Raw genomic sequence first — 55,780 nt, 5'->3', positions numbered from 1 at the left:
AAGGAAGGCTGCCCCGCGACTGTGGTCGGCCACGCGGGTCATGTCCCTTGGCGTGGTGACAGCTGGTCATTCGGCGGTGCCGGGTAGGCTGACCCGGCATTCGGCGAGGCGGTCTCCCACTCGGGCGGATGAGTGAACAGCACGGCGAAGAAGCTGCCTTCGGGGAGAAAAGGCCTCAGGGCCGGGGCGGGGACGACGCGGCCGGGGTCCGATGCCGCCGGGCGGCAGCGGCAGCGGTGACGGCTGCTGCCGCTCCTGCGACGAGGAGCGCGGGGGCGGCCAGGGGGTGAGTGGCGGTCAGGTGTCCGGCGAGAGCGGTTCCGGCGGCGTGGCCGGCTCCGAGGGAGAGGATCAGCCACCCGTACGCTTCCCCGAGGCGCGCGGCGGGAGCGAGGGTCCGGGTGGTGGTGAACGCACCGGCGAGGACCGGGGCGAGGAACAGGCCCGGCACTATCACCAGGACCGTTGCCGCCGCTGCGCTCGGCGCGGTCAGCAGGGGGAGCCATCCGGCGCAGAACCCGGCGGCGGTGGCGAGGAGCTGAGCGGGGGGTGAGCCGGGCCAGGTCCGGCGTCCGAAGATCAGCCCGCCGATCAGGGAACCGGTGGAGAAGGCGGCGGGCATCAGACCGGACGTCAGCGGGGTGTCGTGGTGGTCGGCCAGGGCGGAGGCCCAGATGTTCATCGTGCCCAGGGTGAAGCCGATGCCCGCCACCGCGGTGAAGACCGGCCCCAGTCCACGGCCCCTCAGAGGTCCGGGGCGGGCGGCGCCGCCGGCAATGGCGGGCCGCCAGGCGCGGGCCGGGAGTGTGGTGAGAGCGAGGGCGGATCCGCCCAGTCCCAGCACGGCCGCTGCGGCGAAGGCGGCATCGGGGTCCTGCACGGTGACGAGACCGGCCACCAGCAGCGGTCCCGCGATGTGGATCACGCCCTGAGTGCCGGTGTCCAGGGCGAGTGCGGCCTTGCGTCGGCCGGGGTCGGGGAAGACCCGGGGCCACAGGAGCCGCAGCCCCGACTCCAGCGGCGGCGTGCACAGGCCGGCGATCCCGACCGTACCGACCACGACCGCCGGCTCTCCGGTCGAGACCGTCCATGGAAGTAACAGCAGCCCCGCCGAGTGGAGAACCGCCGCCGGCCCGGAGACCCGCACAGGGCCGAAGCGGTCCATGAGCCGCCCCTTGGCCGGCTGGGCGAGCGCGGACGCCAGCCCGTACACGGCGCTGAGGAGCCCGCCGAGGGCGAGAGGTCCGCTCTCGGCGGTGACGACGAGCACGATCGCGACGGGGACCATCCCGGCCGGGAGACGCCCGACCAGGGTGCCGACCAGCAGACGGGTGGCATACGGGCTCCGCAGAATCGCCCGGTACGTCGTGGACGGCGTGGGGTGGTCGGTGAGGGGCAACGGGAAGAAGAGTGCTTTCTCTAACGGTGGGGGCCGCCGGTCCCGGGTCTGCTGGAGGACGGAGCCGCAGGCACAGCCGCGTATACCGGGGCGGGGTTGGCGGCGGGGGTGGTGCGGAGCTGGGGTGAGCGGGCGGCAGCGGCCCGGGCGAGACGGGTCTGCCGGGCCAGGACGAGCCGCTCCGGCAAACTGGGTTCGGGTTCGGTATCGAGGATGTAGTCGGCCTGGATGGTGAGCCCTTGGACGCGCAGGTCGTGGACGGCCTGGCGGGCGCGCCGCAGCCCGTCACGGTCCGGGTCGCTCAGCCGGTACAGCCCGGGCCGGTCGGGCACCGTTTCGAACTGGAGGCGTACGAGGTACCAGTCGGCGATGTGGGCGGGCAGACCGGCATGGGCGGATGCGGCGATTCCGTGTTCGGGGTGGGTGCCGATGTGGAACTGCTGCAGAGGGGAGTGCTCCTTCACTAGCGGGGGCGGGCCGGTGTGGAGGCCGCCGGAGGCAGTGCCGGGACTGCGGCGGGAGCCAGGACTGGGGCACGGCCCGGGGCGGCAGGGGCGGCGTGGCGCAGCAGGGTGTCGCCGTGGGCCAGCCAGGTGTCGATCACCGGATGGATGGCGCGGTTGCGGGTGGCCTTCGCTTCGGGGAAGTGCTCGGCCCGGTACGCCCGTGGTGCGTCCGGTGTGCCGGTGAGCAGACTGTGCCACCCGTTCACGATCGTGGTGCCCGTGCCGAGAGCGACTTCGAGACGGGTGATGGCCGTGGAGTTCTCCAGAGGGAGGGGGCTGCGCCGGCAGCGTTCGATGAGGGGCGGGGCGTGTTTCACGATGTCGAGAACCTCGTACCAGGCCACGTCGGCGAACCGCTCCGTGTGCGCCGGGTCGGGCCCGGTGGCGGTGAGGTGCTGGAGTTCGGTGCGCTCGTCGCGGATCCGGCTCAGGGCGTAGGCGACGGCCGCCGTGCGCCGGGCGTGCAGCGCCTGCTGGTAGCCGGGCAGGTACCGGTCCGCGATCTCGGCGGCAGCCCGGTACGGATCCTGGGGGAGGACCGCGCCGGCGGGCGAGTAGGGGCCCTCGTAGTTGTCGTCGAAGCCGTCGGGCGCGAACGCTCCGATCACGTACCCGCTGGAGTGGCCGGGGCGTTCGATGAGTAGCAGGTCGATGCCCGCGGCCTGGTTCGTGAGCTTGGCGGCATGTGTCACCTGTCCCGCCTGGACGGCCCGGGTGAGTTCGCCGGAGTCCCACAGCCACGGCACCAGGTCCTGCTGCCACACCGGGTTGCTGTAGACCTCGATCGTCGGGGTCCACGGTCCGGGGAGCTGGTGGGCGATGGCGCCGGCGATGTCGCCGAGGTGGGGGCGAGTGCTGGTGACGACGGCAGTCCGGTGTCGGCGGGCGAAGTGGACCAGGGTGGAGACGGCCCGTTCGGCGGCGGCCCGGTCACCGAAGAGCCGGGTGTGGACGCCGTTTGCGGTCCGTTCCCACCCGGCGGCGGCCAGAGCGGTGTGGGCCCAGCGGTACTGCTCGCCAGTGGCGATGGCGGTGATCTCCGCCGCTTCGCACATCGACAGGGTGATCCGGGCGGGCGGTGTGGAGGCGGTGTGGGAGCTCAAAGTCTGTGTCTCCGCTTCACCGTGTCTTCGCGTTGCCCGGGGCGGGACCCGGAGACTGAGGGGGGAGACCCGTGGCGGTCCGGGCCGGCCGGGTGGCAGGCAGGGGGCGGGCGGTGATCAAAGGGGCGAAGGCCGGATGCAGGGCGATGCCTGCGGGCCGGATGAGCGGCTCGGGCGACAGAGTCTGCTCCAGGGCGGAGGCGACGACGAACACGGGAACGCCCTGAGTGAAGGACACATCCCACAGGGATCCGGCGGGGTGGACCGCGGCCAGGTGCCAGGCGACGTCGGGGTCGTTCCGCAGCGGCGGCTCCGGAGAGTCCGGTGCCCGGCTGAGGACCGCCGCGAGTCCGTCGGTGGCCTGGAAACCGCCCAGACCCTGGTCGCTGACGAACTCCCAGTGCTCGTCGCTGGCCTCCAGCATGATCATCGGCTCGGGGGTGGCGGCGATGTCGTAGACCAGATGGTCGGGGTCGGTTTCCAGCGCGGTGGTGATCGTGCTGGTGAGCGCGGTGACGAGTTCGACCGGGGTGTTGCCGGCGATGTCGGCCCGCCACCGGGCCGGGGCGCCGGGACCGGTGCGGGCGGTGATGACCAGATGCGGCCCCCAGCCCTCGGCGGCCGTGTCGTGACGCAGGACGATCCGCTCGCACGGGCTCGTGACGGTCGCCGTCGATCCCTTGGCGGTGAGCGTCCAGCCGGTGCTCGCGGCGAGCGCGTCCAGGTGGTCGCGGTGATCGGAGAGAGGGCTGGCCGCCAGGTAGCGGGGGCTCACCTCATACAGGGCGTGAGGCACAGATGCTCCAGGAGCCGTGAGACGAAGAGGGTGCAGGGGTGATTCAGCGGCGGGCGGCTGCACGCTGTGGTCCGGAGTCGGCCGCTGCCGGGGCCGTGGTGGTGAGCCTCGGTGCCGGGCGTGGGGCGGCGATCGGCGCGGGCCAGCCGGGGACCCATCGGGCGGGGGCGTCGCTGATACGCGACAGAGGATCGGTGTCCCAGCCGACGAGCGGGCCGCGGGTGTACTCGCGCAGGGAGATGACTTCGATCCCCTCGGGGCGCAGGATGTATCCCCAGTCCAGTCCCTCGGTGGTTTCCGGTGTGACGGTCATGCGCTCCGGCGGGGAACCGTCGAGGGTGATGAGGTCGTCGAGGCCGGAGCTGGGGTACTCGCCGTGCAGGGTCAGCGCTGTGCGGATCTGTTCGGGGGCTCCGTCGAGGAGGTCCGTTCCCAGAGTGCTCCAGCCGACCGGTACGTCGTCGATCAGGTGTCGGGTCATGGCGTCGAGGTCACCGGCGAAGCGATGGTTGTACGCGGCGAGCAGGAGAGGGAGCTGGTGGTCGGGGAAACCGTCGTAGTGGCAGTAGAGGCCCTCGAACCCACTGTCGGTGGGACGGGCGATGAACGAACGAGTGGACAGAAGACGCTCCGGGAGATGGTGGACTGCCGGCCGGGCCGTGGCGCGGTGGGCGGCAGTCTCGGGCGTGAGGCCGGGGTGGTGCGGCGAGTTCTGCCGACCAGTGGTGGCTGCCCTCATACCCTCAGCCGCAGTGCGCGTGCGGGAGGCCGGAACCAGGCCGGGGAGGGCGGTCGGGATTCATGAACTCGGTGCCCTCTTCAGTGCATGCGGGCGTCGGTGTCGAAAAGCATGCGCTCGTGAGGATGCATAAGATGTTGAACGATGAATGATCTTCCGGCGACCTTCCACAGTCCTCTGCCGCGGTTGAGGTGGGCGATGGCCTCGGACTCGACGCTGGTGAGACCGAGGAGGGCTGCCGCGGCGGCAAGTTGGTCGTTTTCCTGGCGGTAGATGATGCGGGTGGAACAGTCGGCCAGGAGGCCCTCGGCCAGGGCGCGTCCGCGGGAGCCGGCGTCGCCGGCGGTCAGCAGATCGCTGAGGCGGTGGATGACCATCAGGTTGGCGATACCTAGGCCGCGGCTCAGTTTCCACTGGGACTGCATGCGCTGGAGGAGACCCGGGTGGCGCATGAGGCGCCAGGCTTCGTCGTAGACGATCCAGCGACGGCCGCCGTTCGGGTCGGTGAGCGCGCTCTCCATCCAGGCGCTGGCGCAGGTCATGGCGAGCACGAGGGCTGTGTCGTCGCCGGAGCCGCCGAGGCGGGACAGGTCGATGGTGAGCATGGGGCTGTTGGGGTCGAACGCGACGGTGGAGGGGGCATCGAACATGCCTGCGAGGTCGCCGTGGACGAGGCGGCGCATGGCGTGGGCGAGGTCGCGGGCGGCGTCGCCGAGCCGCCCGGACATGGTCCCGCCCATCAGGTCCAGGGTGGCGGGGTTGTTGAGGGTGGTGGCGATGTCGCCGAGGAGAGGGATCCGCCCGATGGCGGCGGCTTGGCTGACGACTGCGTCGAGAGCGACATCGAGCGCGGTGTGTTCCATGGGCGCGAGGTCGCGTCCGAGGACGGTCCGAGCGAGCGAGCCGAGCAGCAGTAGGCGGCGCTTGCGGATCTCACCCGTCCACTCCACCTCCCGAACGGACTCCGGGCGTGGGGCTGCATCCAGAGGGTTGAGCCTCCCAGGGAGGCCGGGGCCGAGGGCGATGGAGGTTCCGCCGAGCGCGGACGCGACGCTGGTCCATTCGCCCTTCGGGTCGCAGGGGACATAGACCCGGTAGCCGAACGCGATCGAGCGGAGGGCAAAGCTTTTGGCCAGCGCTGACTTGCCCTGCCCGATCACCCCGGCCAGTAGAACGTTTGGGTTGGTGAAGCCCTCGACACGGCCGTAGAGGCTGAACGGGTCGAAGCTGAAGGCTGCCTCGGCGTGGACGTCGCGTCCGATGTAGACACCGTCGGCACCGAGTCCGCCCTCGGCGAGGAAGGGATAGGCGCCGCTGGCGATGGCGGTAGTCATCCGGTGCGCCGGGAGCGTGAGCCGCGATCCGCGGGCCGAGGCGGGGCCGGGGCGCCCGGCGAGCCCGTACAGGGGGGCGGGCAGGGGCTCCTCGACGGGAACGGTTCCGTCGGGGTGGGCGGTGGCGCGGGCGTGGGCCTTCGCGGTGGCTTCGGCGAGCTGTTTGCGGGCCTTGCGACGGCCGGCGCGGTCGGTCCCGTGCGGGGTGAAGAGAGGACTGGCGGAAGCGCGGCGGGCTCGGCGGGCGGGCCGGTGATTCATCGTCGGGGTTCCGTTTCGGCGGTGCTGTCCGCTCATGAGGCGGGGGCGTTGTGGTCGGCGGGGGTGGTCTTGCGGCGGACGGCGTGACCCGTGGCGAGGTGCCTGTGGCAGATCGTCAGGAACGGCGGGCCTTGTGGCAGCGCCTTCGGTTCGCAGTCCGAGCCGTTGCCGCCGGCCGTGGCGGGCAGTGTGTGGAAAGCGTTGTGCACCTCTGCGGCGGCCTGCCATACCAGGGTGTGCGCGGCGGCGAGGTGCCTGCCCGCGGTGGGGTGTGGGGGCCGGGTCAGTTCGGTGAGCCGGTCAAGGAGCTGGTGGAGTGCGGTGAGGTGGGCGTGGACGGTGTCGAGGTGGGCGCGGTCCGCTGTCCGATGCACGGGCGGGGTTCCGTTGGTGAGCGCACGGGTGTGGTGGCGCAGGCCGGCGGTCGCGGCCCTCAGATAGGGGGATGCGTCGGGGGGAGAGGTCAAGAGGATCCTTGGTGCCGGGACGGCTCATTGCACGGGTGGGTGGTCCGCTGCGGTTCCGTGATCACCGGCCGGGGTGCCGTGACGGACTGGAAGGGCGGTAAGCGGGGGGCCCGGGTGCGGGACGCGAGGGGGGACTGCTCGGCGGGCACCAGGACTGCTCGTGGTGCGGATCGGCGCAGGTGCCGCGTGCCGCAGTGCAGGTGGGGTTGGTGCCGCAGGCGGCGGACAGCGAAGGCCCGGCCCCATCCTGGTGATCGGGCCCGGTGAACGCGAGGGCGTAGGCCGGCTGGAGATTCGTGGCGATGAGGTGTTCGAGCTGGTCCACGGCGAGGCCGAGCGTCTCGGCGGCTTCGATGGCCATGTCCAGGTGGGGTCCGTCGCAGTACGGGTCCGGTTCCTCGATGTCCTCCCTGTCCGGGTTGAGGTACGGCTCGATCCGGGCTTGGTGGAGGCGGTGTTCCTCGCGCAGGTGACTGTGGAGCGCCAGGATCTCCGCGGCGAGATCCGGCTTGGGCGTGGTCACAGAGCGATGCGGGCGAGGGGGAGGGCACCGGTGGTCAGGGCGTCGGGCTGCTGGTAGTCCAGGCGCCGCAGATCGACCTGGGCGGACCCGGCCGCGGTCTCGATCTGCGCGCACGCCGCGTCCAGTGCGGCGTCGGTCTCGGCGGAGACGGTGAGGAGCCCGGTCAGGTCGACGTCGGCGTGGCCGGCGATGAGCTGGCGCTCGCGGGCCTTGGCGTCGGCGTACTCAACGCTGTCGGCCTCGGAGTCGACCATGCCCCGCCTCCTGCGCTCGTTCGCGTCGGCGATGATCGTCGCCTTGGTGCGCTGGACGTCCCGCAGAGCGGCCTCCAGCTTCTGCGGCACGTATATGAGGGAGAGGCTGCGCCGGACTCCGGCGGAGAACATGAGTCCGTGCAGGAACCCCGGGCTCGTTTCGGTACGGGGCCAGTTCTCGATCCAGTAGGTGGCGTGCCGTGCGCTGTCGGTGATCACGCGGTCGTGTTCCTCGACCTGGACGACCGGTCCGGCGGCGGACGGGTCGGCCTCGGCGCGCCCGGAGTCCGACCACTGCTGAAGACGAGAGAGCGCGGCAGGGTCGTAGGCGGTGCGGATCACGGCGGCGATCTCGTGTGCGGTGAGCCACCCGGTCACGGTCAGCCCGGCGGACCGGACAGCCTGAGAAACGGAGGCGGTGGTCTGCTCCAGCACCGTGAACGCCCCCGGGAGTCCGCCCCCGGCCTGGCTGATGAGGCGTTTGGCGGCGCGGAGGTCGAGGGAGATCGCGAGGTACGCCTCATGCGGCGCGGCGGCGGGGCCGGCGGCGGCGACGAGGTCCGCGTACACCTGTCCCGCGACGGGGGTCTCGGGTTGGCCGTGCTGGGTCCAGTGCCGGGTGAGGGTGTCGCCGGAGTCGGGGACGGTGCGCTCCAGGACCTGGATCGCCGCGATGTTCCCGTTGCGGGAGATACCGGCCAGCGCCCTGCCCCAGCCGCTCACGTTGGCGTTCTGGGTGGCCGGGTCGAGCAGGGCGAAGGCCCTGCTGGAAACGCGGGCGATGGCGGTGAGGGTGCGCCGGTGAGGGTCGTAGACGGCCGCCGCCTCCGACCCGTGCGGGGTGACGACGCGCAGGCTGGCGCTGGTTCCGGGGAGGTGGAGTACGCCGTCCTGGCGGGGGCGGGAGACCGGCTTGGCGAGCCACAGCGTCTGTCCGGTGCGGTGCCGGTGGGCGTAGCGCAGGACGATCGGGGCCCAGTCGATCAGCGATCTCCCGTTCCGCTTCACCAGGACGAGGGCGGCGACCGCTGCCCACAGCGGGGTGAGGACCGCGGCGCCGGTCAGTCCGGTGGAGACGACGGTGACCATGAGCAGGGCGAGGGCGGCGGAGGTGAGCAGGAGCTGGGGCAGGGACAGCCCGAGGAGGATCCCGCGCCTGGACCGGTGCGGAAACTTGACCGTGAGCGGGAGGGGGGCGGTGTCAGACAAGAGAAGGACCGTTCCGGAGGCGCGGGCGGGGGCGGGGCGGAGGGGCCGGGCAGAACACCGCGAGGGGTGTGGTGGTGTCCTGCCCGGCCAGGGGGCGGGGGTCAGTCGCCGGTGGGTGACGGCCCGGTGGGGCCGGCGGGCGCGGGATCGGCGCCGGGGGCCGGGCGGGTGGTGTCGTCCGGTGCGGGCGGCGCTCCCTGCGGGGGCGGCGGCGCGGCGGTGCCCGTCGGAGGTACGGACTGCCAGCTGACCCGCGGGTCCTGAACAGCAGTTCTTTCACCGCCGGACTGCGAGTCGGCAGCACCGGAACCTGGGGCGCCGTCCTGGCCGCCACCCTCGCCGGTGGCGGACCGCGCGGCCTTCTCCAGCCCCTGGACTGTGGCGTCGGCACTTGGGGAAACACCGCCGGTTCCACCGCTGCTGGCGCTGTCCTGTCCGCCCCGGTCGTCTCCACTGCCGGTGTCGCTGCTGGTGGACCTGGACGTCGAGGCGATGCCGCCCGGGAACCCGCCGCCGACGGTATCGGGACCCTGTGGCGCCGCGCTCCCCGCGCCGTCGGCCGCACCGGCCGCTCCTCCGGCTCCGCCGGTCCCGGCGGTGGCTGCCATCGCGGCGGCCTTCCGGCCGGCGCGTTCGGCGTGCTGCCGGGCCAGCTGCGCACCGGTGCCGCCGGCGCGGTGGATGTCCTCGCCGTTGGTGCCCTCGGCGGCCCAGTGCACGAACTTGAACGTCGCGTACGGCGACAGCAGCACCAGGGCCATGATGACGATGCCGGCCATTACGTCGGCGAGGGCGGCGATACCGTCCTCGGGGTTCGTGTTGCCCATGGCGGACGCGCCGAGGAGGAAGATCACCGTCATCAGGAGCTTGGAGACGATGAGGGTGGCGGTGGCCTCGATCCAGCCCCGGCGCCAGCGCCGGGTGGCCTCCCAGCCTCCGCCGGCCGCCGCGAACACGGCCAGGGTGACGAGGACGAGGATGCCGACCTTGCGGACCATCATGACGCACCAGTACAGGAACGCGCCGATCGCGGCCCCGAGTGCGGCGAACGTCGGCACCAGCCATCCGAGTCCGGCGAGCGCGCCGATCTGGGACACCTTGACCATGCGGCGGACGGAGTCCTCGACCGAGGTGCCCGCAGCCTTGAACAGCCCGTCGCTCAAGGCGTCGACGACTTCGATCGCGACTGTGGTCAGGGCGATCGCGACGAACGCGAACAGTACACCGGACGCGGTGCCGACGAAGGCTTGGCTGAGCGCCTGGCCGTCCCTTTTCATCGCGGCCCGCACCAGCTGTGCGCAGAAGGTGCCGACCAGCACGATCAGCCCGATGGGCAGCAGCGTCTCGTAGTTGTCCCGGAACCACCCGGCATTGAGATCGATGCTGGTGGTCGCGTTGACGGCGTCGGCGGCGAGCTCGGCCGCTGCTGCGGCCAGTTCGCCGGCGCTCTTGGCGATCCAGTTGCCGATGCCCTCGGTGATCGCTTTGCCGGGGTCGGCGACGAAGTCGATCGCGTCGGCGGCGTCGCAGATTTTGCCCGCGACGGGTATTTCGCAGAAGTCCACTGACGGGACCTCCTTTCTGCCAGGTCAGTGGGCTAGGGGGCGACGCGGGGAGCGATCGACACGAGGCCGCAGCTCGCGCTGGGCCGGCACTGGACGGCGAGGGTGACCGCGCGGTCCTCCGCGCCGCCCCCGCCGTCCTTCCAGCGGATCGTCTGCTTGCCGGTGACGGTGACGGCGTAGATGTACGCCTCGGTCAGCGCGGCCGGATCGTCCGCCAGGGCCTGCCTGAAAGCGGACGGGAACGTCGCGTCGCTGATCTTCGCGGTGGCGTGCTGGGCGTTGTCCCGCATCCGTGACCACAGCACCGGGTCCGGAACCTGCGACTGGACCGCGCTCCAGCCGCTGTACTTCGCCTCGTCCGTCATCCAGGCCCGCATCCCGGCGACCTGCTGGTCCCGGCTGGTGGAGCGGGCATCGTACGACCACAGCATCGCTGCGGCGGCCTTGCCATACGCGAGCGGATCGTCGAGCCGCGGCGGCTGCGCCACCGAACCCGTCCCCGGAGACGACGGGGCCACGCCCAGGCCCTCGGCTCCGGCCGGGGCACTGCTCGCCGGAGCCGAAGGGGCGCTGGTACGGCGCTGCTCCTGGTCGCCGGTGGCCCAGGCGACGAGGCCGGCGGTCGCGACCAGCAGGGTGATCATGATGGTGACGGCGGTGATGCGCCGGCTGGCCGGCCAGTGAGCGGTATGGCGGTGGAGCACGGAGGTACGGGAGCTTTTCATTAGTTGACCTGCGTCCCCAGCGCCGAGAAGAACTCGACGATTCCGTTGGCGGCGCCGAGGCCGAGTGCGGCACCGGCGCTCACGAGGGCGCCCTTCTTGCCGTTGGCCTCGGCCTGGTGACCACCCGAATGGTGGCCCCAGGCCCATACACCGAGGGAGACGGCCAGGGCACCGACGACAGCGATGATGCCGAACATGTTGATCGAGGAGACGACGTCGCGCAGGACGTCGAGACCGGGCAGGCCGCCGCCCGCGGGGGTGATTCCGGGGTCGAAGGCGAGGAGGTGGTTACGGTCCATCGGTGGGGCGGACTCCTTGCGTACACAGGCACGGGGACCTGCGGAAATACGGGAAAGGCAGAGCAGAGGGGGGTAGGCCGAGAGGCCGAAGAGAGGGGAGAGGGCGTCAGAGGACGCGGCGCACGGTGAGGATCTCGGTGTCCGCGACGGGCTCGATGCGCACCACGGTCCCGGTCCTGGGTGCGTTGATCAGCAGACCTGAGCCCATGTAGAGGCTCACGTGCTCGGGCACGGCGGCCGTGCCGCGGGAGAAGATCAGGTCACCGGGCTTCAGCGTCTTAGCGGAGACCGCTTTGCCCTCCTTGACCTGGGTGTACGTGGTGCGGGTCAGAGTGACCCCGGCGGCGGCGTACGCCTGCTGGGTGAGGCTGGAGCAGTCGCAGCGGCGCATCGGGTCCGGCCCGCGCGGGTCGGTGCAGGTTCCACCCCACTGGTAGGGGGTGCCGAGCTGGCCCATCGCCCAGCGGATCGCCGTCTGCGCGCGCGGGTCGGCGTCCTTCGGGATCTCGTACCCCTTCGGGACCGTGCCGGGCGGGATCGGCCCGAACTCCGCGCCGTCCTCGCCGGGCACACATCCGGAAGTGGGGTTGTCCCCGTCCGGAGCGGTGCCGCCTTCGGGCAGGACGGCGGCGATCGCCTTCTGCAGGGCGCGGGAGAGAGGCTCCCACTGCGCGTACGCGTCCGGGAACCCTGAGAGCTGGACAGCCTGGGCGGCCTGGGTGATCGTCATCGACTCCCACCCCGGCACCTTCAGCAGCCCCTCGTAGAACTTCGTGGACGCGTACACGGGGTCGCGGACCTGCTCCGGTGTGCCCCAGCCCATGCTCGGACGCTGCTGAAACAGTCCGAGCGAATCCCGGTCCCCGTAGTTGAGGTTCCGGAGCCGGGACTCCTGGAGCGCGGTGGCCAAGGCGACTACCTGCCCCCGCTCGGGCACCTTCAGGGAGATGCCGGTGGCGATGATGGTCTTGGCGTGGGGGATCTGCTCGTCGGGCAGCTCCAGGCCCTCGATTCGGATGTCGGCGTCCGCGCCCTCACCGTTGAGGATCGCGGTGACCTGTGCGGCGACCGCGGAGGTGTCGACATCCGAACCCGGCACGCAGGTGGCGGCGGTGAGGGCGGAGCCGCTGCCGGCCGCTGCGACGACGGCGACACCGGCGATCAGGAGAGGGGAGAGGCAGAACACGCCGATGGCGGCGGCTGCGCCCTTCACCCGCTGCTGCCTCCCGTGGAGCGGTCGTAGGCCGGTGGCCGGATGTCCGGCGGTTCAGGGCATGGGTGTGTCACGGATGGTCCTTCGGTGAGGTCCGGCCGGCTCGTGTCCGCGTATGCGGTGGGAAGGGGGCGAGGCGGTCCGGTGGTGGGCGATATCGGATCCTGCGCGGGAGAGTGCGAGTTGCCGCTCGCAGTTCCCCGCCGAGCAGGGGTCAGGTATGCGGAGACACGGAGTCTCCGTGGACAGGAATGAGGGGTGGGGTGGGCAGCGACGGTGTTCGTCGGCCCGGTTCCAAAACAGTAGACGCCGATCCCCGGTTGGCGAAATAGTTCACGGCCGAGCCTGTGAACGGTGGATCCGGATCGGGAGCGATAGCGGCCAACCGGGGATCGTGGCCTACAGTTTTTGGTACGCCCCTCGCACACCGCCTCCACTGGCTCTGTGGGAATCACCCTGCCCACACGCCGCCCGTGGACTCTTTTGGTGATTCCGAGGCGGATTCCCCCAGCCTTTCCCGACCGAATCCGGGGTCCCCTTTTGTCTTTTTCCCTCCATCAGGGCGATGCCCTGACCGTTCTGTCCGGGCTGCCGGACGACAGCGTCGACTCTGTCATCACCGACCCGCCGTACAACTCCGGCGGCAGGACCGCGAAGGAGCGCACCAGCCGCACCGCGCGCCAGAAGTACACGAGTGCCGATGCCGGGCACACGTTGCCGGACTTCACCGGTGAGAACATGGACCAAAGGTCGTACGGCTTCTGGCTCACCCAGATCATGACCGAGGCGCACCGCCTGACGAAGACCGGTGGCACTGCGCTCGTGTTCACCGACTGGCGCCAGCTCCCGGTCACGACGGATGCGATCCAGGCGGCCGGATGGCTGTGGCGCGGTGTCCTGGCCTGGCACAAACCGCAGTCCAGGCCCCAGAAGGGCCGCTTCACCCAGAACTGCGAGTTCATCGTCTGGGCCAGCAACGGGCCGATCGACGCTGCCCGGAACCCGGTCTATCTGCCGGGTCTGTACTCGGCCTCGCAGCCGTCGGGCAAGGACCGCAGGCACATCACGCAGAAGCCTGTCAGCGTGATGCGTGAGCTGGTGCAAATCTGCCCTGACGGCGGCACGGTCCTTGACTTCTGTGCCGGCTCCGGCTCTACCGGTGTCGCCGCCCTGCTGGAGGGCCGCAGCTTCATCGGCGTCGAGAAGACCGAGCACTACGCCCAGATCGCCTCCGACCGGCTCACGGAAACCCTGCAGACCCGCACTCAGGACGAATTCGTCCTCTCCGCCTGACAACGTCCACGTGCGGCACGGCCAGGGTGCCCTCCCGGGAGTCTGCCCGTGCCCCACGTGCCGGTGTTGTAGCAGTCGGTCCCCGGTTGGCGAAATCGGGGAATCCCAAGACCGTTGAAACCGCATCCCCGTCCCTGCGGTTCAAGGAGACCTGAATTCTTGTCTGACCCCATAGATCCCCTCGACGAAGGGGAAATGGAGCCGATCCGGCTTCCTGATTCCGGCCTGGTGAGCATCGAGGCGGATGTACGAAGGCTCCTGGACCGCACGGCCGAGCAGGCGAAGCAGCTCGACAGCCTCTCCGCCGGCCCCGGGGGCGACCCGGTCACTGGCCGCGGTCCCTCGCCGTTCGCCGGGTTCGGCCTCCCCGCGGGTTTCCCGGGAATGCCCGGCATGCCCCCGCCGCCTCCGGACCCGAAGCCGATCCTCGAACTCGACGGCGAGTCCCTCGAAGACGAGCTGGATGCCCTGACGGACTGGGTCGACGGTTTCCTTCTGCCCGCCTACGGGGCGGAGGTCACCACCGCCGCACCGTGGTGCGAGCAGTGGCAGGATCACCAGGACGTCACCGCCTGGCTGCACGCCCTGTGGATGGCCTACCAGCAGCACAAGGACCCCGAAGCGGGACTGTCCGGGATGCTGGTGTGGCACCGGGACTTCCTCACCCACGCCATGGCCGCCGTCCGGGCCGCCGGCGGACCGTTGTCGGCCTGTATGACGGATCCGGACCGGCCCTCGCACCGGCTGCTGCCCGGCCCGAAGCCCTCCGCCCGCACCCCGCGGCCCGCCCCCGGGCCATCGGGTGAGCCAGGGGACGATTCATGACCGGGGCGCCGTACGGGCTCAGCCTCGACCCCCACGTGGTCGCGGACCTGCTGTCCGTACCCGATGCCGTGCGCGACAGGGCGCTCGCCCGGCTCGGAGAGCTGACCACCGTGGTCCTGGCGGGCGGTACTTCCCTTCCCGGCGAGCTGGCCGGCTTCCGCGAACTGCCCCTCGGCGAGGATGCCGAGTGGGGTCTCGTCTACACCCGGCGCCCCGCACCGCCCGCCTCGGCACACCGGACCGAGATCCACGTGGTGGCCGTACGGTCCAGCCGTCCCTGTCTGCACGACACCGTCCGCGCACGGCTCGGCCTCACCCGCCCGCTCGGTGCCATGGCCCATGCCTCCCGCACCCGCTCGCCCCAGCTTCCCGCCCAGCACGACCTGACGCCCTCTCCGCGCCCCGTGTTTCCGGCGCGGCCCGGACTTGCCCACCCCGCACCTGCCCCGACCCTGAAGGGACTTTCGCTGTGACGATCGAGTTTCCCACCGAGTTCGACCTTTCCGCCGCCGTCCTGCTGGAGACTGAGTTTCCCTCTGAGCTGCCCCGCCACCGGGCGATCCTCGACACCTACCTCGATGTCCAGCAGCTCGACGAGCGGATCTTCGGCCCCGACAGGCCCGCCCTGGACAACAGCCCCACCACCGGCGAACAGATCAAGCAGCTCGCCGATCTCCTCGCCGAACGGCTCACCTCCGGACGCGAACTGGCCCGCCTGCATTCGGACTCCGGCGTCTGCGCCAGCTCGACCGAAACTGGGGACGGGGACCGTTGGGGCGAGCGGGTCCAGGGGCTGGAGTTCACGTTCGTCTCCGGCGGCCGGGTCCAGCCTCCCGGCGTACTGCACGCGGTGCTGGGGATTTTCGCTGACCTCGGAGACCCGGGCGCCCTCGCCTCCGCCGACCTGGTGGCCGCGCTGCGGACCCTGCCCGGTACGGCCGAGGGCCGCTGGCGCTACGCCGACCTGACCCCCGCCCGCCTCGCCCAGCTCCTGGCCCCCTACGAGGTCCAGTCCCGCGACATCACCCTCCCCGACGGGCGCCGCCGCAAGGCGTACCGGCGTGCCGCGTTCCTGGCCGCCGCCGGCCACTGAAAGACGGAGCCACGACACCATGACCACCCCTGCCCCTGCCCCGGTGAAGACGGTGCTCACCGATCTCGACCACCGGATCGAAGCCGCCACCGGGCGCAGTATCGGCCGCCTGTGGAAGCAGCGGGACTGCGGTCTGCTGGATGGGCCGCTCACCGCCCTGGTGGACGCCCACCGAACGCTCGACGAAGCGGAGACCGGCCTCGTCTTCCACCGCGTGCTGCTGCAGCGGCTCGCGAGCGGCGAGTTCCCGGTCGACGCGGCGCTGCTGTCCCGAGTCGACCGCACCGTCGACCAGCTGAAATACGCGGTGGCCCGGCGGGACGACCTTCAGGCCGCGGCACTGGCCGTGCTGGAGACCGTCGAAGCCGCCGCCCGCACGGCCCCGTCCGCCACGGCGGCCGAGCTGTCGCCGCACGACCAGGCCGCGCTGCTGGCCATCGCCCAGGGTGCCAAACTCCATGAACATCTGCTCACTCAGCAGGTCTCGGTGGCCACCGCCTCCGGTGCCCGGATCGGTTCCGAGACCCTGCGGCGGCTGGAGACGGACGGGCTGGTCGAGCGCGACACCGCTCACCCCCTCCACGCCGGACAGCCCGTCACCCTCACCGACGCCGGACGCGCCGCACTGTCCGCCCCTCGCTGTCCGGCACCACCGGCCACCGCGCCCGTCCAGCGGGCGGGTGCCTGGCCCGCCCCGGCGTCCCGCTCCCGCCACTGAAACCTGGCCCCGCGAGCAGCTTCCGCCCCTGACCTCTTGAGAGCCCAGCCCATGCCCCATGCCGTTGACTTTCGCCTTGACGACTTCGAGGCCGCCACCGAGCAGGTCGGTGAAGCCTTCTGGCAGCACATCGAAATCCACGAGACCGACTTCACCGGGCTCGCCGAGCACCACACCCCGGACGGGCAGCACAGCTACTACGTCCTCCACGACGGCTCCGCCACCTGGGGCATCCCCGGCGAGCCGCAGATCGTCGCCCTCCACATCCAGCGCGATACCAGTACCCGGGTCTTCCGCTTCCAGCACGCGATCCTGCCGCTGCCCGGTATGGCGCAGTCCTGGCTGATCGCGCGCGGCTGCTCCAAGGAAGGCACCCGCCTGCTCCCAGACGCCCGAACGGCGTCTGCGGACGACACCACCCGCGCCCTGGAGGAGCGCCTCATGGGCGACGGCGGCGGGGACCACTTCGCCCTCCTCACCAGCTACACCGACGACACCTCCGACACCCCGGAGATCACCGTGCTGCTGCACGCGGTCAACGAGCAGGAGCCTTTGCCGTTCCGGGTGTTGCTGGAGCGCATCGACACCACAAGCCGGACACACACCCTTCGCGAAGGCGCCTTCCGCACCTACGCGGAGGCCACCATCTGGTGGGAGGCCCACTGGAGCGGCGAAGCCCCCGAACTGCCCGCCCTTCCCGCCGGCACCCCCATCGCGGCACTGCCCGCCGTAGCGGTGCCGGCCTCACCGCCCCCGGGCCGGACCCGCTGACCACACCGGCCCGTTCGTCATGCACTGCCCGGTGCGCCAAGCGGGCGAAAGGTAGCAGCCCTTTCCCGGTTCGTGAAACCGGGGATTCTCCGGACTCTGGAAACACCCCGAACGGCATCCCGCCGGGAGCCGATTCCGTATGCACCCACTCCAGAGCAGAGGGCAATTTTCCCATGCGCACTCGACGTATCACCGTGACCGCCGCCGTACTGGGCGCGCTCGCCCTGCCGCCGCTCTCCGCCCCGGCGCAGGCCGTGACCCCCTCGGTGGATTCGCCGGGCCCCCGGTCCTGCAACAGGCCCGGACCCTGGGTGATCGGGACGAAGGCCGTCACCATCCGCTCCAAGACCACCACCACATCGACGGCTGTAGGAGTCCTCTACAAGGGCCAGCGATTCACCGTCCACAAGACCAGCGGCAATTGGCATCACATCACCAACAAGACCACCGGAATCAAGGGCTGGGTCAGCGGGACGTACGTCTACCGCGACGTCCGCATGTGCCTCAACTGACGCCCAGCCGCACCGTGATCTCCGCCCGCCAGCTTTCCACCCGAATTGGAGAGGAGTTTCGTGTCCGATGAATCCGACGACGTGATGCGCGTCATCACCGGTCAGATCGAGGCCCATTTCGCCATGAGCGTGCCCTCGCTGCGGCGCGCGGTCGCCGTCACGCCGCACGCAAACCCGGCGGCGGTAGAGGTCGTGCGCTGGCACGGCCTCCTGGCGACCGCGCAGAGCGCACTGGAACGGGCCGAGGACGCGCTCGTCGCCGTCCTCGACACCGTCCCCGGCGATCTGTCGGAAGATCACGACCGCATCATGCGCTTCGCCAACCGGGTCAACGAAGCCGTCGACCTCCGGGACGGCCGCGCGTCCGTCCTCGCTTTCCTCCTCGACCCCGGCACGCCGGGCAAGCACGGTCCCGCCGCCTGGCGCAGTGCCGTCCCCGCGCACCGCCAGGGGAAGCCCGCGCTGCCGACCACCGCCCCCGCCCTCCCCACAGTGCCGTCAGTACCGGTGCGGCGGGGGGCGGCCCGGTGAGCGTGACCGACCGGCCCAGCAGCCAGGACACCGCGCTCACCGAGGCGTTCGGCGCCCCGGTTCGCCGGCTCTACGCCACCGCTACCGCTCCCGGCGCGTCCGCCGCTCTGCGACGGGCCCTGGAACTGCGGTCATTTCTGGTCCTGGCCGAGGAACAGGTGGCCCGGGTCCGAGACCGCGTCCACGCCGCAATGGACCCCAGCCGCGACCAGGGCACTCTGTCCGCGGACGCACTCCGGATGGACGCCGAATGGCTCCAGGCCGCCCTGGAGGCCCGCGCCGGCTACCGCACCGCCCTGGACAGCTGCTGCGCACCATGCCCCGGCCCAGCCCGAAGGCCGGTGCCGAGAAGGTTCAGTTCAACCAGCCGCGGATCACCATGACCCTGCCGCCCGCAGCCCTGGCCCCGGGGCCCGTCCGGGGCGGAGCGAGGACGGGACGGCCATAGGGATGCGCGAACCCGATCCGACCGCCGCCACCATCGCCGCCCGCATCGAGATGCTGTACGGCCAGCCGCTCGGCGTGCTCGAAGCCCACTCCGGTGCCGGCCCTCACAACAGCATGCTGACCGCGCTCATCGGCAGTCTGACCGATCTCCGGCTCGCCGAGCGCACCATCACCTTCCACCGCGACCGACTGCTGCAGCTCGCGCATCCGGAGCGCTCGATCGGCTCCTTCGACGCAGGCCACCTGCTCGACAACGCCCGCCGCATCAGCGAAGCCGTCGCCGCCCGCGATGCCCATGCCAAGACCCTCAGCGCCGTCCTGCAGAGCCTGCACCGCGTCCCCGTCCCGGCGACGGAAGCACCACCCGCAGCACCGGCACCGCTGCCCGCGCCCGCCGCACCGGCGCGCTGACCCCGCCCCTCTCTGTTCCTGGAGCACCCCGCCTTGGCCCCCACCGGTCTCCCCGCCGTGCGCACCGACCTGGCACGCGTCACCGAATCCCTGTCCATGCTCACCCCCCGCTGGAACATCCATCTCCTCCTGGTCCTCTCGGACAAACCCCTGCGCTACACGGAGATCAAGCAGCGGATGCCGTGGCTGGCCGACGGCCAGCTCCACCCCAAGCTCCGCCAACTCACCGATACCGGCCTGCTCGACCGCACCGAACACGGCATCCGTCACGTCACCTACGGACTGACCACCCGCGGAACCGACCTGATACCGGTCCTGACCATCATCGCCACCTGGGCCGACGCCCACCTGGAGAACGAACCCGCACCCGCAGCCGAACCGGAGACCTTCCGCCGGGCCCGCGACGTCGAAGACACCCTTGTGCTGATCGCCACCCGGCACGCCACCCCGATCCTGTGGACCCTCAAGGCCCGGACCACCGCCACCGCCACCACCGTGGCCGGCGAGGCGATGCCCGGATACGGCCTCAGCTCCGCCTACCCCAAGCTGCGCCAGCTCATGGACGACGGCCTCGTCGACATCACCGGCGGAACCTCCTACCGGCTCTCCGCCTCGGGCCGGGCCCTGGCCCCCGTCTACGCAGCGATCTCCGCATGGGCGGCCGGACGCCCCCTCGCCGAGGCCACCGCCCATCCGCTCTGGGGACAGCCGGCCCCGTCCCAGCAGACCGGCACCACCTGGACCAGCACCCAGACCCGGCTCCCGGCCCCCGCCATCCCCACCACATGGCGCGCCGGCGAACTCTTCTCCCACCAGCCCCCTGCCCGCGCTCTCGCGGGCGTACCGGCAGGAGGCCCGCGCCGATGACCACCACCCACACCTCGATCCGCGACCAGCCCGCCCGTACCGCCGCCGCCCTGTCCCACCCGGGCCTGATCCGGCTGATCACCGAGATCGACGACCACGGCCCCGTCCCGAACACCCTCGCCCGGGTCTTCCCGGACCTGCCCCGCCACCAGATCCGCCACGCCCGCGACACCGCCCGCGACCTCGGACTCATCGACACCGACCACCACACCTACCGGCTGACCGACCGCGGCACCGCCCTCGCAGACCTGTACGACCAGGCAGCCCGCTGGGCCCGCGCCCACGACCACCCCGCCCGCGACTCCTCCTTCGTCACCCGCGTCCAGGCCACCTTCGACCACCTCACCCGGGCGGCCCGCAACGGCGAGACAGCCGCATCCGGGACCGGCCACCTCCTGGACGCCCTGCTCGGGTTGAGCGGGACGACCCCGGCTGTCGCCTACCGCCCCCTGTCCGAGGCCGCATGACCTCCCTTTCCGAAATCCCCAGCCGCCCCTCCCCGTCCCGGATCACGACCGCCTCGGACAACGAGGTGTACGTCAGCCCTCGCCACCTCGCCGGATCGACCGCGTACGGCGATCCAGGCCTCCAGCCCGCCCTCGACTCCGGCTGGAAGATCAGCTACGACGACCATGGCAACGTCCTCCTTCCGTCCCCCGACCAGCGGATCCGCATCGGCTACCTGCCCGAAGGCGACGACGACGCCCTGTGGAAGATCGCCGCCTACCAGAGCCCCTTTGAGGCACCCCGGTGGGCCGCGGCCTTCAGCTCCGACTGCCCCACGGAGTTCGTCACCGCTTTCACCAGCGCACTCGTTCCCCTGCATGAGCCGGAGGGGAACGCGTTCCTTACCGGTGGCATTGGCCCCAGACTCCACCCGGTTTTTCCCGTGCTGAAGCCTCTGCTGGACGCAGGGTGGAAACTGCCCCAGACCTGGCGGCATCCGGAGCTGCGTTCCCCGGACGGCCTCGCCGGAGCCTGGTTCGACCGCAGCTCCCTCGACCCCGCCGGAGAGTTGACCAGCAACCACACCCGCTGGGGGATGTGGGGCGGCTCAAGCTACGGGCGCTGGTACGCCGTCTTCTCCACCGGCACCCCCACCCGGCTCATCACCGCCACCGCGGCAGCCGTCGCCGACCCGACGCCCGTCCTGCGCTGGCCGGGCGAACTCTCCCGCATGACCCGGGCCCGCGCGACGATCACCCCCGTGCGCCCTCCGGCACCCACCCCGCTAGAGATGGCCCGCGCCCGCCGACCCGTTTCCGCCCTGCGGACCATCACTGTCCCCCGCTGGAGCACCAGCACCCCCTCCGCCCGCCTGCCCGGCCCCTCTCGGCCCGCAGCCCGCCGCTGACCTCCCAGTCACACCCGCCCGGAGCCCCCTCTCTTGTCCCTGCACGCCAAGCAGTTCTTCACCAGCGCCCTTCCCCACCAGCTCGACGGACTCGTCATCGGGGAAGTGTTCTATGCCCCGGCCCCGGAGCCGGACCTGGGGATCTGGCTCCGGATCGACTTCTACGAGACGATCCGCCAGCACACATACGGCGGCCTGCGACTGACGGCCATCCACCCCGACAAGGGCCAAATCGACGCCGTAGCACTCTCCTTCGCCGACCACTGCACCTTCCGGGCCCGCGACCTCCACAACGGCACCCGGCCCGGCACCAGCGGGTACGCCACGATCCGCGACTTCCCCCACGATGAGGAACACCGTCCCTGGGCCGGCGGCGACTTCACCGCCCTCGCCGACGCCGTCCACCGCTACGCCCGCATCTGGGGCATCCCCATACCCGAACATGGTGGCCGTACGGGCCCGCGCGCGGCACCGGTAGCCGCGCCTTCCCGGATCCGGGCGGCCACTGCCCGTGCTCGATAACAGCCTCCGCGAGCTCCGCGCCCACGGCATCCGGCCCCGCGTCACCGGCCACTACCCTGGCACATACTCCTGGATACAGGCTGATTTCACTGTCAAGGGAACTGTGGTCCGCCTGTTCGGCGACCACGAGCCGTCCCAAAGTTCGGTGGAGATGCACCATCTCCCCGTCCGGCACGTCCCCGCGCTCCTGAACGCTGTTGGTGCCACCCTCGACCTCGGACTGCGGCCTTTCCAGTGCCTTCCGGAGGACTACGAGGGCGAGGCCGCGCGTTGGCTTGCCGAGCAGTTGGGTGACGCCATAGGGATAGTCGGCAATTGGCCCGTTCTCGGGAGTGAGGACGACCCCAACCCCTCCTGGTACACCCAGCAGCTGTCCACCTGCTGGTCCGGCCCATTCCTTGAACTTCCCGGGCCTTCCCTGGACGCTCCCTGCATCCTGCGGATGTACCAGCTCACCGACACTGCGGCCCACGCCGTCATCACCGCCCTCACCCGCACCGCGTACCCCAAGACCCCGAAGCTGTCCACCGGCCCGGCCCGGGTACCGCCGATGTCTGCGGCCGAGGGCAGATCCACCCCCGGCCCCGGGTGACCTCGATCCCCGGACACGGGCCGATGTCCGTCCCCACGCGTCCGCCGTCGAACCGCACCACCACCCCCCTTTCCTGATGAGGAGCACCATCCCTTTGCACGCATCCCTCACCCGCGGCGTCCGCCGGCCCCTCGCGGTGGCTGTCGCCGCCGCCGTCGCTGGCACCCTCGCCACCGGTACGCCTGCGGTCGCGGCGGATCGTTTCGGACCCGGCTACAGCATCCCCGACGCCGACGGAAATCCCGGCGCGAGCCACATCGGGGCGTACGGCCCGCCCGGCCCTCAGGTCGCGGGTGACTCCCAGACCTACTGCGCCGACCCCGAGAAGAAGGGCCCCGACCGGGCCGACGGCTACAGCGCCCCCAAGACCATCACGTCCTGGACCTCGTCCGTCACCGGCAAGACCGTCCCGAAGTCCCATCTCGCGTACGCGTCCTACGTGATCGGCAAGTACGGACAGACCCAGTCGGATGCTCAGGCGGCGGCCGTGGACGCCGCCGTCTACGAATGGCTCGCCGGCGGCACCTACGCTCTCAACGGCCAGCGCGGCAAGCAGCGTCTCGCATACCCTGTCGTGTCGCCGACCTCCCGCACGCTCGCCCAGAAGTACGTCGCCGAGGCCCAGCGCCTCGCCGGACCGTACCGGCTCCAGGTCACCCCCTCGGCGACCACCACCCACACCGGCACCAAGGTCACCGTGGACGTCGAGGTCACCTCCACCCTCACCGGCCGGCCGATCCCCGGCGTCGCCGTCAAGGTCACCGGCACGGGTGCCGCGACTGCGACCGGGACCGTCACCACCGGCAAGTCCGGCAGCGCGGAGTGGGCGTTCACCCCGTCGAAGGAGGGCACCGCGACGGTCTCCGCCACCGCGACCGGCCTGCCGGGCTCGGAGCTGAAGGTCCTCACCCCGAACAACCCGGTCGCCCAGCGCATGCTGCTGGCGGGGGACACCACGACCGCCAAGGACACGACGGTCGTGAAGGTCGACCTGGCGCCGGGCGGCATCAGTATCCACAAGGAGAACCCCGAGGGGGATGTCCTCGTCGGCGCGGTCTTCCAGCTCCTCGACAAGAAGACCGGCAGGGTGATCGCCGAAGGCAAGACTGGCGCGAAGGGCGTACTTGTCTTCGACGGCATCACCCCAGGCACCTACACCCTCCGGGAGACCCACACCGGCGACACCATCCACGACCTCGTCCCCGACCAGGACATCACCATCGTCTCCGGCCGCACCGCAGAAGCGCATCCGATCACGGTCGTCGACCCGTTCAAGGACGCCAGCCTCCTCCTCCGCAAGACCGACAAGACCAGCGGCACAGACCTGGCTGGCGCCGTCATCAACATCGCCGAGAACCTGCCCAAGGACGGCGAGGAAACGCCCGGCAAGCAGATCCTCTCCCTCACGACCGGCAAGGACGGCACCGCGAAGGCGAAGCTCGACGTCATGCTGAAGACGGGCACCCGCTACTGGGCCACTGAGGTCACCGCCCCCGACGGCTACCAACTCGACACCAAGCCCATCCCCTTCACCGCCAAGCCCGGCGAGACCGTCACCGTCACCGTCCCGAACGCCCCCGAACCCACCACCCCGCCGCCCTCGACGACCCCGCCCACCACCCCGCCCACGACTCCTCCAACCATCCCGCCGGCCGTGCCGCCGAAGCCGGAACCGCCCACACCGGAAAACCCCAAGCCGGAGGCGCCCGAGGCGTCCGGGAGCCTCGCCCACACCGGCGCGGACGCCGCCCCCTGGCTTATCGGCGGCGCCGCCGTCCTCCTCACTGCCGGAGGCGGCGTCCTATGGGCCACCCGCCGCCGCGCCGCCCAGAACACCACCACCGGGGAGAACGAAGAGAACACGGCTTGACCCTGCCTCTGGGCAACAGGCACGAAAGGAGCCTCTTCGCGGGCACCTGGTCCGAAGGGCCGTGTCTGCCCCCGCCCCAGATCTGCGCCCGCTGACCTGAACACCCGACCCGAAGAGGGCCTGGAGAAACCGCTGGTTTCTCCAGGCCCTCTTCGGCGTACCGCCGACCGGACGGTCCCTGATCCGGGACGATCACCTACGACACTGCGGCCGACGGCGCCCCTCCGTCACGCGTCATCAGGATGCCCGGCCCCTTCCACGTCGTCGTCCTCCGCGTCGAGCGGTACCCACCCCTGCCCGTCCCACGCCCTGGGAGGGGGAAGCGGCATGGACAGTGCAGCGGCGGCGCGGCGAACAACACGGCAGAACAGATGGAACATTGTGAGACCCTCCGAGAACGGGGCGAGGAACCGCTGCGGCCTCTGCCCCGATGAGGGTTACGCCGCCAGCGCGTACTCCGGTCGAGCCCCGTCCGCCACGCAGGTGCCGTGAGCCGGGCAGAGCTCAGGGCGAAGTCCCGGTGCCCGGGGGACGATGGGCACACGCAGGCCGACCACCCCGCAGGGAGAGCACGCGGTGGGCGGAGCGGCCTCTACGAAGGGATAGGAACGGAGCCCTGTCGAGCAGCGCGCGGCGGACACGGCGGCCATACGGCGCGTCTCGTCTTCCAGGTCCCGCAGACCCTGGGTGGCATCCCGATCGGAGCGCCACTGGCCGAGGCGCTCCAGCAGCGACGTGGCGAGCGTCCGGTGCTGCGTGCAGAAGATTCCCTGGCATTCAAAAACGATCGTCGGATCGAACTCCCGGGGCCAGGAACCCCCGGCGCGGGGAGCCTCATGTGCCAACTCGTTGCGGAAGTGGTGCTTGGCCTGGAAGAGCGAAACATGGAACTCGTCGACCAGAACGAGGTCGAGCGCCTTCTCCGCCCACTCCGCAACGGCCATGGCTGCGAAGAAGTCACGGAGATATCGTCCTGAACCGACCGCCCGATCCTTCGCGCTGCCGTTGACCTGGTCCAGCTCGAAACCCGTTGCCAACATGCTCGTCACGAGGAGAAATTCGAGACTTTGGTTGCCGAGGGTGCGCTCCGCCTGGGGCTCGTACAACTCAAGAGGTACACGGAGTTGGCCGACTTGCTGGATTTCGACGCGGGGCTGTACGGAGCGTGGCAGCTCTCTGTACCGGTCGGTCCCCATGCGGCCCAGGTTAGCCGGTTTCTGAAGGCGACTGAACCGAACCGCCGAGGGTAAAAGACGACAAGGCGGTGCGGGCTCCCGCGTAGTCGGACCGGCCGTCGGCTTCTGCGGACCGGCCGGTGGAACGGTCGTCACCGGGGCCGGCGAATCACCCTTGCCGTGCCCTGGGGAGCAGGGGAGCAATTTCCGGGAGGACCGGCCACACAAACTGTTCTCCGGTGGAGCGCTCCTCCCGGGCGAGGACACCCAGTTCTTGGCGCTGCTCGAAAGGGAGGAAGTCGAGGGCGAGGCGACGGCCGACGTAGTCGGGGACGGAGGATGCCTGTCCGATCTGGGCGTCCTCGGTCATACCGGCGGGTTCGAACCGGGTTCCCAGCAGGTCGCGCAGCAGCTCCACGAGGGGCACACCGCACGCCAGCCCCCGGGTCAGTGTGGCGGACAGGACGTCGAGCAGCCCGTAGAGCGTGGAGCCCTGTTTGGACATCCGGATCTCCACCCGCACCAGCACCCCGTCCGCGGTGTGCGAGACGGTCAGCGTCCCGGCCGCCGGGCCGACCGTGAAGCTCCGCGTCAGCGCGTGCAGCCGCCGCCCTCCAGCACGGCCGACTCCGGCCGGCGTACGGCCGTTCCGCCCGGTCACGGCGTCTGCCTCGATGGCCATGCGGAAACCTCTTTCCTCCCGGGCGGCATGCTGCCGGCTCCAGGCCCTTCATGATGCTCACAGCGAGCCCCGTCACCGGGGGCACGCGCGAACCGTCGGACGGGATCGTACCGGCGGGCGGGGCGGGCGCTGACCACCCGGCTTCCGTGCCCGCACACTGCTGTAGGCTCTCCCGGCTCGCGGCATTGGGCGTCCCGTTGACCAGCAGCTCTTCCTCAGTCTCAAGTTGAGGCCACTGACGGCCTGTCTCACGACCGCGTCATTTCCTCGTTCGCTTCGTTGCGCTGGGCGCAGGTCGACCGGGCCCGCGCTGAGTCTGTGCGTGAGGCAGGTAATCCGTTGCTGACCATGGTTGCGTCGGAGGACTTCGCAGGGGCGCCGTCTCAGGCCCCCGGCAGGCTGGTGGCGGTACCGGTCTGCCGGGGGAGCGCTGGCGGTCCGGCGAGGCCGACGGTCGCGGACGGGTGGTTGACCGCCCGGCCGTTCTGTCGTCGCCGGTATGGAGCGCGTCCTTCAGCGACATCCGTCCAGGAGCCTTCCGTCACCGGAGGGTTGCGTCTCGACTTACCGTCGCTTCTTCGACGTGTTGCCCTCGATGGCTTCGACGACCTTCTTCGCTGTGGCCTTGGCCGAGCCCGGGTTCTGGCCGGTGACCAGGTTGCCGTCGGTCACGACGTAGGAGACGAACGGCAGTGTCGCCTTCTCATAGAGCGCGCCGCGCTGCTTGGCCTTCTCCTCGGCGTTGTAGGGGACCAGTTTGTCGACGCGGGCGAGGACCTCCTCGGTCCAGGCGAATCCCGTCATCTTGCGGCCGGCGATGAGGTAGGAGCTGTCGGAGAGCCGGGTGTTGAGCAGGCCGCAGTAGCCGTGGCAGACCGAGGAGACGATGCCGCCGCGCTCGTAGATCTCGCGGGTGATGCGCTGCAGGCCCTCGCTGTCGGGGAAGTCGTACATCACCGCGTGACCGCCGGTGAAGTAGATCGCATCGTACGCGGACGGGTCGATCTGGTCCGGGCTCGCCGTGTTCTCGAGCATGGCCATCTTTCCGGGGTCGGCGTGCCATGCCTTGGCGGTCTTGTCGTAGTTCGGGAATTTCAGTGCACGCGGTTCGAGCGGCACAGGGCCGCCGGCCGGGCTGACGAGCGTCTGCTCGTAGCCGTGCTCCTCGAAGATGTGCCAGGCGTGCGTGAGCTCGGAGAGCCACAGGCCGGTGGTGTGGGACGGGTCGTCGTAGTGGCCGACGTTGGTGACGACGTTGAGGACGCGCTTGGTCATGGCTGATCTTCCCTCGTGCGGACCGGGATGGAGTGGAGGCGGGCCGTCGTAGCCGGAGCCAGTGGTCGGTCAGCGGACGCCCAGGGCACGCAGCGTCTTGAACGCCCAGGTCAGGATCCGCGCCCACTGCTCGTGCTCGACTCTGCTGGGCGGGGTGAAACCCTGGAGGCGCTGGTGGGCGACCGTCTGGGCTTCGGTGTACTTGAGCAGCCCGTCGGCGCCGTGACGGCGGCCGAGGCCCGAGTCGCCCATGCCGCCCATGGGTGCGTCGATGCTTCCCCAGGCGGCGGCGAACGCCTCGTTGACATTGACGGTGCCGGCGTGCAGCCGTGCCGCGACCTTGCGGGCCTCGGTGCCGTTGCGACCCCAGACGCTTGCGTTGAGGCCATACGGCGTGGCGTTGGCCATCGCCACCGCCTCGTCGGCCGACCGGTAGCGGTAGACCGACACCACGGGGCCGAACGTCTCGTGGTCGAACAGCGTCATCTCAGGGGTCACATCGGTCAGGATCGTCGGCTCGTAGAACAGGGGCCCGAGGTCGGGCCGGGCTTTGCCTCCGGCCAGTACGGTCGCGCCCTTCGATACCGCGTCGTCGACGTGCGAGCTGACGGTCTCGAGCTGCGAGGGGGTGGTCAGCGAGCCCATGTCCACCGAGAAGTCGTAGGCCGCACCCAGGCGCATGGCCCGGGCACGGTCGGCGAACGCGGTGACGAACGCGTCGTGGATCTCATCGGCGACGTAGAGCCGTTCGATGGACACGCACAGCTGGCCGGCCGAGGGGAAGCAGGCGGCGACCGCGCCGGTGGCGGCCTTCTCGACGTCGGCGTCGGCGAGGACGACCATGGCGTTCTTGCCGCCGAGCTCCAGGGACGCGCCGATCAGCCGCTCACCCGCGTCGCGCGCGATCTGGCGCCCGCTGGCGGTGGAACCGGTGAACATCATGTAGTCCCCGCCGGCCATCAGCGCGTCTCCGATGGAGCTGCCACGGCCGACCACCATCTGCCAGACGTCGGGTGGCAGGCCGGCCTCGCGCATCAGGGCCAGTGCCCACAGTGCGGTCAGGGCGGTCTGGGTGTCGGGCTTCTGGACGACGGCGTTGCCGGCCATCAGGGCCGGGATGGCGTCGCCGGCGGCCATGCTGAGCGGGTAGTTCCAGGGCGATATGACGGTGACGACGCCCTTGGGGTGGTGCAGCTCGGTGGTGTGGGTCAGCATCGGGATCGCGCCCTTGCGGCGCTTGGGTGAGAGCAGCCGCCGTGCGCTGCGCGCGTAGTAGCGGGCGGTGATCGCGATGTCGCTCACCTCGAGGAACGCGTCGCGGCGGGTCTTGCCGCTCTCGGCCTGCATCAGGTCGAGGGCTTCCTCCTGCCGCTGGAGGACGAGGTCGTGGAAGCGCAGCATGATGCGCTTGCGGTCGGCCACCGGGGTGGCCGACCAGCCGGCTTGCGCGGCGCGTGCCCGGGCGAAGGCGTCCTGGACGTCGTCGGGGGTGGAGATGGGCAGGTCCGCGAGCGGTGCGCCGGTGTACGGGGAGGTCGTGGTGACCCGCTGGGCGCGAGTACCGGCGGCCACCAGGGCGGCCAGGCGGGCGAGCCGGGCCGGCGTCAGCGTTGCCGGGAGGGCGGCCTGGGGGTGGCTGGTGTTCGTGGTGGTCATCTTGTCTCAGCTCCGGTCCTGGAGGGAGGTGGGCACGGGCATGTGCAGCGCCAGCTGGCCCTCGGTGGTGACGTCGAGCTGGATCGTCCGGATCGGCTTCAGCGAGCGCAGGTCGTCGCTCATCCGGCCCTCGCCGAGCCGCAGGTCCAGGCCGCGGGGGAACCGCGTGGTTCCCGAGGAGAGCATGTTGATCTGGCTGGTCGTGGAGTGCCAGGCGCCGTCGATCGTGGTGTAGGAGGTCAGGGTCGAGACGTGTGCGCCGGTGGGCCGCGCGGTCTGCTTCGGGGAGGGCGCCGACAGAGCGAGGTCAAGGCCGCCCCGCTCGTTGGCGACCCTGGCGGAGGTGCGCGCGGTGTCGATGTCGACGTCGAGCCCGGTAACCCACTTGGGGAACCCGTAGCCGTCGTGGCCACGCACCTGCGCGATCTCGGTGTTGACCGGGAGCGAGAGTACGTAGGAGTGCAGGGAGTCATTCTTGAGCCCGGCGACCAGGTCGAACAGGCCCAGCCCTCCGTGCCGGGCCGGCTTCACGGCGATACCGACCGCGGCCTCGGTGTAGAAGTCGATGTCGCACACGTCGTACCGGAAGGCCATCACGGAGACGATCCCGAGCCCCGGGGCGATCTCGAGCGGGTCCAGTTCCCGGGGCAGGCGGGCCCGGATCGCCCTGGTCGGCGCGAGCATGGTGAGCCGGGTCGTGGAGATGCGGTAGTAGAAGTTCGGCGTCAGCGTGGGCCCGATGCGGGAGTCCACGCGGCTCTTGGGCATCCGGCGGAAGAAGTCGACACTGCTGACCCGCGGGTCCCGCTCCACCTCGTCGAGGTCGGTGTCCATGCGGAACCGGTCATAGAGGCCGCCTTCGGGGACGGTGATGAGACGCCCTCCGAGAGCGACCTCTACGGTCCGGTCGGTCAGCTTGCCGGTCGATGCCATGAGCCCTCTCCTCCGATGTAAGCGGTGTCAACACCGAGGATTGCACGGCATGTGAGCACCGTCAACACTGGAGAGCGCCAGGCGTGCGCCGGGTGAGCGCCACGCGTCAGGGGCCGACCGACGTGATGGCGAGGAAGGCGCTGCGCACCCGGTCGGCGACCTCCTTGCTCGACCCGGCCTGCAGCTTGCCGTCGAGGTAGAGGCAGGCCAGCCCGTGGGCGAGCCCCCAGCCGGCCGTGGCCAGAGCCGAGGCGTCCGCGTCAGGGAGGACGCGATCGAGCGCGTCGGCCAGCAGCTCATGCAGGGCGTCCGCGGCCTTGACCCGCTCGTCGGCGGCGTCGTCGCACGGCTTGCCGAACATCACACGGAACAGGGCCGGGCGCCGCAGCGCGAAGTCGACGTAGGCGACGGCGAACTCGGCCAGGTCCGGGAGAGCGGCGGGCAGGTCCTGCCCGCCGCCCAGGTCGGCCAGCAGGTTCCGGAAGCCCTCGACGGCGAGCGCAGACTCCAGGGCGTCGCGGTCCTTGAAATGGCGATACGGCGCAGTCTGCGACACACCGGCCCGGCGTGCGACGGCACGCAGCGAGAAGGGCTCGCCGCTCTCCAGCATCTCCATCGCGGCCGACAGCAGCGCCGCCCGCAGGTCGCCGTGATGGTAGCCACTCTTTTCCAATGTTGACACCGCTTACTTCATCCTCCTACGCTGTGTTAGCACCGTAAACATAGCTGATGTCCGGTGGAGCCAGGTGCCCCCGGCTCGGCCAACGACCACGTCGGCTTGGTCCGCATCCCGGCCACGTTGGTCGACCGCATCGTCACGTGGCGGTGCGACGCTGCTCGCAGGTGAGCTGCCACCACCCGCACCATCCACCTCAAGGAGACCCCATGCAGACCGTCCTCGGCGCCGGCGGACCGATCGCCGACGAGCTCGTGAACGAGCTCCACCGCAACCACACCAAGGACATCCGCCTCGTCAGCCGCAAGCCGTCGAAGGTGAACGACACCGACGAGCTCATGGCCGCAGACCTCACCGACGCCGACGCCACCAGCCGCGCCGTCGCGGGCAGCGACATCGCCTACCTCACCGTCGGCCTGCCCCTGGACTCGGAGCTGTGGGAGCGACAGTTCCCCGTCATGATGCGCAACGTCATCGACGCCTGCGCCGAACACGGCACGAAGCTCGTCTTCTTCGACAACACCTACATGTATCCCGGAACGCCGACGCCCCAGACCGAGTCGACAGCATTCGCGCCGGGCGGACGCAAGGGACGAGTCCGCGGACAGATCGCCACCATGCTGCTTGAGGCCATGCGGGCCGGACGGGTCGAAGCCCTGATCGGCCGCGCGCCCGAGTTCTACGGTCCCGGCCGGACGAAGAGCTACACGAACTCGTTGGTGTTCGACCGGATCAAGGCGGGCAAGCGGCCGTTCGTCCCGGTCGACGCCCAGGCCAAGCGGTCCCTGATCTGGACCCCCGACGCGAGCCGCGCTCTCGCTCTGCTCGGCAACACTCCGGATGCCTACGGCCAGACGTGGCACCTGCCCATCGACCCGGACCGGCAGTCCTACGCCCAGCTCATCAAGACCGCCGACGAGGCCACCGGCCGCAAGATCGGCTACACGGTCCTGCCGATGCTCGCCTTCGGCCTCGGGCGCCGCTTCGTCAAGCCGCTCGACGAGATGTACGAACTGCTCGTCCGCTACCGCGACGACAACATCTTCGACAGCTCGAAATTCGCGGCCCGCTTTCCCGAATTCCAGGTCACGAGCTATCGGGAGGGAGTGGAGCGGATCCTCGCCGACTGACCCGCCGACGAGTACTCCCGCCGATCGACGCGTGCCGCGATGCCGAACCGGCGCCGATACTCCGACGGCGTCACGCCCGTGGCGCGCGGGAAGAGCCGACGGAAGTTCGATGCGCTCAGGTAGCCGAAGCTGCGGGGGATCTGAGCGACCGGCTCGCTGGTCAGCTCCAGCTCGCGAGCCTTGGCAATGCGCGCCACCTGGAGGTATTCCGTCGCGGTCAGGCCTGTAGCCTCCTTGAACCGCCGCCGGCCGGTGCGCGGTGCATGGCCGCGGCCCGCGCGAGGTGGTCGACCCACGCCAGGATCCCCGCGGCCATCATGACTTCGACGTCATCGATCACCATGCGTGAGGCGTCCACACGAACCTTCCACCACGGACTTCGAGAGGGCATGCTGAGCCCGACCGTGACAGGTCCGCACGTCGACGAGACCGGAGCGTGGGTCGTCGGAGAGGTCCGTCTGCTGGAGTACGCCGACTGCCAGGTGTCGGCGATCCACGGCCTGCGGGACATCTTCCGTGTCGCCAGCGAGTTCGCCGTGACGTCGGCCGACCCTGCGAGCGTGATCCGGGTCAGCACCTGGGCGGTGTCCGCCACCGACGACGGGCCGGTCATGGTGTGCACCTCGGACACTCATCCTGAGCTCGCGCACCGGCTCAGCCACGTCGTCATCCCGCCGAGCCTCGTCGTACCCGAGCTGATGGTGTCGGTGGGCGAGTTCACCGATGGGCTCGTCGGCCTCCGGTCCGAGGGCACCAGGCTCTGTGCCGTGTGCGCCGGTGTCTTCGTCCTCGCCGAGACGCAGCTGCTCGACTGCCGGGACGCCACGACCCACTGGGCGTTCGCCGAGGAGCTGGCGCGCCGATACCCGGCACAGCGATGGGGCGGCAGACCCTGTCGCGTCTGCCGCCCATGTTCCTGGATGCGGTCACTCCTGCTGGAGCGCCTCTCGCAGCGCGTCGACGGACAGCTTGCGTGCGACATTGGTGGCCGGGGTGTCCCGCAGTCCGTCCAGCAGCATGAAGTCGTGGACGGTCCCGCTGATGCGGACGGCCGTCACCTCGACGCCGGCCTCACGGAGCTTGTTGGCGTACAGCTCGCCCCCGTCCCGCAGGACGTCGGCCTCCGCCGTGATGACGAGGGCGGGCGGCAGCCCCTCAAGGTCCTCAAGGGTCGCCCGCAGCGGCGAGGCGTACTTCTCCTCGCGCTTGGCTTCGTCGGTCGTGTACGCGTCCCAGAACCACTTCATCCCATCGCGGGTGAGATAGTAGTGCTCCGCGAACTGGTGGTAGGACTGCGTGTCGAAGTCCGGCCCGGTCACGGGGTAGAGCAGGATCTGCGCCTTGAGCGCGAGCCCGCCGCGGTCCTTGTTCATCTGCGCGAAGACCGCGGACATGCATCCGCCGACCGACTCGCCGGCGACGGCGACGCGGGAGGTGTCGAGGCCATGGTCGGCGCCGTTGTCCCGCAGCCACTGACCGACGGCGTAATTCTGCTCGACCTGCGTGGGGTACCCCTTCTCGGGCGCCCAGTCGTAGACCGGGAAGACGCCGGCGGCCCCGGCTCCGACGGTGAGCTCCCGGAAGAGGCGGTCGTGGGTCTTGTCGTCGCCGAAGACCCACCCGGCACCGTGGATGTAGAAGACCACGGGCAGCGGGCCCGTGGCGCCCTTGGGCTTGATGATGCGGGTGCGTACGGTGCCCCACTGGCCGGCGTCGACGTCGACCCACTCCTCGTCGACGTCCGGGCGCTCGACGCCTTCGCCGCTCTGCAGGTCGCTGAGGATCTTGCGCCCCTCTTCGGGCGGAACCTCGTAGATCCGCGGGTGCGGGTCGGTGGCGTCGGCGAGCTCCTTGGCCTCAGGTTCCAGGTACGGGGTGGTGGGGGCTGGAAGGTCGGACATCGCTGATCCTTTCCTCGAATGCCGGGTCGCTCGCGTCATGGACGCTACAAACGGATCGCATACAGACCAAGTGCCGCGAACGACTCCCTTCGAGGTGATCGCGACACCCACCCTGAGGTGTGATCCGATGAGCGGTACATAGGGCGGGCCGGTAACAGGAGCCCCCGGAATGCGGCCCGACGGGGACTCCATCGTCAGCAAGCCCCAGTCGCAGCGCGTAGCGGCACGTCCACGGGCGCTGCTTGTGCATGGAATGGGCATGGCGTATTTCCGGTGAGAAGCTCCCCCTGCCAACAGGGTCCGGCACGTCGATGTTGATCGCATTCGCTGATGCGGGTGGGAGTGGTGTGCCGCATACACACTGAGCGGGACCGGCCGTGCCGATTCTGAGTCCTCTGTGCACCATCCTCTGTTCACAGTCGGCGCCGGAATCTTCCTGGTGGGCGGATCGGTACATCGTTCTCAAGGAAGGCGCCACGCACGGTAGCCCGGCTATTCCGGGCCGGCGTCAGATGGTGGACCATCGCTCCGCTCTGTCAGTGCGACCCCGGTTCTTGTCACTTTCTCCTGGGGCGGCCCGGATAGAACCCGGCGGGGCGGAGTTGGACGTCGTTCTTCAGCAGGGCCAGGCGCACGGTGGCGAGGGTGGTTCCTTCACGGTCGGCGATGTCCTGGAGCGACAGGTGGTCGTGCTCGTACCAGGTACGCCATTGCTTGATGCGCCGGGCGGTTTGCTGGGTTCGGCGAAACTGCGGCGGGCTCCAGTCCACCGGGTCCTCGGCAAGCAGGTAGATGACATGCGCGGTGGTGGTCTTCAGCGTGTGTGCGAGCTGGGCGACGGAGAAGTCGCCGACGGGCGTTGCCCGGTGGAGTTGGGCGGCGGTGATGCGTGCGGGGTCCGGCCCGGGGAGCACGAGGTGACGCAGTGACCGCGCGGGGAGGCACGGTGCCCACTGGAGGGGTTCGTTGATCTTGTGTTCGTCGAGCAGGGTGCGGGCGGTGTGGCGGAGCAGTTCGGCTTCGGCGGGCAGGATCCGCCAGCGGAAACGCTGGTACTGCTGGCGTTGAGAGGCGGAGGTGGGGGCGATGTCGGGGTGGGCGAGGTGGGCGGGGGATCCGGTCAGGACCTGGAAGATCCAGCGTTGGGCGTGCGCGGCGCCGGGGGTGTGGTTCGAGCGCAGCCGGCTCTGCAGGGTCCGCCAGACCTGGGGGTCGAGGAAGTGGGCGCGGGGGGTGAACAGGGTGCGGCGGCGGTGGTAGTCGATCGGGGCGCCGTGGGTGTCGAGGTGGTCGGCCAGCAGGATCAGCGCGTGCAGGACGTCGGTGCAGTCGTCACGCCGGGTGAGGTCGGCCAGGAGAGTGGAAACGTTGTGGCTGCTGACGGTGGTGCCGGTCAGGCGGGTCGCGGCGGCGATGGAAGTCGTGTTGCCCACCAGGAGGCAGGCCACGGCGAGGAGTTCGTCCGCGCGCCGGGCCACTGGTTTGCCGTCCGGGTGCCGCGGAGACAGCCGCAGGGCCCATGCGGGCCACAGGGCGGTGGGCAGCATACGGGCCCGCACGTCCTGGTCGGCCGGTGGGCGGGTGGAGTGGATGGCGGTGCGGTGGCGCAGTCGGGCGACCGGCATGATCTGTGCTTCCCGGCTGTTGCGCAGGGCTGCTTCCAGTGCCGGGGAAACGGTTCCGCCGAGGCCGACGATGTTGCCGGGGTGGAGCTGGCGGCGGGTGGCGGCCACTCGGTCAGTTAGCCACTGCACGGCGCTGCCCGCGGCGTGGATGTCCGCGGCCTGCAGGACTCGGATCGCCGCCGCGACCGCTACGGCAGTCGCTGCGGAATCAGCGGGGGCAAAGTAGCTGTGCCGGTCCACCCGCCGGGTGTCCGGGGTGCGCTGCGACGTGGTGGGCAGCGGGTCGGTGCGGTAGCGCTCCAGCTGGTCCAGTACGTCGGCCGGGGCCATCGGCTGCAGATCGGTGGACGTTGCATGGTTGAGGACCAGCGCTCCCAGACACTTCGCGTCGCGCAGCACCACCCCCAACGGCGCCCCCGCCGGCCCGTACAGCGGCCAGCACACCGCACGGTCCGGGGCCACGAGGAGGGTCTCGATCAGGCGCTGGGTCTGCGACAGAGGGCCGTCGGGTGCGATCGCGGTGACCGGGGCGGCGGCGAGGCGGTGGTGGCAGCGGCGGGGACGGGGTCCGGTGCCCGGTGCTGCGCTCGCACACAGCCCCGGGCGGGGAGTCTCACCGCGGGGGTGGGCACGCAGGCGCGGAATGTGCCCGCAGGCGGGGCAGCGGTCGGCGAGCAGAACGTGGTGGCGGGTGCAGGCGAAGGACCAGCCCAGGCGCCAGGTCACCTGCCAGCGTCCACCGCTCTCCTCCAGGCAGGCGGGGCAGAAGCGGGAGCCCGAGCGCCCCCACAGCAGTTGCCGGTGCACCTGGCGCCGTTCGGTGAGGATCACCACCGCGTGCCCGTCGAAGGGCTGCAGCGTCATCTTGGTGAGAACCGTCTCGGGTACCCCGGTGGCCTGGGCGATGGCGGCCAGCTCCTCCCGGGCGGCCAGGGTGGTCCAGCGCGGCAGGACCGGGGCGGCGAGGGCCGGGTCACGGTTGGGCAGGCCCAGCGCGCGGAGCACGTCGGTGAAGGGGCAGTGCAGCTTGTGGGCGAGGAATTCCTGCCAGGAGTCCAGCGCCTCGCCTGGATGCGGTGCGTACCGCAGCGGCAGAGTCCTCATCGGGAGCCCCGGGTCCGGCGTGGCCGGCTGGTGGCCTTGCCCGCGTGCAGCGCATAAGCGAGTTCCCGGCGGGCCTGTTCGGCGGCAGTGTCGTTCTTGACCTGGTCGAGGAGGTCCTGGGTGAGGCGTTCGGTGCCGGTGCGCTGGGCGCGCTGGCAGCCGCGGTTGATCAGTGTCATCAGCGAGCCGATGTGTCCGGTGCTGCGGGCGAAGAGGTAGTCCGACAGGTTGTCGGCGAGCATGCCGGGGTGGGTGTCGGCCAGGACGATGCGCTGCTCCAGGGCGAGGAGGAGCTGCCGCCAGTGGCGGCGGCCTGGCTCGGTGTCGATGGTGAAGGGCGGCATGTCCAGGCGGGTGGTGCGCCGCCCGGTCTGGGCCAGAGCTGTCTCGCCGACGGTTTCGCCCTCGCTGAACAGGCCCTTGTCGGCCAGGCCCACGCCGACCTTGAGGAGGGTGACGGGGAACTCGTTGGCGATCCATTTGAGGTGGTTGCTGACCTCGATGCCGCTGGTGTTGCGCCACTTCAGGAAGTGCAGGTCGTCCAGGACGAGCAGTCTGACCTCGCAGGACAGGACACAGTCCAGGGCCTGCAGGCCGAGCTGGGCGGCTGTGGAAGTGACTCTTCCTGGGTGGCCGAAGAACTCCAGCATGGCCCGGTTGAGGTCCTTCATCCCCGTGTTGCCGGTCAGCCCCACCCGGCACACCGGCCACCGCTCGTGCCCCAGGGCGGTGAACTCGCCCAGCTCGGCGATTTCCCGGCGGTGGAACTCGCGGGCGAACGCCAAGACGGCGGTCGTCTTGCCCAGGCCCGGGAACGCGTCCACGGCCACGGCTCCCTTGGCCTTGTCGCCGTCCTGCACGTTGCTGTCGAGGATGTCCCACAAGTCCTCGTGCAGTGCTGCCAGTTGTGGGGTACGGATCGGCCCCAGGTTGGCATGCCATCCCCGGCGCTGCCGGTTGTAGGCGTCTCGCTCGTCGACGGTCAGGGCGGCCAGCTCGGACCGGTTCAACGCCTGCGGCTGGTCACGTCGGGGCGTGTCGACGAACGCTTTGAAGTCCTCTTTGCGTGACAGCGCCAGATTCCCCGGGTCCAGCCGGGGCGGGATGCTCACACGTCCTCCAGCGCGTCCGCGTAGAAGCCGCCGTCGCCGTCCAGGTCGTCCGCCGCGTCATCGTCCCCGCCCTCAACGGCTTTCTCCCGCAGTACGGGTGCTGCCACCGATTCGCTGCCGTGTCCCAGGGCGCGGCGTACGGACGGCAGCGCAGCAGGTGCGAGCTCCTCGGTGGCCGGCAGGTCGATGCCTGCCTGTTCGCGGGACAGGCGCAGGGCCATGCGCCGTTCGGCGAGCGTGGTGCCCAGCCCCAGGTTCCACCGATCCAGCAGGCCCGCGACTGCGAGCCGGTCATCGGGGTAGCGGTGCTTGGCCGCGGCCAGCTTCCGGGCGAAAGCCAGCGCGTCCTCGCTCAACGGCATCCGGGCAGCCGGTGCGTGTTCCCAGACAAGGGTGTGCCAGGCGCGGGTATCAGGGTGGCGGAAGAAGATTCGGGTGATGTCGTCCGGGTCGACCTGGAACGGCCAGCTGTTCTTTCCCGGCCCGTCGTACGGGCTGCGGATACCCGGGGCGGGGAGACCTGGCCCGCGGTAGCGGCGCCGGTCGATTTCGACGCCGTAGTGCTGGACCGTGCGCCACTTCGTCGCCAGGAACTCAAAAGCGAGGCAGGGGTCCCGCGGCACTTCGATGTATCCGGCGCGCGCCATACCGTGCTCGAACATCTGGGCTGGCGACATCCGCAGGCCCGGCACCCCCGGATCGACCAGACCAGCATGCGGGCGGCAGTGGTACACCACCGCGACCCACTCCCTAATGATCGCCTCCAGCTCGTCGAGGAAGAAGAACGCATCGCCTTCCGGGTTCTCACCGCGCGAGTGGATGTCCGGCCCCTTGTAGCCGGGCAGCGCCTCCAGCAGGCCCTCGCGCAGGGAGCGGAAGAACCGCTCCACCGGCCCTTTGTCCCGGCCCGTGCGCAGCCGGGCCGGCTGCAGGGAGATGCCCATCCGGCGGCACACGCTGGTCAGATGCTCCGAGACGTACACCTTGCCGTGATCGACCACCAGGGTCTCGGGCACCACCGGCGGCGAGGCCAGCCCCGCACCCGTCGCGCCCTCGACATCGACCAGGACCGCACGCGGGATGCCATGCTCGGGCCAGAGCGCACCCCGCGGCCAGTCCCGCCCCGCAGGCCGCGGCCGGAAGCACTGGAACAGCACCGCGCTCACATCCACCGCCTTCGTAGACACCGGCGTCACCCGAAGACCGGTGATGCAGCGGGTGTACCAGTCCATCGCCACCGTCAGCTCGGCCTGTACCCACCGCAGCGTGAGCGGGTCGAACGCGAACACGTCCAGCCGGGTGGTGTCCATCAGCATGTACTCGCCCGGCCGCGTCGGCCGCAGCTTCCCGTACGGGCCCTCGGGCCGGTCGGCGATGTCCCGATTCCGCTTCGCCGCCAGCCGGAACAGCGGATGGCGGCGCTCCAGCTCAGAAAGAATCCGGTAGGCCGTCGCCTGGCTCGGGAGACGAACACAATCGGCGCCGTGGCGGGCAATCACGCGAGCGCGGGTGCGCTCGATCACGATCTTCCGTGTGGGTGTCGACTCGCCCAGGTGCTCGGCCATCACTTCCAAGGCCGCTTCCACCCATCGTTCATCGGCCTTGGCGGTTGGCCCCCGGGACTGCTTCTTCTTCGCTGCCAGCCCGGCTTCGCCGTGCCGCCGGAAGTCAGCCACCCACTGCTTGACGGTGCGGACGTGGATCCCCAGTTCCTTCGCCTTGGCCGTGTACTTGGGTTCCACCGGCCCGCCGGGCACGTAGTCGCGGCGAGGTTCCCCATTGCCTGCCAGCTCAGGGCTCCCTGAGCGGAAGCCCGTCAGCAGCTCCCGTACATGTCCGGCCCGTTCCAGGACCTGACTTCGTTCGCTCGCCTGCAGCTGGTCCAGAACCACCGAGGCAATCTCTTGGTCATCGTCCGCCGACGGGCCGGGCTGATCGGCGATGAGGGCCGCCCGGTCGGAGAACAGGAGTTCTTTCAACGACAAGCGCAGAAGCCGCCCCCGCCCGTCCTTGAGGACCACCTCGTTACCGGCTGCCGTCGCGGCCATCTCCACCACCTCGACGCTCTCACTGTCGTAGCGGAATCGTGTTCCGACCCCCACCCGGGCCCCGGCCCCGCTCACGCTGTCCGCCGCAACAGCCGCGAGGGGGCCAGCGGCTCGCCGAGGTCTACCCGCAGCTCATGCGTCCACAACAGGTGGTGGACTGCAGCGCGGACACAGGGCCCCGGCCAGCGGGGAAGTTGCTGCACCGCAGCATCCAACGGCACTCCGTCGAGGTCGGCCAGGCGCAGTTCGTCGAGTACCTCAGGACGGAAGAGCCAGTCGCGGCGGAAGCCAGCCAGGAAGCGGATGTTTTCCAGTTCCGCTTCCGGCGGTTCGCTCCAGATCTCGTACCGCCAGCCCCGGGCCTCCACCGCCCGCCGGGTCCAGTCGAAGGTGATCGCCACCTCTGGCCTGGTCAGCTGCCGGTGCGGCTTGACGTCCACCACCACCGGCCCCTGGCCGGTGATCAGCAGATAGTCCGGGATATGGCTTCGGACCGTGGCCCCCGCCATGGTCTTCATCAGGAACGGCTGGGCCACAATGCCGTGCACGAGCGGGTCGAAGTCGGCGTAGAGGAGTTTCGTCAGCTCCAGCCGTGACTCGTAGATCACCTGCTCACGCATGGTCGCTGCCCAGTAGCTTCCGGAATAGTGCCTCTGTCCTCGGTGCCACCGGAACGTCCGCCACGGAGTCGCCGACCTCAGCAGGTCGACGGACACTGTTGTCCACGACAGGTCCTCCACGAGCTTGCCGTGGGGAAAGCGAACGCTGACTTCTACGGCGGGATCGTCCACGACGCACCCCCAGCTCGGGCAGTACCTGCAAACCCCACGATCCCAGCCGCAACGAAGCGGGCAGGCCGAACTGACCTGCATCGCCCGAAAGAGTGATTCCTCTGAACAGCGATTCTCAGCAAGTCACCACATGTGGCCTCGCTGTGCTGTCGGCGCGGAGAATATGGCACCGGTTCTGAGAACCCACAACTGCCCGGGGGCAGCCCCAGTTCGCCCCGGGCAGACAGGAAAGATCCCGCAAAGACTGGAAGAAACATCAGGAGCATGTCAACGTAGACGACTTGCCTGGAAGGAACACACAGGTCAGAGAAGGGGTTACCGTGACCGTCGACGTCGACCCGCCCGGATTCTCCACTACTGCCGAAGCCCTGAAGCTTCGCACCTGGCAGCTCGGCCCCGGCCAGCCGAGGGCTGTCATCAACCAGTTCTCCGACACAGATTTCACGATGATCGTCGACGACCGTGCCGACGTCCACATCAGTTCCCGTGACGGACGTTTCTATCTCGGCTGGTTCCCCAACGGCCGCCCCGGCACCGACAGGGAGGGCTGGAAACTGGCCGTGACCGGCACGGCCAGGGTCCCCGGCTACCACGTGTCCTTCGACACGGAGACGCCGGCGCAGATCGTCGCCGCTGCGGTGGCCACGGTTCTCGCCGCCTCCCACCCGCACTGACCCGGCCCGGCACCGGACCGCCCGCACACGCACCGGGCCCGGACGGCCCCAGGGCCCGGTTCGCCTGATGAGCCCCGCACCCTGCCCCGGCACGCTCAGCCCTGTATATAAGGAGAGCCTTCGATGAATCCGCAGATACCTGACGCCCCCGAGATGATGGTCGGCGCCCTGATCGACCATCTGTCCGCGCTCGACCGGGGGACCCCGGTGAGGCTGGCGTTCAACCCGTTCTTCCCCATGGCTCACACGATCTCCAGTGTCGTCGAGGCCCGGGACGAGAGCGACCGTCGGGTCGTGTATATCGCGGACTCCGGTGATCAGCCCGGATACCTCCCCCCGGACGTCGCGGTCCGGCTCGGCTGGCAGGAGCCGACCGTCGCCCCCGCCCGCCCGCGGCGCAGGACCGCCCGCCCCGGCGCGGGCCAGTAAACCGCTCGACGAGCACCAGGAGACGCCCCTGAACCCGCACCACCCCCTCGGCCCCTCCCACCCCGACAGCTCGGAATCGCCGCACTTCTGGGTCACCCCCCGCCACCTGGCCGGGGACGACGGAGCCCTCGCCGACCAGATCGGAACCACCCTGACTGGTGCCGGCTGGCGGATGTGGCCCACCAGCCGCAGCACCCTCCTCTATACGAGCCCGGACGAACTGTGCGGTGCCGAATGGGTGCTCGCCAGTTATCCGTTCGAACTCGGCGGACTCCCCGTCGCCTGGCAGATCACCGCCCGCGCCCACCCGTACAGCGCCCTGCGCGAATGGAACGCGTACTTCACCGGCGACACTCCCTGCGAGGCTGTTGCCGACTTCCTCCTCGCCCTGCACGCCCGCACCGAACCCGCCACCGGCTTCGACGGGCCCCAGACCGTCCTCGACGCGCTGCTCGCCCAGGGCTGGCTCCTCGACATCGACCACCCCACGACGACGGCCACCGCCCCGGACCTCACCGCCACCGTCTCTCTGGAGGTGGTCCCGGAGCATGTCTTCGACGCGGACCCGCGCCCCGACCTGGCGGGCTGGCAGGCGTGGGCCGACCCCGCCGCCGGCACCGGACTGCTGTGGTGCGCCACCTTCAGCGCCAGCGTCCCCCACGACCTCGTCGCCGCCTTCGCCTCCTCCCTCGCCTCCCCGGCCCCGGTACCGCGCCGCACCCTCCCCGCCAGCGCCCGTCACCGGCTCACCGTCATCCCGCCTGGCTGACGGCCGAGCTCCAGCCGCAGAAACCCGCCCACCCGTTCCCTCCGCCTTCGTAGCTGTCACCCGCTCGGCGAGCTGAGCGTGTACGTCGCTTTTGCCCGGCGGGCCGATCCCGGCCCGCCGGGCATTTCCCTATGCGGCCCCACCGGAGCCGAGGGCGGGTTCCAGGTATGAGGGAAGGCGCCGGTAGAGCCGCTGACGTGCGGTGAGCTCCTGCCCCGTCATCTGCCACAGCTCCAGTTCCTCGTCCGCGTGCCGCGTGAACCGGAACTGCAGTGTTCCAGGGCGTCCCGTGGCGCTGGCGAGCGTGACCCGGCAGGCATAACTCCCGCCGGAGTGCAGGTCGCAGTGGCACGACCTGCGGGCCTCGATGAGTCCCAGCCCGCATTCCGGGTCCGTCAGCAGACGCAAATAGCGCTCGTGGGGCAGGGGCCCGTCCTGAACCGGCGCGTGTCCATGCTCGACGGTCCACCGCATGCCGCTGCGCGGGTCCGGGCTCGCCCATGCGGTGGTGTTCAGCCCGATGCCAATCGTCCGCAAGAGCCCGGCGCGCCGCAGTAGACCGCTGGCCAGCCAGGCGGACTGGCCGAGCATCCCGCCGGCCCGGCTGGACGCCGAGCGCCCCCAGTACGCGCGCTCGGTACGGTGCCAGCGGAGGGGAGATTCCAGGTGGCACAGCGTCATGCCTTCCGCGGCCTCCTCCTCGCTGTACTTCTCGACGGCCGCCTCCCACGCTTCGGCGCTGACGCCGGCGAAGGTGACCGAGCCCGGGTGGCCGAGACGGTGCAGGACGACCGTCCCCTCATCGAGGGTGAACCGCCCCCCGGGGACGCCGGAGACGTCGCCGTGACCATCGGCGGTGGGCAGCAGGCGGGCCAGCTCCCTGACCACCGACTCCTTGGGCCTTCGGGGGACGGCGTTTTGGTGCTCGAACCCGATGACCAGGGAATCCGGCCTGGGGTCCAGGTAGCGGATGCCCCACGGGTGGAGCATGGAGATCTGCGGCCAGCGGATACCGTTGAGCACCTGGCATTCCAGAAGGGCCTGGTCCGGGTGCGGTTCGGGAATCAGCGGGTCCGCCGGAGACAGCTTCCGTACGCGCGCCAAGGCGGCTTTCTTGCGCAGGCCGGTGCACCAGCGCAGCTTCTCGGCACGGCGCTCGATACGGGTGCTTTTCACGAAGGTCTTTCCGCCGCCACGCTCCGCCCGACACCAGAACACGCGGCATTTCCTCCGCGAAACGAGAACAGAAACCCACGGTGCCAGCCGAGTTGGCTTAAGCATGGCTGTCCTGTCGGGCGGGACAACCATGCAGATATGAGGCCCCCGGTGGGCCCGTACCGCGCACGCTAGGAACCGCCGGCGGGTGAAGGCCAGGCAACACTCCGACGGACTCGGCAGAACTCACCCGTACAGCGGATGGGGCGGCCCCCGCAGATCAGATCTGCGGGGGCCGCCCCATATCCGGTCTCAGGCCGCCGGAGTCGCCTTGGCGAGTGTCTTCTCGATGTGGGCGTCGACGAGGCCGGGGGAGCCGGAGACGACGGCGAGGACCGTTCCGGAGCGGACCGCGGTCTGCTTGACGACGCTGTCGCGTCCGGCGGTGGTGAAGGTCAGCAGTTGTGACCACTGCTCGTTCCCGAGGTTCGGGGCGGGGAGTTTCTGCGTGGCGACCTTCACGGGTGTGCTGCCGATGACGACCTGGTAGACGGGGCAGGAGGTCATGGCGGCGAAGATCCGGCCCGTCCCCGTGGACAGCTTGGTCGGGGTGTCGCTGTAGAGCTCGGTGGACAGCTCCGCGTCACGGCTGCCGGTGTAGGTGAAGGCGGTCTTCGCGCGGCGGGGGAAGCCGAGGGAACCACCGGCCCCCGCCTCGCCGCCGAGTTTCTCCAGCGCGGGGCAGCCGATCACGGTCACATCGTCCCGGCCGGCGTCCCGCTGGGGCTTCGGGACGTAGCCCTCGCCGAGTTCCCCCGGGGTCAGCAGCCGACTCCGCAACTGCTCGGACGAGAGCACCGGTGCGGACCTGCTCTCCTCGCTCCTCCCCGGTGCCGTGGTGGCGGGGGTGGGACCGTTTCCGGCCGTCGAGGAGGCGGAGGGGGTGCTCGTCGAGCAGGCCGAGAGAGCGAGCAGGGAGAGGGCGGTCACGGTGAGGACGGCGGAGGTGGAGCGGCGGGGCATGGGTCTCCCAAGGGGTGGTGCAGGCAGGGCTCGGTGTCGTGGTGCTGATGTGAAGGAATAGGGAGACGGGCGGGGGTGGTCAGTGGCCGAGAAAGCGGATCCCGTCCTGGTAGCTCGCGTGCTCCTCGGTCATGGGGCCGCTGTTGCGGTTGAACCACGCGGTATCCAGCCCCGTCCCGTGGGTCTCGTGCCCGGCGCGGCACCGCAGCCACACCCGGCCCTGGAGGCTGAGGACGACCCAGTCGCGGTAGGTCTCGCAGTGGGAGCAGGTGATGATCTCGCCGTCCACGACCAGGGGCCCGGGCCAGGCCATCATCAGCCCGGCCATTTCGCGCTGGGACGGCGCGACGAAATCCGGCGGCAGGAAGTCGTCCACCGCCGCGACCGGTTCAGCAACGGCCGGCTCGGGGTCCGCGGCTGCCCGCTCCCGTGCCTCTTCCTCGTCGAGTTCCTCCAGAGGGGTCGGGATGCTCCGGAAGTAGCTCCACATTTCCTGCCCGGCCCGCTGCAGATCCTGCCGCTCCCGTGCCTCGCGCCTGCGCTTGAACATCCGTTCCCCTTCCCTCGTCCCCGTGCGGACACCAAGAGCGTGCCCCGTGCATGCGTCTTGCTTCAACTCTGAAATCTGTGTACTCATCTCGCCTTCCGCCGCTGGTCGGAACGCTGGCCGGACATGGCGGCCGGGCCCCGCGACGGCAATGTGCTCCTGGTGCCGGCCGGGTGCATCGCGGTGCTGTCGGCAGGCAGGTCGGCCATCCGGCGCAGCCGCCACACCAGTACCTCGGCGATTGAGTCGGCGGTGTCCAGCTCCCTGCGCCCGGCGGCTTCGGAGAGAAGGCGAGCGGGGTCGTGGCCGGCGGCCTGGGCATCGGCGAGGGTCGCGGCCAGCGCGGGCCAGGCTGCCTCGCCGAGAACCCGCCCGGCCAGCTCCGGCACCGCCGCTTGGACGATCGCGGCCTGCTGGCGCTGAACCGGCAGGGCGAGGTGACGGCCCCGCTCGTGGAGGACGCCCATCGGATGCGGGGCGGACTGGCGGTATGCGGCCCGCAGATGCCCTGCCGCCTCGCGGGCGGCAGCGGCCTGCTGCGCATGCCCACGGCGGGCGTGCCAGTGCGCGGCGGCGGCCACCAGGAAGACGATCATGTCAATGACCATCGCCGTGGTCGCCCCGTCCTCACCCCGGCCGAGCACCGGCCCGCCGTAGGCCAGTTCCCGGGCGGCCCGCCGCAGCGCCCGGGCATGCCCAGCGGCGGCCCGGACGTGGGACCGCGTCGCCCGCTCGAACGCGAAGGCCGCCTCACCAAGCTGCCGGCGGGTGTGCGCGGCACTCGTCTTGGCCAGGGCATCAAGGACTTCCCCGGCGGCAGCGAGCTGCGCCGCTACCTCGGTGTCGTCGCCCTGGTCCACGACCAGCACCGCCTGCCACACCGCCGACGCCGCCCGGCGCCGCGCCCCCGCCGGACCAGCGTCCACCGGCCGGAGCCCGACGGGCGGTGGCTCCTCCGCACCGTCCACCGTGAGGCCGGCCGTTGTGGTCCAGCGTTCGCGGATCCGGGGGAGGCTGAGGTCGGGCGCGAGCTTGGACCCCGAGTAGAAGACCGGTTCACCCTTCCCATTGCGGTCGTCGGGCAGGGCGACGGTGTAGCCGAGCAGGTCCCCCGACGGCGCGATGCGGCACCGTACGAGGAGCCCTGCGGCGGCGAGCCGGTCGAAGAACTCCGTCTCGTCCTGGGTGCCGGCCACCGCGCGCCGGACGGCTTCCCTCAGTTCCTCGCGGGGTGTGCGCTCTCTCCGCTCCCGAGCGGCTTTGTGGCGTTCAGCGCTGGTGGGGCGGCGGGCAGCAGTGCCGTCACCGCGGTTGAGCCGCCGGAGGCCGTACTCGGCTTCGAGGAGGCGTGCTTCGGTCTGGGCGCGGGCGGCATCGTGGTCGAGGTCGGGTTTGTAGCCGTCCTCCTGGATGAGGGTGGCGATGATGTGGATGTGGTCATCGGCGTGCCGCACGGCTGCCCAGCGGCACCCGGCGCCGTTGTCCGGATTGTCGATGCCGGTAGCGGCGACCATGCGCCGGGCAATGTCCGCCCACTCGTCGTCGGTCAAGATGCGGTCGGTGGGGGCGTTGCGGACCGAGAGGTGCCACACGTGCTTGCGCGGTCGGTCGTGCTCGTCGATGTTGTCGAGCGGCTGGTCGAGGAGCCGCTGCAAGTCTTTGATCGTGGCGGCGAAGTCGTCGGCGCGGCCGGGGTCGGGGGCCAGGCCGCCCCATGACGCGACCAGGTGGGGATCGGTGTGCTCCTCGTGCGTACCCGGCCCGTACAGGTAGTGGAGGAGGCCGATGCTGCGCGTCCCGCGCTTGTGGATCCTGGGGATCATGCCGGTGATGACCTTCTAGTTCTGGGCGAGCAGCCGGTCGGTGGCGTCCTGGACCCGGAGGACGGCACGTTCGGTGGCGGCGATGACGGCGTCGAGTTCCGGCTCGGTGGGCTGGGCACCTGAGTTGATGGAGCGGGCGATCTGGTTGAGGTTGTTGCCGACCTGGCCGAGGTGGCGGCGGGCGGCGAACAGCTCTGTCACGGTCTCGCGCTGTCCGGCGATGGTGGCGGCGGTGTGGTCGAGATCGCGGGAGGCGGCGAGGCCGGCACGGGCGAGGAACGCGGGCAGCGACGTACGGGTCTGCTGCGCGGCGGCGGTGAGGAGGGTCTTTTCTTCATCATTCAGGCGGACACTGCAGACGCGAACGCGCTTGCGGTCGTGCTGCTTCGGCGAGCGCTTGCGCGAGGGCTTCTTCGCGTCACGGCGCTGACGACGTGGTGTCTGCTTCTCCGGCTGCGATCCACCCTCGGTCGCTGCCTCCCGGACCAGTGCCCCCCGGTGCTGGTCCGGACCCGCCACCCCCGGGGCGGGCTCGGCCAAGACGCGCTTCCCCGACGGGGAAGAGTGTCTTGGCCGATAACTTGCTCGTTCTCGGGTCGAGTTGACGTCCGGCGAACCCTGCTCGTGGGTGGCCAGGATGGGCGGGTTCGTCATCGGATCCGGCTCCCGCGCGTACGGGCATGTGCCTGGAGCTGCGCGGCGAGGTGCAGCACGTCGGCCGGTCCGCCTAGGACCCGGATCGGCGCGGTCGGCGTGCGCTGGGCGAGCCACTGACCGGTCGGGACCGGCACGGCGGCGTGGAGCAGTCCGTGGCGGACCAGGGTCTCGGCCCACGCGCCGGCCTCAGCGGCCGTGACGGGCGCCGTACGGCGCTCTCGGGGGGACATGGGGATCTCCAGGGGTAGAGGGCGCGGTGCCCGGCGCAAGGCCGGGACACCGCGAAGGAAGAGGCACGAAGAGGGATTTGATGGAGATGGGAGACCGGGTGGTCAGCCGCACTCCCGGCAGCGCTCGAAATGCCGGGACAAGGCGCGGGCCATGGCGTGCTTGGCGCCTGCGGCGCGCCTCGCGCTGACCTTCCCCGACACCTGGTCCGGGTGACGCTCGGCGTGGTTGAGCAGGCCCTGGATGTCCCGCTCGTGACCGGCGCGGATACGGGCGAAGCGATGGCAGATCTTCATGGTCTATCGGGTCTTTCGCTGGGAGCGGGGCAAGTGGGCGAGAGCCGGGTCCTCGTAGAGTCGTGCCTGCAGCTCGCCGAACTTCTCGTTGCTGATCTGGATGGACTGGGCGCGGAGGTACGGGCGGATGACGCGGCGGGTCATGCGCCCCTCGGTCAGCGCGGCAGTGCGGGCGAGCTTTACGAGACGCTCCATCGGCACCGGTTCGTCCTCGTTCTGGTCCGCCTCTGTGGTCCGCGGGTGCTCCCGCGCGCCCTCGGTCTGGTCCGGGCCGGCGGTCCGCCGGTGGTCCGGATCGGTTTGGTCCTGGTCCGCGAGCGGTTGGTCCGCCGGCCTGCCGTCGGTCCGGACCGGACGCTGGTCCGCGGCGGATCGGTCGCGGGGGGCGGTGCTCACAGGCTGGTCCGCGTCGATGCCGACGCTCGGATCAGGGGGCGAGGGCTGGGCGGTCCGCTGGTGGTCCGCAGCCTGTTCTGCCGCTTGACCTGCGGTGACGCTGGTCCGCGGCGTGCCGCTGCTGTGGTCCCCGACCGCTTGGTCCGCTGCCTCGGCCTGGTCCCCGGCGGTGGTCCGCGCGTGGCCCGGTCCGGCGACCGGCTGGTCCGCGACCATCCGGTCCTGGTCCGCGAGCCGGTGGTCCGCAGGGTTGGTTCGCGGCGGACCGGCTGCCGATTCGTGGTTCGCTCCGGTCGGCGGCTGGTCCGCGGTGGTTCGCAGATGGTCCGCCGCGTTGCCGGTCTGGTCCGTGCCCCCGGACAAGGCGTCCGTCCTGGTGCTGTGGTCCGGTCCCTCCAGGGTCTTGGTCCGCTGGTCCAGGGCATCCTGGGTTCCGGTCTCCCCGGCGAGCGTCACGACCGCGGCGGCTGCGGGTGCAACGAGCTGGTGGATCTGCCGCATCAGGACTCCGAAGGCCACCAGCGCCGCAGTCGGCGGGACGGCAGCGACCACGTAGTCGAGGACCGGCACGGAGCCGCCGCGGCCGGTGCTGCTGACCCCGGCGATGTTCAGGGCGATCGACCCGACCGACCCGCCGGCGGTCAGGGCGATGGCCCACCAGTCAATTTCCCTGCGGAGACCGGCGCGCAGCATCAGCAGCTCGCCCGCGACGATGGCGCCGTCCAGGGAAGCGGGCCAGGCCCACTGCCGGGCCGGGGAGTGCCCGAGTCCGTGCTGTCCGGCGACCTCCGCGAGGTGCGCGTACGAGAGCCAGAACGCGCCACCTGTGAGAGCGATGATCACCACTCCCGCCGTGACGAGAGCCCACTGCTCGGCAGCCTGTCTGCCTCCCGCTGCCGTCGGGGTGGAGAAGCCGGTGGAGCCGGGAGCCGGGGCGTGAGGGACGAGGATGACGGTGTCGGCGGTGGCGGTGGGCGGGGTGGTGCGGGGGGTCATGCGGCCTTTCCGAGCGAGGCGATCAGGACCTGGGTGTGAATGTGCCGGGGCACCGGGGAGAACTCGTCCGCAGATTTCTCTTCCGGCTCGGTGTCCGCCGTCTCGTCGTCGCTCCCGGCGTCCTCGGGCGAGATGCCGTCGTCCCGGTCCTCGGCGGTGCCGTACAGGCCCCAGTACCGGTCGCGGTCCGCGATGGCGTGCGCGGCCTCGCGCATCAGGTCGCGCGCGTAGTCGAGGTCGAGCCGCAGGGCGTGGGCGAGCCGTTCGGGTGTCCAGCCCCGGACGTAGGCGTGACGGGTGACGGTCTCGCGTTCTGTGGTGGAGAGGTGGACGTCGCGGCCGAGGAAGGCGGCACGGACCCGGCTGTAGTCGAGGCGGGTGTGGAGCTTCGCCTGCCAGGGTCGGCGCTCCTTCTCCGTCGTTCCGCCCCAGATGCCCTCCCGGGTGCCCTGCTCCAGGGCGGAGTTGAAGCACTCCTTCTTGACCGGGCACTGGCTGCAGAGGGACTTGGCCTGGGCGATGGCCTTGTGGTCTCGGGGCCGGGGGAAGAACAGGGCGTCGGCGGTTTCCGGTTCCAGTTCGCGGCAGGCGCTGCGGGCGTGCCAGCTGTGGTCGGCGATTCCGCGCAGGATCGGCCGGTCGTCGGTGGTGGTGATGTAGTGCAAGGGGGATCTCCGGGTACGCCTCGCCGGGCCGGCGGCACGTCTGCGACGAGGCAGGGCCTGCGGGCGTCGGGCGGGGCGGGCAGGGGCGCGGGGGCGGGTGCCGCGCTGGGACGGGAGGAGAGCGGGGAGGGGTCAGCGGCGCTGGAAGCGGCGGTCCGGGCCGGCGACTTCGATCGCGGTGCACATGCCGGACAGGCGGGACAGGAGCCTGTCGCCGAGCCGGTCCCGCAGGACCGGCTGGCGCGGGTCAGCCTCGGGGTCCCGCACGGGGGCGAGGTTGCTGGTGATCAGTGTGGGGAAACGATTCTGCGCACGGTGGTTGAGCAGCCGGAAGGTGATCTCCTCGGTCCACTCGCTGTTCTTCGCGGCACCCAGGTCGTCCAGCAGCAGGACCGGGATGCGGGTGTACCGGCGCAGCAGCTCCTCCGGGTCCGGCCCGGTGCGGGAGCGCAGCTCGCCGTAGAGGTCGGCGGCGGTCGTGGCCATCCACGGCACCGCGCACCCGGCGGCGGTCAGCGACCGGATCGCCCCGAACGCCTCGTGCGTCTTGCCGCTGCCGGTGGGGCCCCAGAGCAGCAGTGAGGGACCGCGGGTGATCACCCGGCGCCCGGCAGTGCCGTAGTGCGGCTGGAGACCGTCCGCGTACGGGGCGGTCGCCGCCTCCGCGATGGTCCGCACCCAGGCGGCGACGTCCGGGTGCGAGGCCAGGGCCTCCCGGTAGTCGTACGGCATACGCCGCTGGGCGGCCTCCAGCGCCGGGACCGGCTCCGCCACGGTCGGCGGCAGCGGGGTGGCGGGGTCGATGCCCCGCTCGGCGAGCCGGGCCTCCAGGCGGGCGCGCAGCCGGTCCCCGATCGCGGGCTGCGGGTCTTTCGAGCGGACGAGAGCGCTGGTCACAGGCTGCCTCCGAACGTCGTCGGCTCGGGCTGGGCGGCGTTGAAGTACGGCCGGTAGCAGGCTGCGGTGCTGGCCCAAGGGGCCCCGCCGGAGGCGTATGGAGCCCCGACGCCGACCAGCGGCGGGTTGACGACCTCGTTCACCAGGCTCGGCAGCACACTCGGATGCAGGGCCTTGGCCCGCAGCCGGTCCATCGCGGCGCGGATGTGCTCCGGATCGAAGCCCTCGTCCAGCAAGGCCCGGATCTTCCGGCCGAGCAGGCCGACGGTATCGCCCGGAGGACGCTGGTGGCAGCCCTTCACGTACTCGGCCACCAGCTCCTGCGCGGAGACCGTCCCCGGGGCGGCGTCGGGTGCGGGCGCGGCGCGCCCCCTACGGGAAGATCCAGGATCCAAGATCCTAGATCCAGGCCGTGAGTCCTCACTGAATCCAGCGACAGATGCGTCCTGACCTGCTTTTTTACTGGCCTGAGGGCTCTGGTCGCCGATCGGCTCCGGAGCGGGGTCCGGCGAGCCCGACGGGCTGCTCGCCGCGTCCTCAGAGGCGGCGGGACGGCCATCCCCAGGTGCCGAAGGAGGGATGGCGGGCACCTTCGCGACGGTCGGGCTCGCTGGTGCGCCGGCGGACGAAGGGCAGGCGCCCTTCTCGCACCGGCCGCAGTTCCGGTGACCCTGGTGCCCGGAGCACCGCGGCAGCCTCGACTCGGAGGCCCGGTTGATCTTCTGGTGGCGCTCCCACGTGACGATGTGGAGGTACGTGCGGCCGTCGCAGCCGGTGTACCGGCAGATCAGCCCGGCGGTGGCCAGTTCTTCCAGGTCTTGGGCGACGTGGGCCGGAGTGTGCTCCTGCCGCAGGGCCCAGATGCGCCCGGCGATGATCGCCGGGTGATCCCGGAACCGGCCCTCGTCGTCGGCCTGGGTGAGCAGCCCGACGAAGGTCACCAACGCCGTCACGGAAACCGTGGCGATGTCCTCGGACTCCCATATTTCAGGTTTTATGGTGCGGATCCGTGCCATCAGACCGAACCCCCGGTGCGGAGAGCCAGCGGATGGCCGGAAGGCTCGGATATCACGCAGGCCGGGACGTTCGGCCTTTTGCGCGTGAGGGTGGGCATGCGACACTCTCCTCTTGAAGTGATGCCGCGCCGGTGTGTCCTGTGAGAAGGGCCGGTGCGGTGTTGGTGGGACGTCTCATGCCCTTGCCGGGGCGGAGTGTCCATCGCGACCGGCGTCGGAGAGTTCCAGCTCTCTCGGCGCCGTCGCCGTCTGCGCTCAGTTTCGGGTGCTGCCTGACGGGTCCCCAGAGATGACGCAGCCCCGAGCCGGGCGGTTTTCACCCGGGGACCAGCAACACATCACACACCCCCTGCGGAAGTCCATACATAGCTCTAGTCCGCTGTACACCTCTGAACCACGTGTACTGCCTGGAGCGCTCTGGACGGCCCCGCCGTGCTGCAAACACCAGCGCGTGAGATTCGCTCAGATCCCCTCAACTGGGGAGCCCCAGTTGAGGCTTCCTTTCTCTATGAGCATCCCGCCCTGCGCGCGGGTTGGCGGCCGGTTCCCTGATGAGAGAAAACAAGCCACCATGAGCTGTTCGCGTATGACGCAAAAGCGGGCAATGGTTAGCCCTGGCGGGTCGCCACGGCAACCCTGTGGATCTTGCACCGTGATGCCACCCGACGTCAACCATGGTTGTGGTTGTGTAAATCACGGTTCCCTGAGGTGATGAAGATGCAGGTCAGGCACTAGTCTCCTGGTGTGTGGGTTTGATTACGCCATCAATTTTCAGCCAGGAGTGTTCCGTGGATCAGGGATTCGACAGGCTCGCCGAGGTGATGAGGCGGGTTGAGGTATTGGTGGCTGAAACTGGGCTTGACCGAGATGCGTTCCTGAACGCCTCCGACCTTGCAGTGCGCTCCGGTCTCGACGAGGACAGAGTGCGGCTCCTGATGGCCGACGAGAGGATTCCACCCGCCGAGGACTTTGACGCCGAAGTGGTCCGACGGATCCGGCTGTGTCAGGCCACCCGGCTGAAGGAAGAGGTCAACGAGCACGGACAGCAGGTACGTCGGCCCTACACCATCGCCGAGATCGCTGGCTGGGCCGGGATGACGCCGCAGTGGTTCCACAAGCTACTCAGGACACCGAAGGCACCGAACTTGGAGCACGCGGCGGCCCTCGCCGAACTCTTCGGAGTGCGTCTTGAGTTCTTCACCGCGCCGCCTGCCCTGGCCCTGGCCCTCGTGCTGGAGTCGGAGGTGCTGCCCAGGCTGGAGTCGTATCGGGTCGACCCGTTTGCTGCCCTGAGTCAGGAGTTCGGCCTCTCGGATGTGGCCGCACGCAGCGGCGGTGGCGGAGACCCGAGAGCTCTCCTGGGCCTCATCCACCGTCTCTCCCAGGACCGCCTCAACCCATAGGCCAGCGCGTTGATGGCAGCCCAACGTTTCACCCAGGGGTGCCCCAACGCCCTCGCACGAACGGATCCACAGCAGTGAGAGCGACGAAGGCGCGCCGTATGACAGCGCTCGCCGACACCCTGACTCAGCACCTCGAACCACCGCTCCCGGCCGACCCGAAGCAGTTCATGCGCGATCTGCTCCAGCCCTTGGCTGAAGAGCGCCAGCGGAACATTCAGCTGGTCTTCAAGGACCTTCCCCGCGGCACCGCAAGCGGCCTGTGGCTCTGCTTTCCGGAGGCGGACATGATCGTGGTGGAGGACAACACAACTCCCCTTCACCAAATGGTCATTCTCGGGCACGAGATCTGGCACATGGTCGCCGGTGGTGGATGCAGGGGACATCAGGTGCCAGCAGGTGCCAAAGCGGCAGCCCGCTCCTTCGACGAAACCCTGGACCGCGTGATGGCAGCACGCACTGACTTCGCCCTGCAGGAGGAGAAGGACGCCGAAGCTTTCGGTCTCCGGCTCGCGAGCCGGCTCCGCCCCTACCTCACGGGCGCTCAGGCTCAGATGCCCCTGGGTGGAGTGACCAGTCGGCTCCAGGCCAGCTTCGGGGGGCCTGCAGCATGACCGGAACCGACTACTACATTCCGTCTCTGGTGCTGGGAGTGGCCCTGCTGGTCAAACTCCCAACTCTGTGGCGCGGCCGACGCGATCCCATGCTCCGCAGCGTGCTGGTTCTGCTCTGTATGGCCCCCACAAGTTTCGCGCTCGCCGCGCCACCGAGCATCCAGGCGATCAACCGGACAACTGGTGTTCCCAACGCGGCTGCCCCCCTTGTCTACTCCACCCTCTGCGCCTTGTCCTGCGCGAGCCTGATCCTCATCCTTCATTGGCGCGGCGGGCCGCCCGAGAAGCTCCGGCGGCAGACACGCCGATGGCTCTTCTTCTACGTCTGCCTCACCGTGTCCATCTTCGTGCTGTTCGCACTGGGCAACGCACCGGTGGAGCGGCTCCAGGACCTCGACACCTACTACGCGAACACTCCGTTCATCCGCGAGATGATCGTCGCCTACCTCATCGGATTGACCACCGCCAGCGCGGCGATCACTGTGACATGCTGGATCTGGGCCCGCGAGGTCACCCTGCCCTGGCTACGACGAGCACTGCGCACCCTTGTTGTCGGCGTCGTTCTTAGCCTCGGCTTCTGCGCGGCCAAACTGCTCGCGATCAGTGCCCGGTGGGCCGGCGGCGATCTCGACTTCCTCAGCACGAGCATCGCACCCCCACTAGCAAGCGTTGGAGCAGTCGTCACCACTGCGGGATTCCTCATCCCGCTGCTTGCACCGCGCCTTGCACCCCGCTGGACAGCACACCGTGCCTTTCACCGGCTCGGCCCGCTCGCGAAAGCACTCAGCGAGACGCTCACGGGCTCATCTGTCCCCATGACACCCCCGAGATGGCGCGACATCGAACTGAGGGCAACTCTGCGCGAGTCTCAGATCACCGACCACCTCCTTCAGCTCGCTCCTTACTTCGACATCGCACAACGTCAGGCTGTCTACGAGGATGCCCGCTCCCACGGGCACATCGACGATGACGCCGCTGTCATCGCGGCGGCGGAGATGGTGCGGAGCGCGATCGTCGCCCACGCGGCGGGCCACACACCGGCAGACCCCGCCGACACACCCACGCTGCCCATGGCCCTGGGCAGCGCAGCACAGCGACTCGCCGACGTGAGCCGCCATTTCGCCAGTCTGCGCGGCCCGGCAGTTCCTCACCCGGCCGCCACCGCACACCCGCTAGAGAGCACACTCCGATGACCCACACTCCCTCCGCCCGCTCTGCCGCTTCGCACGCCGTGGTCATAGGGGGCAGCCTGGCAGGCATGCTTGCCGCCGCAGCGCTCTCCCATGCGGCCGACCGGGTCACCATTATCGAGCGTGACACGCTGCCAGCAGAGCCCGCCCCCCGCCGTGGACTGCCCCAGGCCCGCCACGCACACCTCCTCTGGGCCGGAGGCGCCCGCGCCATCGAGTCCCTGCTCCCAGGAATCCAGCGGGAATGGCTGGCCGCAGGCGCCCGCCGGATCTCGCTGCCCACCGGCGTGGTGACCTATACGGCGGAGGGCTGGCTGAGGCGTTACCGTGAGGCTCAGTACCTGATCGCTTGCAGCCGCGACCTGCTTGACGCAGTTGTCCGTACCCGAGTCCAGAAACTCGCCAACGTCGAGATACGACAGGCACAGGTCACCCACCTCACGGGCACAGCAACCCAGGTCACCGGCGTGACCACCCGGTCCGCCGACGGCACCGAGAAGACCGTACGAGCCAGCATCGTCGTCGACGCCTCCGGCTGCGGCTCGCGCTCACCCCACTGGCTGGCCGAGTTCGGCGTGCCCCCCGTCACCGAAACCACCATCGACTCCGGTCTCACCTACGCCACACGCCTCTATCGCGCCCCATCCGGAGCCGACGACTTCCCCCTCGTCAACATCCAGTCCAACCCGGCCGACGGA

60 protein-coding genes and 1 pseudogene (1 of these 61 cut by a window edge) are annotated in these 55,780 nt (G+C 70.3%); 24 read left to right on the top strand and 37 right to left on the bottom strand.

Annotated elements, in window-relative coordinates; genetic code table 11:
* Nucleotides 1-175: 175 nt before the first annotated feature.
* From ABD371_RS24835 to ABD371_RS24775, 13 genes are all read right to left on the bottom strand, one after another.
* The gene (locus tag ABD371_RS24835) at nt 176-1,399 is read right to left on the bottom strand and encodes an MFS transporter (protein WP_344480427.1); all 1,224 of its coding nucleotides are present in this window, start codon (nt 1,397-1,399) and stop codon (nt 176-178) included.
* Nucleotides 1,400-1,419: 20 nt separating this feature from the next.
* Nucleotides 1,420-1,863: a hypothetical protein gene (locus ABD371_RS24830; protein WP_344480424.1), complete on the bottom strand. Its 444-nt coding sequence runs from the start codon at nt 1,861-1,863 to the stop codon at nt 1,420-1,422.
* Nucleotides 1,863-3,008 carry a hypothetical protein gene (locus tag ABD371_RS24825; RefSeq protein WP_344480421.1) on the bottom strand — a complete coding sequence of 382 codons (1,146 nt, stop codon included), beginning with the start codon at nt 3,006-3,008 and terminating at the stop codon, nt 1,863-1,865. The genes ABD371_RS24830 and ABD371_RS24825 overlap by 1 nt, the downstream gene beginning before the upstream one ends.
* A gap of 16 nt (nt 3,009-3,024) precedes the next feature.
* Nucleotides 3,025-3,804 carry a DUF317 domain-containing protein gene (locus tag ABD371_RS24820; RefSeq protein ID WP_344480418.1) on the bottom strand — a complete coding sequence of 260 codons (780 nt, stop codon included), beginning with the start codon at nt 3,802-3,804 and terminating at the stop codon, nt 3,025-3,027.
* Between the two features lie 43 nt (nt 3,805-3,847).
* A complete protein-coding gene (locus ABD371_RS24815) occupies nt 3,848-4,543 on the bottom strand; it encodes a hypothetical protein (protein ID WP_344480415.1) in 696 nt (231 codons plus the stop codon).
* A gap of 80 nt (nt 4,544-4,623) precedes the next feature.
* Nucleotides 4,624-6,138, bottom strand: coding sequence for an ATP-binding protein (locus tag ABD371_RS24810; RefSeq protein WP_344480412.1), 1,515 nt, complete (start codon nt 6,136-6,138; stop codon nt 4,624-4,626).
* A 32-nt stretch (nt 6,139-6,170) separates the two neighbouring features.
* Nucleotides 6,171-6,605, bottom strand: coding sequence for a DUF6238 family protein (locus ABD371_RS24805; protein WP_344480409.1), 435 nt, complete (start codon nt 6,603-6,605; stop codon nt 6,171-6,173).
* Between the two features lie 61 nt (nt 6,606-6,666).
* Nucleotides 6,667-7,128: a hypothetical protein gene (locus ABD371_RS24800; RefSeq protein ID WP_344480407.1), complete on the bottom strand. Its 462-nt coding sequence runs from the start codon at nt 7,126-7,128 to the stop codon at nt 6,667-6,669.
* Nucleotides 7,125-8,591: an SCO6880 family protein gene (locus tag ABD371_RS24795; protein WP_344480404.1), complete on the bottom strand. Its 1,467-nt coding sequence runs from the start codon at nt 8,589-8,591 to the stop codon at nt 7,125-7,127. The genes ABD371_RS24800 and ABD371_RS24795 overlap by 4 nt, the downstream gene beginning before the upstream one ends.
* 101 nt (nt 8,592-8,692) lie before the next feature.
* Nucleotides 8,693-10,156, bottom strand: coding sequence for an SCO6881 family protein (locus ABD371_RS24790; protein WP_344480401.1), 1,464 nt, complete (start codon nt 10,154-10,156; stop codon nt 8,693-8,695).
* 32 nt (nt 10,157-10,188) lie between these two features.
* Nucleotides 10,189-10,881 carry a hypothetical protein gene (locus tag ABD371_RS24785; protein WP_344480398.1) on the bottom strand — a complete coding sequence of 231 codons (693 nt, stop codon included), beginning with the start codon at nt 10,879-10,881 and terminating at the stop codon, nt 10,189-10,191.
* Nucleotides 10,881-11,180 (bottom strand): DUF6112 family protein, encoded by a 300-nt coding sequence (locus ABD371_RS24780; protein ID WP_344480395.1) that lies wholly within the window; start codon nt 11,178-11,180, stop codon nt 10,881-10,883. Before ABD371_RS24780 ends, ABD371_RS24785 begins: the two co-directional genes overlap by 1 nt.
* A 106-nt stretch (nt 11,181-11,286) precedes the next feature.
* The gene (locus ABD371_RS24775) at nt 11,287-12,393 is read right to left on the bottom strand and encodes a C40 family peptidase (protein WP_344480392.1); all 1,107 of its coding nucleotides are present in this window, start codon (nt 12,391-12,393) and stop codon (nt 11,287-11,289) included.
* A 540-nt stretch (nt 12,394-12,933) separates the two neighbouring features.
* On the opposite strand from ABD371_RS24775, the gene ABD371_RS24770 reads away from it, so the two are divergent.
* From ABD371_RS24770 to ABD371_RS24695, 16 genes are all read left to right on the top strand, one after another.
* The gene (locus ABD371_RS24770) at nt 12,934-13,686 is read left to right on the top strand and encodes a DNA-methyltransferase (RefSeq protein WP_344480524.1); all 753 of its coding nucleotides are present in this window, start codon (nt 12,934-12,936) and stop codon (nt 13,684-13,686) included.
* 195 nt (nt 13,687-13,881) lie between these two features.
* Nucleotides 13,882-14,511: a DUF4913 domain-containing protein gene (locus tag ABD371_RS24765; protein ID WP_344480521.1), complete on the top strand. Its 630-nt coding sequence runs from the start codon at nt 13,882-13,884 to the stop codon at nt 14,509-14,511.
* A complete protein-coding gene (locus ABD371_RS24760; protein WP_344480390.1) occupies nt 14,508-14,984 on the top strand; it encodes a hypothetical protein in 477 nt (158 codons plus the stop codon). The genes ABD371_RS24765 and ABD371_RS24760 overlap by 4 nt, the downstream gene beginning before the upstream one ends.
* On the top strand, nt 14,981-15,604 hold the full coding sequence (locus ABD371_RS24755; RefSeq protein WP_344480387.1) for a DUF3631 domain-containing protein: 624 nt from the start codon (nt 14,981-14,983) through the stop codon (nt 15,602-15,604). Before ABD371_RS24760 ends, ABD371_RS24755 begins: the two co-directional genes overlap by 4 nt.
* Nucleotides 15,605-15,623: 19 nt before the next feature.
* The gene (locus tag ABD371_RS24750) at nt 15,624-16,322 is read left to right on the top strand and encodes a hypothetical protein (RefSeq protein ID WP_344480384.1); all 699 of its coding nucleotides are present in this window, start codon (nt 15,624-15,626) and stop codon (nt 16,320-16,322) included.
* 51 nt (nt 16,323-16,373) lie between these two features.
* Nucleotides 16,374-17,093, top strand: a complete 720-nt coding sequence (locus ABD371_RS24745; RefSeq protein WP_344480381.1) for a hypothetical protein — start codon at nt 16,374-16,376, stop codon at nt 17,091-17,093.
* Between the two features lie 173 nt (nt 17,094-17,266).
* Nucleotides 17,267-17,605: an SH3 domain-containing protein gene (locus ABD371_RS24740; RefSeq protein ID WP_344480378.1), complete on the top strand. Its 339-nt coding sequence runs from the start codon at nt 17,267-17,269 to the stop codon at nt 17,603-17,605.
* Between the two features lie 60 nt (nt 17,606-17,665).
* Nucleotides 17,666-18,136: a hypothetical protein gene (locus ABD371_RS24735; RefSeq protein WP_344480375.1), complete on the top strand. Its 471-nt coding sequence runs from the start codon at nt 17,666-17,668 to the stop codon at nt 18,134-18,136.
* Nucleotides 18,133-18,519 carry a hypothetical protein gene (locus ABD371_RS24730; protein WP_381734427.1) on the top strand — a complete coding sequence of 129 codons (387 nt, stop codon included), beginning with the start codon at nt 18,133-18,135 and terminating at the stop codon, nt 18,517-18,519. The genes ABD371_RS24735 and ABD371_RS24730 overlap by 4 nt, the downstream gene beginning before the upstream one ends.
* Nucleotides 18,520-18,586: 67 nt before the next feature.
* Nucleotides 18,587-18,994, top strand: a complete 408-nt coding sequence (locus tag ABD371_RS24725) for a hypothetical protein (RefSeq protein ID WP_344480372.1) — start codon at nt 18,587-18,589, stop codon at nt 18,992-18,994.
* 33 nt (nt 18,995-19,027) lie between these two features.
* Nucleotides 19,028-19,861, top strand: coding sequence for a winged helix-turn-helix transcriptional regulator (locus ABD371_RS24720; protein ID WP_344480369.1), 834 nt, complete (start codon nt 19,028-19,030; stop codon nt 19,859-19,861).
* Nucleotides 19,858-20,328 (top strand): hypothetical protein, encoded by a 471-nt coding sequence (locus tag ABD371_RS24715; RefSeq protein WP_344480366.1) that lies wholly within the window; start codon nt 19,858-19,860, stop codon nt 20,326-20,328. Before ABD371_RS24720 ends, ABD371_RS24715 begins: the two co-directional genes overlap by 4 nt.
* Nucleotides 20,325-21,215, top strand: coding sequence for an SPDY domain-containing protein (locus tag ABD371_RS24710; RefSeq protein ID WP_344480363.1), 891 nt, complete (start codon nt 20,325-20,327; stop codon nt 21,213-21,215). Before ABD371_RS24715 ends, ABD371_RS24710 begins: the two co-directional genes overlap by 4 nt.
* Nucleotides 21,216-21,248: 33 nt before the next feature.
* The gene (locus ABD371_RS24705) at nt 21,249-21,737 is read left to right on the top strand and encodes a hypothetical protein (RefSeq protein WP_344480360.1); all 489 of its coding nucleotides are present in this window, start codon (nt 21,249-21,251) and stop codon (nt 21,735-21,737) included.
* Nucleotides 21,738-21,840: 103 nt separating this feature from the next.
* Nucleotides 21,841-22,329, top strand: coding sequence for a hypothetical protein (locus ABD371_RS24700; RefSeq protein ID WP_344480357.1), 489 nt, complete (start codon nt 21,841-21,843; stop codon nt 22,327-22,329).
* A gap of 94 nt (nt 22,330-22,423) precedes the next feature.
* Nucleotides 22,424-24,199: a SpaA isopeptide-forming pilin-related protein gene (locus tag ABD371_RS24695; RefSeq protein ID WP_344480354.1), complete on the top strand. Its 1,776-nt coding sequence runs from the start codon at nt 22,424-22,426 to the stop codon at nt 24,197-24,199.
* Between the two features lie 437 nt (nt 24,200-24,636).
* Here ABD371_RS24695 and ABD371_RS24690 read toward each other — a convergent pair whose 3' ends face one another.
* The 6 genes from ABD371_RS24690 to ABD371_RS24665 all read right to left on the bottom strand — a co-directional run bounded on the left by ABD371_RS24690 (nt 24,637) and on the right by ABD371_RS24665 (nt 30,602).
* Complete coding sequence (locus tag ABD371_RS24690; RefSeq protein WP_344480352.1) at nt 24,637-25,395, bottom strand: hypothetical protein; 759 nt, start codon at nt 25,393-25,395, stop codon at nt 24,637-24,639.
* 148 nt (nt 25,396-25,543) lie between these two features.
* Nucleotides 25,544-26,056: a TSCPD domain-containing protein gene (locus tag ABD371_RS24685; RefSeq protein ID WP_344480350.1), complete on the bottom strand. Its 513-nt coding sequence runs from the start codon at nt 26,054-26,056 to the stop codon at nt 25,544-25,546.
* 564 nt (nt 26,057-26,620) lie between these two features.
* Complete coding sequence (locus ABD371_RS24680) at nt 26,621-27,331, bottom strand: type 1 glutamine amidotransferase domain-containing protein (protein WP_006345966.1); 711 nt, start codon at nt 27,329-27,331, stop codon at nt 26,621-26,623.
* A gap of 69 nt (nt 27,332-27,400) precedes the next feature.
* Nucleotides 27,401-28,987: a succinic semialdehyde dehydrogenase gene (locus tag ABD371_RS24675; RefSeq protein ID WP_344480348.1), complete on the bottom strand. Its 1,587-nt coding sequence runs from the start codon at nt 28,985-28,987 to the stop codon at nt 27,401-27,403.
* Nucleotides 28,988-28,993: 6 nt separating this feature from the next.
* A complete protein-coding gene (locus ABD371_RS24670) occupies nt 28,994-29,920 on the bottom strand; it encodes an acetoacetate decarboxylase family protein (RefSeq protein WP_344480345.1) in 927 nt (308 codons plus the stop codon).
* Between the two features lie 106 nt (nt 29,921-30,026).
* A complete protein-coding gene (locus ABD371_RS24665; RefSeq protein WP_040913812.1) occupies nt 30,027-30,602 on the bottom strand; it encodes a TetR/AcrR family transcriptional regulator in 576 nt (191 codons plus the stop codon).
* Nucleotides 30,603-30,805: 203 nt separating this feature from the next.
* On the opposite strand from ABD371_RS24665, the gene ABD371_RS24660 reads away from it, so the two are divergent.
* Entirely contained in the window at nt 30,806-31,726 is a 921-nt protein-coding gene (locus ABD371_RS24660) for an NAD-dependent epimerase/dehydratase family protein (protein ID WP_344480342.1), read from the top strand.
* Here the strand turns inward: ABD371_RS24660 and ABD371_RS24655 are convergent.
* From ABD371_RS24655 to ABD371_RS24625, 7 genes are all read right to left on the bottom strand, one after another.
* Nucleotides 31,690-32,022 (bottom strand): helix-turn-helix domain-containing protein, encoded by a 333-nt coding sequence (locus tag ABD371_RS24655; protein ID WP_344480339.1) that lies wholly within the window; start codon nt 32,020-32,022, stop codon nt 31,690-31,692. The two genes, ABD371_RS24660 and ABD371_RS24655, sit on opposite strands and share 37 nt — an antisense overlap.
* Nucleotides 31,944-32,339: a hypothetical protein gene (locus ABD371_RS24650; RefSeq protein WP_344480539.1), complete on the bottom strand. Its 396-nt coding sequence runs from the start codon at nt 32,337-32,339 to the stop codon at nt 31,944-31,946. Before ABD371_RS24650 ends, ABD371_RS24655 begins: the two co-directional genes overlap by 79 nt.
* Nucleotides 32,340-32,652: 313 nt before the next feature.
* Nucleotides 32,653-33,627 carry an alpha/beta hydrolase gene (locus ABD371_RS24645; protein ID WP_040913811.1) on the bottom strand — a complete coding sequence of 325 codons (975 nt, stop codon included), beginning with the start codon at nt 33,625-33,627 and terminating at the stop codon, nt 32,653-32,655.
* Between the two features lie 557 nt (nt 33,628-34,184).
* On the bottom strand, nt 34,185-36,356 hold the full coding sequence (locus ABD371_RS24640) for a TniQ family protein (protein ID WP_344480335.1): 2,172 nt from the start codon (nt 36,354-36,356) through the stop codon (nt 34,185-34,187).
* Nucleotides 36,353-37,468, bottom strand: a complete 1,116-nt coding sequence (locus tag ABD371_RS24635; RefSeq protein WP_344480333.1) for an AAA family ATPase — start codon at nt 37,466-37,468, stop codon at nt 36,353-36,355. Before ABD371_RS24635 ends, ABD371_RS24640 begins: the two co-directional genes overlap by 4 nt.
* Nucleotides 37,465-39,591 carry a helix-turn-helix domain-containing protein gene (locus ABD371_RS24630; protein ID WP_344480331.1) on the bottom strand — a complete coding sequence of 709 codons (2,127 nt, stop codon included), beginning with the start codon at nt 39,589-39,591 and terminating at the stop codon, nt 37,465-37,467. The genes ABD371_RS24635 and ABD371_RS24630 overlap by 4 nt, the downstream gene beginning before the upstream one ends.
* Nucleotides 39,588-40,232 (bottom strand): TnsA-like heteromeric transposase endonuclease subunit, encoded by a 645-nt coding sequence (locus tag ABD371_RS24625; RefSeq protein ID WP_233169090.1) that lies wholly within the window; start codon nt 40,230-40,232, stop codon nt 39,588-39,590. Before ABD371_RS24625 ends, ABD371_RS24630 begins: the two co-directional genes overlap by 4 nt.
* Before the next feature lie 395 nt (nt 40,233-40,627).
* Here ABD371_RS24625 and ABD371_RS24620 point away from each other — a divergent pair, with 395 nt between their 5' ends.
* From ABD371_RS24620 to ABD371_RS24610, 3 genes are all read left to right on the top strand, one after another.
* Complete coding sequence (locus ABD371_RS24620; protein WP_344480328.1) at nt 40,628-40,981, top strand: SPDY domain-containing protein; 354 nt, start codon at nt 40,628-40,630, stop codon at nt 40,979-40,981.
* A gap of 123 nt (nt 40,982-41,104) precedes the next feature.
* Nucleotides 41,105-41,410, top strand: a complete 306-nt coding sequence (locus ABD371_RS24615; protein ID WP_344480325.1) for a hypothetical protein — start codon at nt 41,105-41,107, stop codon at nt 41,408-41,410.
* A 28-nt stretch (nt 41,411-41,438) separates the two neighbouring features.
* Entirely contained in the window at nt 41,439-42,179 is a 741-nt protein-coding gene (locus tag ABD371_RS24610; protein WP_381734476.1) for an SPDY domain-containing protein, read from the top strand.
* Nucleotides 42,180-42,308: 129 nt separating this feature from the next.
* Here the strand turns inward: ABD371_RS24610 and ABD371_RS24605 are convergent, their stop codons facing one another.
* The 11 genes and pseudogenes from ABD371_RS24605 to ABD371_RS24555 form a co-directional block, all read right to left on the bottom strand.
* A complete protein-coding gene (locus ABD371_RS24605) occupies nt 42,309-43,355 on the bottom strand; it encodes a hypothetical protein (RefSeq protein WP_344480320.1) in 1,047 nt (348 codons plus the stop codon).
* 291 nt (nt 43,356-43,646) lie between these two features.
* Nucleotides 43,647-44,357 (bottom strand): hypothetical protein, encoded by a 711-nt coding sequence (locus ABD371_RS24600; protein WP_344480317.1) that lies wholly within the window; start codon nt 44,355-44,357, stop codon nt 43,647-43,649.
* Between the two features lie 79 nt (nt 44,358-44,436).
* Nucleotides 44,437-44,907 carry a hypothetical protein gene (locus tag ABD371_RS24595; RefSeq protein WP_344480314.1) on the bottom strand — a complete coding sequence of 157 codons (471 nt, stop codon included), beginning with the start codon at nt 44,905-44,907 and terminating at the stop codon, nt 44,437-44,439.
* A gap of 83 nt (nt 44,908-44,990) precedes the next feature.
* Complete coding sequence (locus ABD371_RS24590) at nt 44,991-46,727, bottom strand: relaxase/mobilization nuclease domain-containing protein (protein ID WP_344480311.1); 1,737 nt, start codon at nt 46,725-46,727, stop codon at nt 44,991-44,993.
* 15 nt (nt 46,728-46,742) lie between these two features.
* Nucleotides 46,743-47,267: a plasmid mobilization protein gene (locus tag ABD371_RS24585; protein ID WP_344480308.1), complete on the bottom strand. Its 525-nt coding sequence runs from the start codon at nt 47,265-47,267 to the stop codon at nt 46,743-46,745.
* Between the two features lie 110 nt (nt 47,268-47,377).
* Nucleotides 47,378-47,614: a hypothetical protein gene (locus ABD371_RS24580; protein WP_344480305.1), complete on the bottom strand. Its 237-nt coding sequence runs from the start codon at nt 47,612-47,614 to the stop codon at nt 47,378-47,380.
* Between the two features lie 102 nt (nt 47,615-47,716).
* Nucleotides 47,717-47,908 (bottom strand): hypothetical protein, encoded by a 192-nt coding sequence (locus tag ABD371_RS24575; protein WP_344480302.1) that lies wholly within the window; start codon nt 47,906-47,908, stop codon nt 47,717-47,719.
* A gap of 873 nt (nt 47,909-48,781) precedes the next feature.
* Nucleotides 48,782-49,300, bottom strand: a pseudogene (locus tag ABD371_RS24570) (DUF2637 domain-containing protein); the annotation flags it as partial.
* Nucleotides 49,297-49,965 carry a WhiB family transcriptional regulator gene (locus ABD371_RS24565; RefSeq protein ID WP_344480299.1) on the bottom strand — a complete coding sequence of 223 codons (669 nt, stop codon included), beginning with the start codon at nt 49,963-49,965 and terminating at the stop codon, nt 49,297-49,299. The gene ABD371_RS24565 and the pseudogene ABD371_RS24570, both read right to left, overlap by 4 nt.
* A gap of 132 nt (nt 49,966-50,097) precedes the next feature.
* The gene (locus tag ABD371_RS24560; protein WP_344480296.1) at nt 50,098-50,862 is read right to left on the bottom strand and encodes an ATP-binding protein; all 765 of its coding nucleotides are present in this window, start codon (nt 50,860-50,862) and stop codon (nt 50,098-50,100) included.
* Nucleotides 50,859-51,878, bottom strand: coding sequence for a hypothetical protein (locus ABD371_RS24555; RefSeq protein WP_344480293.1), 1,020 nt, complete (start codon nt 51,876-51,878; stop codon nt 50,859-50,861). Before ABD371_RS24555 ends, ABD371_RS24560 begins: the two co-directional genes overlap by 4 nt.
* Nucleotides 51,879-52,666: 788 nt before the next feature.
* Here ABD371_RS24555 and ABD371_RS24550 point away from each other — a divergent pair.
* The 4 genes from ABD371_RS24550 to ABD371_RS24535 form a co-directional block, all read left to right on the top strand.
* Complete coding sequence (locus ABD371_RS24550) at nt 52,667-53,281, top strand: helix-turn-helix domain-containing protein (protein WP_344480290.1); 615 nt, start codon at nt 52,667-52,669, stop codon at nt 53,279-53,281.
* Nucleotides 53,282-53,379: 98 nt separating this feature from the next.
* Nucleotides 53,380-53,892, top strand: a complete 513-nt coding sequence (locus tag ABD371_RS24545; protein ID WP_344480287.1) for a toxin-antitoxin system, toxin component — start codon at nt 53,380-53,382, stop codon at nt 53,890-53,892.
* Nucleotides 53,889-55,085 (top strand): MAB_1171c family putative transporter, encoded by a 1,197-nt coding sequence (locus ABD371_RS24540; RefSeq protein WP_344480284.1) that lies wholly within the window; start codon nt 53,889-53,891, stop codon nt 55,083-55,085. Before ABD371_RS24545 ends, ABD371_RS24540 begins: the two co-directional genes overlap by 4 nt.
* Nucleotides 55,082-55,780, top strand: the 5' portion of a protein-coding gene (locus ABD371_RS24535; RefSeq protein ID WP_344480281.1) for an NAD(P)/FAD-dependent oxidoreductase. Its footprint extends 735 nt past the window's final position; only the first 699 of its 1,434 coding nucleotides appear in the window; the start codon lies at nt 55,082-55,084; its stop codon lies off the right edge, out of view. The genes ABD371_RS24540 and ABD371_RS24535 overlap by 4 nt, the downstream gene beginning before the upstream one ends.

The sequence above is a fragment of the Streptomyces amakusaensis genome, from assembly GCF_039532665.1.
Classification (GTDB): domain Bacteria; phylum Actinomycetota; class Actinomycetes; order Streptomycetales; family Streptomycetaceae; genus Streptomyces; species Streptomyces amakusaensis.
The sequence above is the reverse complement of the archived record's forward strand: the minus strand, read 5'-3'. Positions and strand labels throughout refer to the sequence as shown.

What these genes read in the sequence shown, in the direction of transcription:
- ABD371_RS24785 (WP_344480398.1), bottom strand. Translation starts at nt 10,881, where the DNA reads ATGAAAAGCTCCCGTACCTCCGTGCTCCACCGCCATACCGCTCACTGG.
- ABD371_RS24615 (WP_344480325.1), top strand. Translation starts at nt 41,105, where the DNA reads ATGAATCCGCAGATACCTGACGCCCCCGAGATGATGGTCGGCGCCCTG.
- ABD371_RS24555 (WP_344480293.1), bottom strand. Translation starts at nt 51,878, where the DNA reads ATGGCACGGATCCGCACCATAAAACCTGAAATATGGGAGTCCGAGGAC.
- ABD371_RS24590 (WP_344480311.1), bottom strand. Translation starts at nt 46,727, where the DNA reads ATGATCCCCAGGATCCACAAGCGCGGGACGCGCAGCATCGGCCTCCTC.
- ABD371_RS24760 (WP_344480390.1), top strand. Translation starts at nt 14,508, where the DNA reads ATGACCGGGGCGCCGTACGGGCTCAGCCTCGACCCCCACGTGGTCGCG.
- ABD371_RS24710 (WP_344480363.1), top strand. Translation starts at nt 20,325, where the DNA reads ATGACCTCCCTTTCCGAAATCCCCAGCCGCCCCTCCCCGTCCCGGATC.
- ABD371_RS24745 (WP_344480381.1), top strand. Translation starts at nt 16,374, where the DNA reads ATGCCCCATGCCGTTGACTTTCGCCTTGACGACTTCGAGGCCGCCACC.
- ABD371_RS24545 (WP_344480287.1), top strand. Translation starts at nt 53,380, where the DNA reads ATGACAGCGCTCGCCGACACCCTGACTCAGCACCTCGAACCACCGCTC.
- ABD371_RS24680 (WP_006345966.1), bottom strand. Translation starts at nt 27,331, where the DNA reads ATGACCAAGCGCGTCCTCAACGTCGTCACCAACGTCGGCCACTACGAC.
- ABD371_RS24690 (WP_344480352.1), bottom strand. Translation starts at nt 25,395, where the DNA reads ATGGGGACCGACCGGTACAGAGAGCTGCCACGCTCCGTACAGCCCCGC.
- ABD371_RS24650 (WP_344480539.1), bottom strand. Translation starts at nt 32,339, where the DNA reads ATGACCGGCCCGTCGTCGGTGGCGGACACCGCCCAGGTGCTGACCCGG.
- ABD371_RS24750 (WP_344480384.1), top strand. Translation starts at nt 15,624, where the DNA reads ATGACCACCCCTGCCCCTGCCCCGGTGAAGACGGTGCTCACCGATCTC.
- ABD371_RS24715 (WP_344480366.1), top strand. Translation starts at nt 19,858, where the DNA reads ATGACCACCACCCACACCTCGATCCGCGACCAGCCCGCCCGTACCGCC.
- ABD371_RS24780 (WP_344480395.1), bottom strand. Translation starts at nt 11,180, where the DNA reads ATGGACCGTAACCACCTCCTCGCCTTCGACCCCGGAATCACCCCCGCG.
- ABD371_RS24640 (WP_344480335.1), bottom strand. Translation starts at nt 36,356, where the DNA reads ATGAGGACTCTGCCGCTGCGGTACGCACCGCATCCAGGCGAGGCGCTG.
- ABD371_RS24675 (WP_344480348.1), bottom strand. Translation starts at nt 28,987, where the DNA reads ATGACCACCACGAACACCAGCCACCCCCAGGCCGCCCTCCCGGCAACG.
- ABD371_RS24815 (WP_344480415.1), bottom strand. Translation starts at nt 4,543, where the DNA reads ATGAGGGCAGCCACCACTGGTCGGCAGAACTCGCCGCACCACCCCGGC.
- ABD371_RS24765 (WP_344480521.1), top strand. Translation starts at nt 13,882, where the DNA reads ATGGAGCCGATCCGGCTTCCTGATTCCGGCCTGGTGAGCATCGAGGCG.
- ABD371_RS24685 (WP_344480350.1), bottom strand. Translation starts at nt 26,056, where the DNA reads ATGGCCATCGAGGCAGACGCCGTGACCGGGCGGAACGGCCGTACGCCG.
- ABD371_RS24540 (WP_344480284.1), top strand. Translation starts at nt 53,889, where the DNA reads ATGACCGGAACCGACTACTACATTCCGTCTCTGGTGCTGGGAGTGGCC.
- ABD371_RS24580 (WP_344480305.1), bottom strand. Translation starts at nt 47,614, where the DNA reads ATGTCCCCCCGAGAGCGCCGTACGGCGCCCGTCACGGCCGCTGAGGCC.
- ABD371_RS24660 (WP_344480342.1), top strand. Translation starts at nt 30,806, where the DNA reads ATGCAGACCGTCCTCGGCGCCGGCGGACCGATCGCCGACGAGCTCGTG.
- ABD371_RS24575 (WP_344480302.1), bottom strand. Translation starts at nt 47,908, where the DNA reads ATGAAGATCTGCCATCGCTTCGCCCGTATCCGCGCCGGTCACGAGCGG.
- ABD371_RS24645 (WP_040913811.1), bottom strand. Translation starts at nt 33,627, where the DNA reads ATGTCCGACCTTCCAGCCCCCACCACCCCGTACCTGGAACCTGAGGCC.
- ABD371_RS24740 (WP_344480378.1), top strand. Translation starts at nt 17,267, where the DNA reads ATGCGCACTCGACGTATCACCGTGACCGCCGCCGTACTGGGCGCGCTC.
- ABD371_RS24810 (WP_344480412.1), bottom strand. Translation starts at nt 6,138, where the DNA reads ATGAATCACCGGCCCGCCCGCCGAGCCCGCCGCGCTTCCGCCAGTCCT.
- ABD371_RS24670 (WP_344480345.1), bottom strand. Translation starts at nt 29,920, where the DNA reads ATGGCATCGACCGGCAAGCTGACCGACCGGACCGTAGAGGTCGCTCTC.
- ABD371_RS24595 (WP_344480314.1), bottom strand. Translation starts at nt 44,907, where the DNA reads ATGTTCAAGCGCAGGCGCGAGGCACGGGAGCGGCAGGATCTGCAGCGG.
- ABD371_RS24600 (WP_344480317.1), bottom strand. Translation starts at nt 44,357, where the DNA reads ATGCCCCGCCGCTCCACCTCCGCCGTCCTCACCGTGACCGCCCTCTCC.
- ABD371_RS24725 (WP_344480372.1), top strand. Translation starts at nt 18,587, where the DNA reads ATGCGCGAACCCGATCCGACCGCCGCCACCATCGCCGCCCGCATCGAG.